This window comes from Pseudonocardia sp. (assembly GCF_050246655.1).
Lineage (GTDB): Bacteria > Actinomycetota > Actinomycetes > Mycobacteriales > Pseudonocardiaceae > Pseudonocardia.
The window spans coordinates 1-50,017 of record NZ_JBFWVQ010000038.1; the positions used below are offsets into that span (position 1 = coordinate 1).

The 50,017-nt window shown below is 73.6% G+C and carries 48 protein-coding genes; 13 read left to right on the top strand and 35 right to left on the bottom strand.

Annotated features, from left to right (window positions below; genetic code table 11):
* From AB7J25_RS14355 to AB7J25_RS14410, 12 genes are all read right to left on the bottom strand, one after another.
* Positions 1-849: serine hydrolase domain-containing protein (locus tag AB7J25_RS14355; RefSeq protein ID WP_428509101.1), on the bottom strand; the 849-nt coding region annotated here is incomplete at its 3' end.
* Positions 850-913: 64 nt separating this feature from the next.
* Complete coding sequence (locus AB7J25_RS14360; protein WP_428509103.1) at positions 914-1,486, bottom strand: QsdR family transcriptional regulator; 573 nt, start codon at positions 1,484-1,486, stop codon at positions 914-916.
* Between the two features lie 55 nt (positions 1,487-1,541).
* The gene (locus tag AB7J25_RS14365) at positions 1,542-2,129 is read right to left on the bottom strand and encodes a QsdR family transcriptional regulator (protein WP_428509105.1); all 588 of its coding nucleotides are present in this window, start codon (positions 2,127-2,129) and stop codon (positions 1,542-1,544) included.
* A 30-nt stretch (positions 2,130-2,159) separates the two neighbouring features.
* Entirely contained in the window at positions 2,160-3,368 is a 1,209-nt protein-coding gene (locus AB7J25_RS14370) for an MFS transporter (RefSeq protein ID WP_428509107.1), read from the bottom strand.
* A gap of 113 nt (positions 3,369-3,481) precedes the next feature.
* Positions 3,482-4,759 carry a YeeE/YedE family protein gene (locus AB7J25_RS14375; protein WP_428509109.1) on the bottom strand — a complete coding sequence of 426 codons (1,278 nt, stop codon included), beginning with the start codon at positions 4,757-4,759 and terminating at the stop codon, positions 3,482-3,484.
* Positions 4,760-4,792: 33 nt separating this feature from the next.
* Positions 4,793-6,931 (bottom strand): hypothetical protein, encoded by a 2,139-nt coding sequence (locus tag AB7J25_RS14380; RefSeq protein WP_428509111.1) that lies wholly within the window; start codon positions 6,929-6,931, stop codon positions 4,793-4,795.
* Positions 6,915-8,759 carry a hypothetical protein gene (locus AB7J25_RS14385; protein ID WP_428509112.1) on the bottom strand — a complete coding sequence of 615 codons (1,845 nt, stop codon included), beginning with the start codon at positions 8,757-8,759 and terminating at the stop codon, positions 6,915-6,917. The genes AB7J25_RS14380 and AB7J25_RS14385 overlap by 17 nt, the downstream gene beginning before the upstream one ends.
* Complete coding sequence (locus tag AB7J25_RS14390) at positions 8,759-9,022, bottom strand: hypothetical protein (protein WP_428509114.1); 264 nt, start codon at positions 9,020-9,022, stop codon at positions 8,759-8,761. Before AB7J25_RS14390 ends, AB7J25_RS14385 begins: the two co-directional genes overlap by 1 nt.
* An 810-nt stretch (positions 9,023-9,832) precedes the next feature.
* Entirely contained in the window at positions 9,833-11,221 is a 1,389-nt protein-coding gene (locus AB7J25_RS14395; RefSeq protein WP_428509116.1) for an aminotransferase class V-fold PLP-dependent enzyme, read from the bottom strand.
* Between the two features lie 152 nt (positions 11,222-11,373).
* Entirely contained in the window at positions 11,374-12,603 is a 1,230-nt protein-coding gene (locus AB7J25_RS14400) for an AI-2E family transporter (protein ID WP_428509118.1), read from the bottom strand.
* Between the two features lie 59 nt (positions 12,604-12,662).
* A complete protein-coding gene (locus AB7J25_RS14405) occupies positions 12,663-13,148 on the bottom strand; it encodes a DUF1269 domain-containing protein (protein ID WP_428509120.1) in 486 nt (161 codons plus the stop codon).
* 123 nt (positions 13,149-13,271) lie between these two features.
* Entirely contained in the window at positions 13,272-14,186 is a 915-nt protein-coding gene (locus tag AB7J25_RS14410; RefSeq protein ID WP_428509122.1) for a LysR family transcriptional regulator, read from the bottom strand.
* A 237-nt stretch (positions 14,187-14,423) separates the two neighbouring features.
* Between AB7J25_RS14410 and AB7J25_RS14415 the strand changes: the two genes are divergently transcribed.
* The 3 genes from AB7J25_RS14415 (at position 14,424) to AB7J25_RS14425 (ending at position 17,680) form a co-directional block, all read left to right on the top strand.
* Positions 14,424-15,809 carry an OFA family MFS transporter gene (locus tag AB7J25_RS14415; RefSeq protein WP_428509124.1) on the top strand — a complete coding sequence of 462 codons (1,386 nt, stop codon included), beginning with the start codon at positions 14,424-14,426 and terminating at the stop codon, positions 15,807-15,809.
* A complete protein-coding gene (locus tag AB7J25_RS14420; protein ID WP_428509126.1) occupies positions 15,806-15,925 on the top strand; it encodes an MFS transporter small subunit in 120 nt (39 codons plus the stop codon). The genes AB7J25_RS14415 and AB7J25_RS14420 overlap by 4 nt, the downstream gene beginning before the upstream one ends.
* 147 nt (positions 15,926-16,072) lie before the next feature.
* Entirely contained in the window at positions 16,073-17,680 is a 1,608-nt protein-coding gene (locus tag AB7J25_RS14425) for a Na+/H+ antiporter (protein WP_428509128.1), read from the top strand.
* Here the strand turns inward: AB7J25_RS14425 and AB7J25_RS14430 are convergent, their stop codons facing one another.
* The 3 genes from AB7J25_RS14430 to AB7J25_RS14440 form a co-directional block, all read right to left on the bottom strand.
* Positions 17,681-19,981, bottom strand: coding sequence for an FdhF/YdeP family oxidoreductase (locus AB7J25_RS14430; protein ID WP_428509130.1), 2,301 nt, complete (start codon positions 19,979-19,981; stop codon positions 17,681-17,683).
* A 28-nt stretch (positions 19,982-20,009) separates the two neighbouring features.
* On the bottom strand, positions 20,010-20,465 hold the full coding sequence (locus AB7J25_RS14435; RefSeq protein ID WP_428509132.1) for a GreA/GreB family elongation factor: 456 nt from the start codon (positions 20,463-20,465) through the stop codon (positions 20,010-20,012).
* Between the two features lie 501 nt (positions 20,466-20,966).
* The gene (locus tag AB7J25_RS14440; protein ID WP_428509134.1) at positions 20,967-21,668 is read right to left on the bottom strand and encodes an alpha/beta fold hydrolase; all 702 of its coding nucleotides are present in this window, start codon (positions 21,666-21,668) and stop codon (positions 20,967-20,969) included.
* A gap of 150 nt (positions 21,669-21,818) precedes the next feature.
* Between AB7J25_RS14440 and AB7J25_RS14445 the strand changes: the two genes are divergently transcribed.
* On the top strand, positions 21,819-22,814 hold the full coding sequence (locus tag AB7J25_RS14445; RefSeq protein WP_428509136.1) for an AAA family ATPase: 996 nt from the start codon (positions 21,819-21,821) through the stop codon (positions 22,812-22,814).
* Between the two features lie 26 nt (positions 22,815-22,840).
* Positions 22,841-24,604, top strand: coding sequence for a helix-turn-helix transcriptional regulator (locus tag AB7J25_RS14450; RefSeq protein ID WP_428509138.1), 1,764 nt, complete (start codon positions 22,841-22,843; stop codon positions 24,602-24,604).
* 2 nt (positions 24,605-24,606) lie between these two features.
* On the opposite strand, the gene AB7J25_RS14455 is transcribed toward AB7J25_RS14450, so the two are convergent.
* A complete protein-coding gene (locus AB7J25_RS14455; RefSeq protein ID WP_428509140.1) occupies positions 24,607-25,176 on the bottom strand; it encodes a hypothetical protein in 570 nt (189 codons plus the stop codon).
* Positions 25,177-26,055: 879 nt separating this feature from the next.
* Here AB7J25_RS14455 and AB7J25_RS14460 point away from each other — a divergent pair.
* Positions 26,056-27,570 (top strand): amidohydrolase, encoded by a 1,515-nt coding sequence (locus AB7J25_RS14460; RefSeq protein WP_428509141.1) that lies wholly within the window; start codon positions 26,056-26,058, stop codon positions 27,568-27,570.
* A 241-nt stretch (positions 27,571-27,811) separates the two neighbouring features.
* On the top strand, positions 27,812-29,614 hold the full coding sequence (locus AB7J25_RS14465) for an alkyl/aryl-sulfatase (RefSeq protein WP_428509143.1): 1,803 nt from the start codon (positions 27,812-27,814) through the stop codon (positions 29,612-29,614).
* 18 nt (positions 29,615-29,632) lie between these two features.
* Here the strand turns inward: AB7J25_RS14465 and AB7J25_RS14470 are convergent, their stop codons facing one another.
* From AB7J25_RS14470 to AB7J25_RS14540, 15 genes are all read right to left on the bottom strand, one after another.
* Positions 29,633-30,388 carry an SDR family oxidoreductase gene (locus AB7J25_RS14470; protein ID WP_428509145.1) on the bottom strand — a complete coding sequence of 252 codons (756 nt, stop codon included), beginning with the start codon at positions 30,386-30,388 and terminating at the stop codon, positions 29,633-29,635.
* Positions 30,389-30,485: 97 nt separating this feature from the next.
* Entirely contained in the window at positions 30,486-30,671 is a 186-nt protein-coding gene (locus AB7J25_RS14475; RefSeq protein ID WP_428509147.1) for a tautomerase family protein, read from the bottom strand.
* 11 nt (positions 30,672-30,682) lie between these two features.
* Positions 30,683-31,648, bottom strand: a complete 966-nt coding sequence (locus AB7J25_RS14480) for a biotin-dependent carboxyltransferase family protein (protein WP_428509149.1) — start codon at positions 31,646-31,648, stop codon at positions 30,683-30,685.
* On the bottom strand, positions 31,645-32,532 hold the full coding sequence (locus AB7J25_RS14485; RefSeq protein ID WP_428509151.1) for a 5-oxoprolinase subunit B family protein: 888 nt from the start codon (positions 32,530-32,532) through the stop codon (positions 31,645-31,647). The genes AB7J25_RS14480 and AB7J25_RS14485 overlap by 4 nt, the downstream gene beginning before the upstream one ends.
* Positions 32,529-33,878, bottom strand: a complete 1,350-nt coding sequence (locus tag AB7J25_RS14490; protein ID WP_428509153.1) for an acetyl-CoA carboxylase biotin carboxylase subunit — start codon at positions 33,876-33,878, stop codon at positions 32,529-32,531. The genes AB7J25_RS14485 and AB7J25_RS14490 overlap by 4 nt, the downstream gene beginning before the upstream one ends.
* A complete protein-coding gene (locus tag AB7J25_RS14495) occupies positions 33,875-34,123 on the bottom strand; it encodes an acetyl-CoA carboxylase (protein ID WP_428509155.1) in 249 nt (82 codons plus the stop codon). The genes AB7J25_RS14490 and AB7J25_RS14495 overlap by 4 nt, the downstream gene beginning before the upstream one ends.
* 4 nt (positions 34,124-34,127) lie before the next feature.
* Positions 34,128-34,859: a 5-oxoprolinase subunit PxpA gene (gene pxpA, locus AB7J25_RS14500; RefSeq protein WP_428509157.1), complete on the bottom strand. Its 732-nt coding sequence runs from the start codon at positions 34,857-34,859 to the stop codon at positions 34,128-34,130.
* A gap of 24 nt (positions 34,860-34,883) precedes the next feature.
* Complete coding sequence (locus tag AB7J25_RS14505; protein ID WP_428509159.1) at positions 34,884-35,219, bottom strand: Rieske 2Fe-2S domain-containing protein; 336 nt, start codon at positions 35,217-35,219, stop codon at positions 34,884-34,886.
* A gap of 34 nt (positions 35,220-35,253) precedes the next feature.
* Entirely contained in the window at positions 35,254-36,264 is a 1,011-nt protein-coding gene (locus AB7J25_RS14510; protein ID WP_428509160.1) for an FAD-binding oxidoreductase, read from the bottom strand.
* 13 nt (positions 36,265-36,277) lie between these two features.
* Complete coding sequence (locus AB7J25_RS14515) at positions 36,278-37,264, bottom strand: toluene monooxygenase (protein ID WP_428509162.1); 987 nt, start codon at positions 37,262-37,264, stop codon at positions 36,278-36,280.
* Positions 37,261-37,587 (bottom strand): MmoB/DmpM family protein, encoded by a 327-nt coding sequence (locus AB7J25_RS14520; RefSeq protein ID WP_428509164.1) that lies wholly within the window; start codon positions 37,585-37,587, stop codon positions 37,261-37,263. The genes AB7J25_RS14515 and AB7J25_RS14520 overlap by 4 nt, the downstream gene beginning before the upstream one ends.
* Before the next feature lie 13 nt (positions 37,588-37,600).
* A complete protein-coding gene (locus AB7J25_RS14525) occupies positions 37,601-37,855 on the bottom strand; it encodes a toluene-4-monooxygenase system B family protein (protein ID WP_428509166.1) in 255 nt (84 codons plus the stop codon).
* A 20-nt stretch (positions 37,856-37,875) separates the two neighbouring features.
* On the bottom strand, positions 37,876-39,372 hold the full coding sequence (locus tag AB7J25_RS14530; RefSeq protein WP_428509168.1) for a YHS domain-containing protein: 1,497 nt from the start codon (positions 39,370-39,372) through the stop codon (positions 37,876-37,878).
* Between the two features lie 28 nt (positions 39,373-39,400).
* On the bottom strand, positions 39,401-40,108 hold the full coding sequence (locus AB7J25_RS14535) for a hypothetical protein (protein WP_428509170.1): 708 nt from the start codon (positions 40,106-40,108) through the stop codon (positions 39,401-39,403).
* Positions 40,109-40,317: 209 nt separating this feature from the next.
* On the bottom strand, positions 40,318-41,820 hold the full coding sequence (locus AB7J25_RS14540) for a helix-turn-helix domain-containing protein (protein ID WP_428509172.1): 1,503 nt from the start codon (positions 41,818-41,820) through the stop codon (positions 40,318-40,320).
* 226 nt (positions 41,821-42,046) lie between these two features.
* Here AB7J25_RS14540 and AB7J25_RS14545 point away from each other — a divergent pair, with 226 nt between their 5' ends.
* Together AB7J25_RS14545 and AB7J25_RS14550 are read left to right on the top strand one after the other, a co-directional pair.
* Positions 42,047-43,009, top strand: a complete 963-nt coding sequence (locus AB7J25_RS14545; protein ID WP_428509174.1) for a carboxyltransferase domain-containing protein — start codon at positions 42,047-42,049, stop codon at positions 43,007-43,009.
* On the top strand, positions 43,006-44,019 hold the full coding sequence (locus AB7J25_RS14550) for a biotin-dependent carboxyltransferase family protein (protein ID WP_428509176.1): 1,014 nt from the start codon (positions 43,006-43,008) through the stop codon (positions 44,017-44,019). Before AB7J25_RS14545 ends, AB7J25_RS14550 begins: the two co-directional genes overlap by 4 nt.
* A 10-nt stretch (positions 44,020-44,029) precedes the next feature.
* Here AB7J25_RS14550 and AB7J25_RS14555 read toward each other — a convergent pair whose 3' ends face one another.
* From AB7J25_RS14555 to AB7J25_RS14565, 3 genes are all read right to left on the bottom strand, one after another.
* Positions 44,030-44,722: an excalibur calcium-binding domain-containing protein gene (locus AB7J25_RS14555; protein ID WP_428509178.1), complete on the bottom strand. Its 693-nt coding sequence runs from the start codon at positions 44,720-44,722 to the stop codon at positions 44,030-44,032.
* A gap of 297 nt (positions 44,723-45,019) precedes the next feature.
* Positions 45,020-45,673, bottom strand: coding sequence for a nucleoside/nucleotide kinase family protein (locus tag AB7J25_RS14560; protein ID WP_428509180.1), 654 nt, complete (start codon positions 45,671-45,673; stop codon positions 45,020-45,022).
* Positions 45,674-45,740: 67 nt separating this feature from the next.
* On the bottom strand, positions 45,741-46,430 hold the full coding sequence (locus AB7J25_RS14565) for a FadR/GntR family transcriptional regulator (protein WP_428509182.1): 690 nt from the start codon (positions 46,428-46,430) through the stop codon (positions 45,741-45,743).
* Between the two features lie 152 nt (positions 46,431-46,582).
* Here AB7J25_RS14565 and AB7J25_RS14570 point away from each other — a divergent pair, with 152 nt between their 5' ends.
* The 4 genes from AB7J25_RS14570 (at position 46,583) to AB7J25_RS14585 (ending at position 49,798) form a co-directional block, all read left to right on the top strand.
* Positions 46,583-47,113 (top strand): gluconokinase, encoded by a 531-nt coding sequence (locus tag AB7J25_RS14570; RefSeq protein WP_428509184.1) that lies wholly within the window; start codon positions 46,583-46,585, stop codon positions 47,111-47,113.
* On the top strand, positions 47,110-48,507 hold the full coding sequence (locus tag AB7J25_RS14575) for a GntP family permease (RefSeq protein ID WP_428509186.1): 1,398 nt from the start codon (positions 47,110-47,112) through the stop codon (positions 48,505-48,507). The genes AB7J25_RS14570 and AB7J25_RS14575 overlap by 4 nt, the downstream gene beginning before the upstream one ends.
* A gap of 88 nt (positions 48,508-48,595) precedes the next feature.
* Positions 48,596-49,174, top strand: a complete 579-nt coding sequence (locus AB7J25_RS14580) for a TetR/AcrR family transcriptional regulator (protein WP_428509188.1) — start codon at positions 48,596-48,598, stop codon at positions 49,172-49,174.
* A gap of 24 nt (positions 49,175-49,198) precedes the next feature.
* A complete protein-coding gene (locus AB7J25_RS14585; protein ID WP_428509190.1) occupies positions 49,199-49,798 on the top strand; it encodes an N-acetyltransferase family protein in 600 nt (199 codons plus the stop codon).
* A 10-nt stretch (positions 49,799-49,808) separates the two neighbouring features.
* On the opposite strand, the gene AB7J25_RS14590 is transcribed toward AB7J25_RS14585, so the two are convergent.
* The coding region (locus AB7J25_RS14590) for a helix-turn-helix domain-containing protein (RefSeq protein WP_428509191.1) at positions 49,809-50,017 on the bottom strand (209 nt) is incomplete at its 5' end.

Here is a 50,017-nt window from a genome sequence, read left to right on the forward strand (position 1 = left end):
CAGGAGCCGGACGCCGTTCGTCTCGCCGCCGAGCGCCAGCGCGGACAGGATGCGGGCGACCGACCGCGCGTTGCCGTGGCCGTTGGCCGCGCCGATGTCGGCCCGCAGCCACCCGGGCGTGTTGGCGACGCGCGGGTCGGTGTAGGAGCCGGAGAGCGTCTTGACGAAGACGCTGTCCGGGTCGGGTTCGGGCATCGCGGGCGGCGGGGCGACCGGCGGCAGGATCGTGGCGATCCGGTCCCGGTCCTGCTCCCGGGCTCCGATCTGGAAGTCCGCGCCCGTCGGAGCGGCGATCTCCGCGGCGACGAACTCGCGCAGGCTCCGGCCGGACACGCGGCGGACGAGCTCGCCGACGAGGTGCCCGTAGTTGCTCGCGTGGTAGCCGCTGGCCGTGCCCGGCTCCCACCACGGCGCCTGCGCGGCGAGCTTGGCCGTCGCCGCGGCGACGTCGAAGGGGTCCTCGGGTGCGAACGGCCGTTCCCACGCCGAGACACCCGAGGTGTGGCCCAGCAGGTGGCGGACCTCCACGCGGTCCTTGCCCGCGGCGGCGAACTCGGGCCAGTAGGAGGCGACGGGCGCGAACGGGTCGAGCAGCCCGCGGTCGACCAGCATGAGCGCGGCGAGGCTGGTGACCGTCTTCGTGATCGACCAGACCGTGACGATCGTGTCCTCGGTCCACGGCAGCGTCCGCTCGGCATCGCGGTGGCCGCCCCAGATGTCGACGACGTCCGTGCCGTCGACGTTGACCACGATGCCCGCCCCGACCTCCACCCCCGCGTCGAGGTTCGCGGCGAGGGCCGCACGGACCTCCTCGAACCGCGGTGTCACGTGCCCGTGGACCACTGCCATGATCGCCTCCTCGCGCTGCAACATTCTGCAATATGTTGCAGGCTGGCACGCCGCGGAGGGGGGGTCAAGGCCCGTCGTCGTGCAGGATGGCGGCGATCGCCGCCTCGACCTTCGCCGCGTCGGGCCGCTCTCCCGCGATGAGGTCGGCGTAGACGAACGACTCGATGACCCGCACGATGACGTAGGCGAGGTCGCGGGTGTCGAGATCGTGGACGAACCCCCCGCGCAGCCGCTCCTGCTCCACCAGGCCCGCGAAGACGTCGACGACGTGCTGTTGCAGCGGGCTGGCCCGGGTGGTGATCAGCCGCAGGGCGCGTTCGGTCTCCCTCTGCAGGAAGCTGCGGTAGTAGGGGGCGCCGATCAGCGCCTCGGCGTAGCGGCCCGCGATGCGGGCGACGCGGCGACCGCCGGACCCGCGCACTGTGGCCACGATGTCGCTCAGCGTCGGGTCGGCCAGCGAGGTGAGGACGGCGACGAGCAGCTGGTCGCGGTTGCCGACCCAGCGGAAGAGCGTGCTGCGGTCGACGCCGAGGCTCGCCGCCAGCTCCTGCATGTCCAGGCGCTCGCCCGCCAGGAACCGGCGCCGGGCCATGCGGAAGGCGACGGCAGCGTCCGGTCCACCCCTGACCCCGGTCATGCGGGTCAGCGTAGGTGCGCGCAACACTCGTGGGAACGGTGCGACGCCCTGGCGGTCACGCGTCCGCGTGCAGCAGCGCCGCCACCGCGGCGCGGACCTTCGTCGCGTCCGGGGGGTCGCCGGTGATGATGTCCGCGTAGACGAACGACTCGATGATCCGCACGACCAGGTACGCCAGGTCGTGGGACCCGAGGGCGTGGGTGAGGGCGCCCCGGTCGCGCTCCCGCTCGGCCATCCGCTCGAAGATGCCGACGACGTGGGACTGGACCGGGCTCGCCGTCGAGGTAAGCAGCCGTAGCGCGCGCTCGGACTCCCGCTTCAGGTAGGCCCGGAAGAAGGTGGAGTCGATGAGCGCCTGGGCGTAGTGGTAGGCGGTCAGGGCGATCCGCCGCCCACCGTCACCCCCGGCCTTCGCCTCGGCGTCCTGGACCGCAGGGTCGGTGAGGGAGATCAGGATCGCGGCGAGGAGCTGGTCGCGGTTGCCCAGCCACCGGAAGACGGTGGACCGGTCGACGCCGAGCTCCGCCGCCAGCAGCCCCATGTCGAGGCGCTCGCCCGCGACGAAGTGCCTGCGTGCCAGGCGAAACGCCCGTTGGGCTTCCGCGTGTCGGCCCGGCACCGCGACGGGCGGGGGGCGCGACATTCCGCGATCCTAGGCAGCCCGGCCCGCCGGTCAGCCGACCGTGCCGGGCCGGGCCGCGCGCCGCCCGGACAGCTGCTGCACCACGAGCGTGCCGAGGACCGCGGCCAACGGCACGGGCCAGCCGTCCGTGAGCTGGTGCAGCAGCCCGATCACCACGGGCCCCGACGCGGCGAGCAGGTAACCCCCGCCCTGGACGAACCCGGAGAGCGCGGCGATCACGTCGGCGCCCCGGCTGCGCAGCCCGATCAGGGTGATCGCCAGCGGGAACGCGCCGTTGCCCGCGCCGAGCAGCGCGGCGCCGGCCCAGCCCAGGCCGGCCGCTGCCGGCGGGACGGCGACGGCCGCCCACAGCGCGAGGTAGCCGAGGGCGTAGCTGCCGGTGGTGAGCGTGACCAGGCCCCGCTGGTCGGCCCGACGGGCGGCCAGGGCCGGCAGCAGGATCGACATCGGGACCGACATCGCGCCGACCAGTGCCAGCGGCAGGCCCGCTGCGGCGGGGTCCCAGCCCGCGTCGGCGAGCATCGACGGCAGCCAGCCGAGCACCACGTAGGCGTTGAGCGACTGGCAACCGAAGAACACCAGGAGAGCGCGGGCCGACGGCACCCGCCACACCGGAACGGGTTCGGCGATCCCGCCGGGCGGAACACCCGCTTCCGCGGCCCCGGTCGGCCCGGTCGTCGCCGGGTGCCGTCGGGGGGGCCGGGATGCGATCAGGAGCCAGGGCGGCACGGCGGCGAGGGCGAGGGCGGCCCACACGCCGAGACCGGCACGCCAGCCCCCGTCCAGCAGCGCCCCGGCCGGCCCGGTGAGGGCGGCGCCGCCGGCCATCCCGACGGCCAGCGCCGTCGTGCACAGGGCGGTGGCCGCACCGATCCGGGCGGGGAACCAGCGTGTCACCAGTGCGGGCATCAGCACGTTGCCCACGGCGGCACCGGCCAACGCGCAGCCGGTGGCGGCCACGAACAGGCCCACCGTCTCGGCGACCGCTCGCGCCGCCAGCCCGGCCGCGGCCGCCAGCATCGCCAGCGAGACCGCCCGTTCCGGGCCGAGCAGCCCGACCAGCGCGGGTGCGAGCGCCCCGACCGCTCCGAAGACCAGCACCGGCAGCGCCGTGAGCACGCCCGCGAGCAGGCCGGACATCCCCCAGTGCCGGGCGACCTCCGGCAGGAGGACGCCCAGGCTGGTGACCGCCGTACGCAGGTTCAGCGCCACCGCGACCAGCCCGACCAGCACCAGCACCGGCGCCGGGTCCGCGACGATCCGCCGCCGGAGCGGAGCCCGGTGACGTCCACGGCCGCGGCGCCGGGCCCGGGCGACCCGCCTGCGACCGGAGGTCGCGGGGAACGCGCCGGTCAGCAGATCGAGTCGGTGGGCTTGGGGTTGCTGAGCCCGAACAGCGGCCGCAGCCACAGACCCGCACCCGCCCCGGCGAGCGCCGTCACGCCCCAGATCCAGCCGTGGAGGCTGAAGGAGGCGACGCCGGAGAAGTAGGCGCCGATGTTGCAGCCACTGGCCAGCCGGGCCCCGTAGCCCATGGCCACCCCGCCGAGCACCGCGCCGAGGGCCAGCCGCCACGGGATGCGCCGGTGCAGCACGAACGCCCCGCCTGCCGCCGAGGCCACCAGCGCGCCGACGATGATCCCGAAGTCGAGCACCGAGACCCGGTCGGCCAGCACCGGCCCGGCCAGCTGCGCGGCGTTGGCGGGCACCTGCCAGAAGGCCCAGCCGGCGACGTCCACGCCGAGGCCGCCCAGGATCTTCGCGCCCCACAGGCCGAACGCGCTCGTCACGCCCCAGGGCTTGCCGGAGACGACGAGCACCGCGGCGTTGAGCACGCCCAGCACCACGGCGCCCACCCAGATCGGCCACGAGCCGCGCCACACTCGGGCGAGGCCCCTGGCGGTGGGCGGGTCCGCCACCGGCGGCGGGTTGCGCCGGCGCGCCACCAGGTACGTCGCGGCCACCACCAGACCCATCACCGTCAGCGACACCATCAGCGCGCCGGGATAGCCGAACAGCTCCGCCAGCGAGATCACGGGCCCCGCGGGCAGGGTGACGAACCAGAAGACGTGGTGCGCCGCTGCCAGGACCGACCCGACGATGAAGCCGAACAGGGTGAGCACGATCGCGGACTGCCCGCTGCCCACCGCGAAGAGCGTGCCGGAGGCGCAGGAACCGCCGACCTGCATGCCCATGCCGAACACGAAGGCACCGACGACGAGTGGGATGCCGACCGGGTTGACGAACCCGCTGGGCGTCGCACCCAGGCCGAACCCACCGGCGAGCACGACCGCGAACAGCACGCAGGCCACCGCGAGCATGAGCATGTGCGCCCGCAGCGCCACGCCCTGCCCGACCGCGACCAGCTGCCGCCAGGCGGAGGTGAAGCCGAAGCGGGAGTGGAACAGGGTGAAGCCGAGCAGCAGGCCGAGCACGCCGGTGGTGGCCATCAGGCCTCCTGCCGTGCGGTACACCGCGGCGATGAGCACCACGGCCAGCACCAGGCCGACCACGACGACCACCCGCTTGGCGGGGGCGGCGGGCTCGGCCGCCGGGCGCCGGGCCGCGCACTCCAGCTCCCGGGGTACGCGGGTGATCCCGCGCCCGACCAGTTCACCGATGACGGACATCGCGTCCTCCTGCGTGGCTTCTCGACGGGTGGGTCACGGGGTCGCCCCGGGTGAGCCGAGGGGCGGGCTGATCGGGACGACGGTGCCGCCCGGGTACCAGGCGCCGGGGTTGCCGGAGCCGGGCCCGTGGTCCATGCCCGCCATGCCCATGGGCACGTCGACGGGCGCGGCGCCGTAGAACGCGGCCCGGGGCGCGAGCGGTTCGCCGGAGCCGCCCGCCCGCAGCCAGGCCAGGTAACCGGCGGTGGACGGGCCGTCGCCGGGGAAGGCGGCGGCCACGAGGGCGCCGTAGCGGCGGGCGGCGGTCTCGCCCGGGTTGAACGGCAGCGCCAGCACCTCTGCGGAGGCTGCGGCCAGCACCGGCCCGCTGAGCAGCCACGGGGCCAGCACGATGCCGCCGGTGGCGGTCTCGCGGGCGAGGGCCTCGACGCGACCCAGCGCGGGCGGCGCCTCCGACCAGCCCGAGACCACCAGCAGCGTGTCGCCGGGAACGCCGTCGCGGACGGCCAGGTCGTGGGCGGCCGCCTCGGTGCGGACCAGCTCCGCTGCGGCGGCGCCACGAGCGGACGCGTCGGCCACGACGGCCAGGCCCGCGATCCCCCGGCCGGCCAGGAAGGCGACGGTGTCGCGCAGGGCGTCGGCGTCGCCGGAGGTGAGGGTCTGGGACGGGCACTGCGACGGCGCCGTCGTGTCCTGCCCAGTGTCCTGCCTGGTGTCCTGCCCGGTGTCCGTCCCGGCGAGCAGGCCGCCGAGCAGCGCGGAGGCGCACTCCGGGCCGTCCGGCCCGGTCAACGCGGCGGTCAGCGCCGGGTCGCCGGGCGCCGTGCCGACGGAGACCGGGACGTCCGCGGCGTACCGGCCCGGGGCACCGTCGGCGCCGCTCTCGGTGACCGTGATCCGGTCGGTGCCGGCGGGGATGTCCAGCACCGCCCACAGCCCCGTCGCGCCGGTGCGGACGACCAGCGGGACCTCGGCCCCACCCGCGCTCACCGCGAGCGAGCCCGCAGGTGCCGCCGGGCCCGGCGCCGGGCCCCCGTGGTCGTGACCGTGGGCGGGCTCGCCGATCACGCCGTGGTGCTGACCGTGGGCGGGCTCGCCGATCACGCGCTCGGCGGCCGCGACGTGCACGAGGTTGGGCCCCGGCCGCATCGGCGCGACCAGCACGGCGAGGTGCCTGCCGGGCAGCTCCACCGGCCGGGCCGAGGCACGGCCCGGCTCGGGAACGGCGGCCGGAGGGGGCAGCGTGGCCGGCACCGAGGCCACGACCACGGCCAAGACGACGGCCGCGGCGGCGCACGCCGGGGCGAGCGGCGCGGCCACCGCCCGAGCGGCGGGGAGCCGTTCGGCGGCCAGCCACGTCGCGGCGACCAGCAGCGGCAGCACCGACTGCGCCAGCCCGGCCAGGCCGTAGCCGGTGTGCGTCACGTCGAAGCCTGCCGGGGGCCCGGTGAGGGCCAGCTGAGCCAGGCCAGCACCGGTGGCCAGCAGGCCGGCCGGCACCGTGAGGCGGCTGAGCGCCCGCTCGCCCGGCTCACCGGCGCGGTCCGGGCCGCCGACCACGCCACCGAGCACGCCACCGACCGCACCGCTGACCACTCGGCCGCCGACCAGGACGGCCCCCGCCAGCACGCTCACCGCCACGGCGTAGAGCAGGTCGAGGGCCAGCGGCAGGCCGCTGCGCCCCGGACCGAGCGCCACACCGAGCAGCCCGGCCAGCGCCAGGCCGGCCACGCCTGCCGCCCGGGCCGTCCCCGCCCGCCGCGAGTCCAGCAGGACGGGGACCAGCAACGCGAGCAGTGCATGGACCGCCGCCATCGGACGGGACGCGGCGCCGGTGACCACCCCGAGCACGCACGCCGCGGCCGTGACGGATCCGGCCAGCCAGGCCGCCCGCACCGCGCCGGGGCGTGCCGGGCCCCGGCCGCCGAAGCCGGCCACCAGCCCCATCCCGGCCGAGACCGCGGTGGCGGCGAGCAGCACCGCCCGCAGCACCGCGGCCGGGCCGGACACCTCGGCGGCGACCAGCGCGGACACCGGGTCGACCGTTCGGTCGGGCCCGCCGTGGACGGCGAGCACGACGGCCGCCGCTGCCAGCAGCACCACCCCCACCGGGGCCGCGACGGCGATCGCCGCGGCCCCGGGGAGTGCAGTGCTCCTACTTGATGTCGTCATCGTTCACGACGAAGAGCATCGAGTGCGGTTTCGCGTGGCCTGCCGGGCCGTGTGGCCAGTCGGCGCGATCGAAGCTCACGCACGGCTGCCCCGTCACCTCGTCGGTGAAGCTCCGGTCCACGCTCAGCGAGCCGTCCCGGGCGATGTCCACCAGGCACACGCGGTGGTCGCCGTCCAGGCTGGTGCGGGCCACGAAGTAGTTCGACGTGGCGAGCCGCCGCGGATGGTCGGTCTCCCGGTAGAAGCCGTCCTCGCCGGCCACGAGGTTGTCCAGCGCGCCCCAGTGCGGGCCACCGGCCGGCGCGTCACCGATGGTGACGGTGCCCCGGACCTTCGGGCAGTCGGCGCCCGACCCACCGTTCACCGCCTGGTCGCGGGTGGTGATGTCGCAGTCGTAGTCGTCACCGGCGTCCACCAGCTTCGCGATGTCGAGGGAGTAGATCCCGCCGGTGGTGCCGGGGTCGTCCGGGCCGAGCGTGCCCTTCTTCCGGCCGATGACGGCGTGGTAGAGGGTCTTGTCGTCCGGGCTGGTCTGGATCCAGCCCCCGTTGTCACCGGGACTGGAGCCCCCGCCCTCGAACAGCTTGACGGCCGCCCAGTCGTCGAAGACCTCCTTCCACACCGGGTTCTCGGCGGTGATGTCCGAGGTGTAGAAGATCGCGCCGCCCTGCATGGTCTGCGCGAACGCGCCCTTGTGGCCGGGCAGGTTGGTCACGGTGGTCTCCATGACCGCCCGGTTCTCCCAGTACAGCGGGGTGTCCGGCTCCGCCCTCGGACCGATCGGCAGGTAGCTCACCGACTTGACCTTCGGGTGGTTGCGGTCGCTGATGTCCCAGGTGCGGACGGTGGGCCGGCGCAGGTAGGGCGAGGGCGCCTTGACCGGGTCCAGGATGATGTTGCGCGGCTCGGCGTAGTCACTGGTGACCATCGCGTCGAGGTCCTCGCGGACCTGGATGCCGTGCGGGTTGGCGCAGCTGGGCACCTGCAGGCTCGGCGTGTTCACGCAGAGCTTGCTGTCCTCGGGCGTGCTCACCGCGGCGGGCGACTCCGAGAGCACCTGGCCGTTCTGGCCCAGGCGCACCACCTCACCGGGGGTTCCGGCGAAGCCGTTGCCGGTGCGCACCTCGCCGTGGGTGTAGCGGCACGGACCGGGGGCGACCGGGCCGCCCATGTAGGTGCCGTAGGCGGTGCCGTCCTTCAGCACCCAGTAGGCGTCGGGCACCGAACCGCACGGTGTCTGGACGGGCAGGGTGACCCCGGACAGCTGCAGCGACGGCAGCCGGGACACGTCGAACACGTAGGTCGCCGCGCTGTAGAGGCCACCGGCGTAGATCTTCTCGCCCTTGTGCCAGACGTACTGCATGTGGTGCGGCTCGTTCTCGACCAGCGGGCCGACGGTGCCGGTGTTGAGCACCGTGCCGTAGGTCGGGGAGCCCGAGGTGACGTCGACGACGGCCAGGAAGTCGGATCCTGGCGCGCCGTCGCGGGCCGTCCCTGCCGGGTCGGACAGCGAGCCGGGCACGTTCTTCACGTCGGGGACCACGGTGTCGGCCGCGTTCTCGTCGCCGGCCCAGACGATCAGGTACTCCGGCCGCTTGCCGTCCTTCGCCAGCGCCTTCTGCTGGGTGTCGATGGCGTCGGTGACCAGGTGGTTCTGCACCCAGTAGTCCTTGCCATCAGCGGCGGTGATCGTCGAGCGGGTCGGCGTGACGTCGGCGTAGGCGGTGTCGCCGGGGTGCGGGAGCACGGCCACCCCGGCCGCGGCGGCCAGCACGGCCAGCCCGAGCGCGGTCCGCACCCGGATCGACCGGGCGAACGGGCCGCCCATCAGTAGCCCGGCCCGGCGGCGTCGGGCAGCACCTTCTTCGGCGCCGACTGCACCGAGTCGACCAGGCCGAACAGCGGCACGCCGCCCGGGGTCAGGTCGTTGGCCGGCGACGGCTCGTGGCCGGTGAAGTCCGACGAGCCACCGCCGGCCCCGTCCGGGCCGCGGGAGCTGTCGTTCGCCATCGCCGGGCCGGCCGCCAGCAGCAGTACGCCGCCGGAGACCGCGAGCCCGAGCGCCGCGCGCGTCAGGGTTCTTCTGGACACAGGAAATGCACCTCACGTGATTTCTCGGGGAGCGGAAGGAACGAAGTCGAACGGCGCGCGGCAGCCTGCAGCGACATTCCGGAAGCACGCTGCACACGCATGCGTCGCACCGGTCGAATTCGAACCGGGAATGAACACCTCGACCGGGCTTCAGGACACGGCCAGGGAGTCGGCAGTGTCCTGAGAGCATGGCTCACCAGGTCGGGAGTGAGGAGTGTGCGAGCCGGGGACTCGTCCGCGATGTCGGGGTCCAGCCCGGAAAGCCCTCGACGCACCCTGCCGAGCAGGTATCGAGAACGGGCTACGACCGGTTTTCCGGATCAGCGGATCAGCGCACCGGCGACATACACAGCGCACTGGCCTGCCGCCGGAGATCCACGTGGATCCGGTAGGCCAACAACGTCCACCTGCGCACGAACCGATCCTCGCATCGGGCTATTCGACTGGTCAAATCGCCGCCTCGGCGCTCGCCCGGTCGCCATCGTCGGCCGTGACGGGGGCCATACCCGGGCGAGTGATCCGAACCGGCCGGGAGGCCCGTCCGCCCGTCGAAACCAGACCGAATCACTAGATTTTGTCCCCGTTCCCGGAGGTTCCCGGTCCGGTCCCGGACCACCGCATCGTGTGGGCCGTTCCGCTCCCCGGCCCGGTCCGTGACGGATGGTCAGATGGGGACGCGGACAGGTCGCCTGCCGGGGAAGCCACGCCGGTGCGACCGGGGCACAGCCCCCGGATCCACCACGCTGCGCAGTTGCCGGCTACTCTCCGCTATCGGCGAGCAGGCCGATGCCGGGTCACGAGGAGCCCGGATCAGGCCGGTTCGTAGGTCTCGTGTGCAGGCACGGGCCGGTACCGCAGGCGCGGGCCGTGCACGGCCAGGTCGGTGAGCGCCTCGACGAGTCGCTCCACGTCCTCCGCACCGCAGTGGCAGGCCAGGCTGGCCCGGACGATGCCGTAGCCGGCCAGCCGGTCACCCACGGCGATGGCGGCCTCCACCCGGGCCTGCCCGGCATCGTCGATCCCGGCCCACCGGCGCACCAGGCGGTGGTTGCAGATGGTGCCTGCGCGAACCTCGATGCCGTGCTCGTGCTCCAGGGCGGCGGCCACGAGGGCGTGGTGCAGGCCGTCCACGGTGAACGGGAAGGTGCCGATCCGGTCGTCGACGAGGTACGCCGTCGCGGGCACCGTCAGCCGGACGCCGTCGACGGCGTCGAGCGCAGCGGCGGCGTGACGCACCAGGGCGCGCTCGTGAGCCTCGATCGCCTCCCAGCCGGTGTCCAGGATGGTGGCGCAGGAGGCGCCGAGCGCGACGATGCCGGTGGCGTTCCAGGTCCCGGTCTGGTGCCGCTCGGCCGGCGGCGACCACACCACGGCGCCGGTGTCGGAGACCATGTCGATCGAACCGCCGCCCGGGTCTGCCGGGGCACGGTCCAGGACGGCCCGGGGCAGCGACAGCACGCCCAGCCCGAACGGGGCGTAGATCTTGTGTGCCGAGCAGGCCAGGGCGTCCACGCCGGCGGCGGCCATGTCGATGCGCCGGTGCGGCGCCAGCTGGGCGGCGTCGACGAACAGCAGCGCGCCTGCGGCGTGGCAACGGGCGGCCAGCCCGGCGAGATCCGGGCAGTGGCCGGTGAGGTTGGACGCCCCGGTCACCGCGAGCAGCCGGACCCGGCCGGCATGCTCGGCGAGGAGCGCCTCGAGGTGGGCCTCGTCCAGCGCCCCGGCGTCGTCGGCACGCACGTCGAGCACGCGCGCCGGGGTGTTGTAGCGCCACGGCAGGTTGTTCGAGGTGTGCTCGATCTCCGAGGTCAGCACGACGTCGTCGGCGGTCAGCGGCAGCAGCCGGGCCAGCACGTTGATCGCCGCGCTGGTGTTGGCGGTGAACAGCAGGCCGTTGCCCCCGGGCTGGCCGAGGAACCGCTCGATCCGCCCGATCGCCCGTTCCACCGCCTCCACCGTGGACCGCGCCCGGGGTCCGGCGCCGCGGTGCAGCGCTCCGTAGCTCCCGAGGAAGTCCGCCACCTCGGCGACGGTCCGTTCGAAGGGCGGGGTGGTGGCGGCGTTGTTGAGCTGCACGACGCGGACGTCGCGCCCGTCGGCGAGGACGGTTCGGGAGCCCGTCCCGAGCACCCGGGGCAGCGTCGGGTCGCACAGGGTCGGGTCGCACGGGAGGGTGGGTGGCTTCAGCAGTGGGGTCACGGCGGCATCTTTACTAATCCGATCGGATCAGTGAAGATTGGGACGAGATGCGTCACCGTCGATCCCACGAATGGTGGATTCCACCTGCAGGTCGGCCGCGGCGACGGACAGCACCGCGAGCACGATGCCGGCGGCCACGATCCCCCCACCGCTCACGTCCGCGACTGCGCCCCGCGGGCCGGCCGGTCGGTGGCGTCGGTGTCGGCGTCGGTCGCCTCCGGCGGATCCGATGCTGTCCCGCTCGGCCGGTCCGTGGGCGGCGGCTCGTCCTCGTCATCCGTGGCCGGTTCGGTCTGGCCGCCGGACAGCAGCTCCGAGATCCACCTCGTCTGCGGATCGACGTCGAGCAGCAACGCCTTGGCCAGCAGGGTGAGCGGGATCGCGAGGATCGCGCCGAGCGGGCCGATCACGAACGACCAGAACACCAGCGACAGGAACGTGAGCGTGAGGGCGAGGTTCACCGCGTCGCCGACGAACTTCGGCTGGATCAACGACTGGATCACGAAGTTGATCGCGGAGTACACGACGATCACGATGATCATGAGCTCGGGCCCGCCCTCCAGGAGCGCGAGCACGGCGGGCGGCAGCAGGCCGATGATGAAGCCGATGTTCGGGATGTAGTTCGTGACGAACGCGAGCAGGCCCCACAGCACCGCGAGCGGCACCCCGACGGCCCACAGGAACACCGTGTCGATGACGGCCACGATCAGGCCGAAGACCGTCGAGACGATGAGGTAGGTACGCGTTCCCTGGACGAACCCGCGCAGGGCCGTCACGACCGCCGTCCGCTTCGCCCCGACCCTCTCCAGCCTGCGCGAGAACCCGACCGCGTCGACGCCCATGAAGACCACGACGAAGAGCAGGAAGAGCAGGTTGGTGAAGGCACTCGCCAGCCCCACCAGTAGCCCGCTCACCAGCCCGGCGAGCTGTCCGAAGTCGATCTGCCCGAGCAGGTCGTGCAGCTCCTGCGAGCTCACCCCGAGCCTCTCGAGGGTCGCTCGCAGGTCGTTCACCAGCGCGGTGAAGCTGTCCTCGTACTGCGGCAGGATGGCGCCGAGCCGGACCACCGACAACGCCAGCGCCGCCGCGAGGCCGAGGACGATCGCGAGCACCGTGACCAGGGTGATCGAGGCGGCGAGCCACTGGGGTACGCCTCGCCTGCGCAGGATCCCGGTCAGCGGGTGGACCCCGATCATCAGGATCAGCGCCAGCAGCACCGGCGCGACGATCGCGGAGAACTGCTGCAGTGCCAGTGTGCTGACCAGCAAACCCGTCAGTCCCAGTACGACGACGAGCCCCCGCGGCATGACGGGGGGCTCTGCGGGTTCGGAGGGCGTGGCGGGCACGTCCTCACCCGGATCGCCGGGCGGTGTGTCGGTCATCGCCGCCTCGTCCTCGCGGGCGGGATCTGCCGGTCGCGGCACGCTCGGGGTCCGCGGACTCAGTCCGCGAACGCGGCCCGCAGCGCGTCCTCCTGCTCCTGCGACAGGTTCGTGGAGATCAGCTCGGGGTGCTGGCCCTCGAACGCGCCGTGCACCTTGTCGAGGACGGCGTCGGAGGTGAGCACGAACAGCGCCGAGGTCCCCGGCGTGACCTGGTCGCGGATCTTCTTGATGAAGTCGTCGTCGATGCCGACGTCGGTGAGCGCGCCCCCGATCGCGCCGGCCGCCGCACCGATCGCCGCGCCGAGCAGCGGGATGAAGAAGATCAGGCCGAACAGCAGCCCCCAGAACATGCCGCCCAGTGCCCCCACCCCGACCAGGTTGTTCAGCTGGCGTGTCTTCGGCTTCTTCGCGCCGGAGGGCCACGACACCGTCGCCGCGTCGTGCACGGTGATGAGCTGCTGCTTCGCCAGATCCTGCAGGGTGTTGACGGCGTCGTCGGCGCCGTTGGCGCTGTCGAACTTCCACACGGTCAGGGTGGCCATGTCGTCTCCTTCGTCGGGTCGTGCGTCGCCGGACGGTGGTCGGATCACCGCCCGAGACACTCTCGGCGTTCGCCGCACCGGCGTACTCATCCGATGCGGGCGAGATGCGGTCCGCGCAGGTGCTCAGAGATCCCCGAGATCGTCCCCGAGATCCGCGATCGCGTCGAGCAGCGCCGCGGTGGCGAGTGACTCGGGCTTGCGGTCGGGCCAGATCAAGCCCACTGCGGGGCGGTGCGACTGCGGGAGCAGCGGGACGGCGCAGGTGCCGGCGGGGACGCCGAAGACCTCGGTCCAGGGATGGGCGACGATGCAGCTCCACCGGCGGGTGGCGGCGTAGGTGTAGAGCGCGGCGACGGTGTCGGTCTCGATCGTGGGCCGCAGCTCCGCGCCTGCCGCCGCCATCAGGTGGTCGAGGATCCTGCGGTTCTGCATCTGCCGGTTGAGCGCGCACTGCGGGAGGGTGGCCGCCTCGGCCCAGCCGACGCCGTCGCGCCCGGCCAGCGGCCCGTCGTCCGGGGTCAGCAGGACGTAGCGCTCGCGGTAGAGCGCGCGGGTGCGCAGCCCCACCGGCGGCGTGTCCAGGTCGAGATAGGTCAGCCCGACGTCGAGCTCGAAGTCGGCAAGGCGCCTGCGGATCTCGCGGGACGTGGTGACGTCGACCCGCGCCATCGCCTTCGGGTGGCGCGCGCAGAACCGGTCGATCAGCACCGAGGACGCCGGGATCGAGGTCGGGATGGCGCCGATGCGCAGCGTCGCGGCCAGCCCCCCGCGCATCCGCTCCAGGTCGTCGTGCAGCCCGTCGCGCTCGGCGAGGATGCGATGCGCCCAGCCGACGACGCGCTCGCCCTCGGGGGTGAAGCCCTGGAACCGGCGCCCGCGCAGGACGATCGTCACGCCGAGCTGGATCTCCAGCTTGCGGATGGCGGTCGACAACGCCGATTGGGACACATGACATTCCCGCGCGGCCCGGGCGAAATGACGCTCACGGTCCAGCGCGGCAACGTACTCGAGCTGACGCAACAACACTTCGCCGGGCACGAACGAAACCATAGACCACCTGCCGGAGAATGCACTTCCACACCCTCTGATTCACCTCGTGAATCACGAGATCGAAGAGAGGGCCACCTGCCGATCTTGCCCGGTCGGACGGGTCGCCCGCACCATTTGTGCGGCGTGCGACGCAGATCACTCGACCGCAAGGAGGCGGCCCGTGGCCGATCATGCACATTCCCCGTCGAATCTCCCGGTGCCGGCCCGCCGCGGCCGGGAGCCGCGATGACGGCCGGCTTCCTGCAGCGCGAGCGGATCGTCGCCCGCCCGGGGTGGAGCCGTTGGCTCGTGCCACCGGCGGCGCTCTCGATTCACCTGGCCATCGGCCAGGCCTACGCGTGGAGCGTGTTCAAGACGCCCCTCGAGGCCGGGCTGGGGATCTCCGGAGTGGCCAGCGCGCTGCCGTTCACGCTGGGCATCATCATGCTCGGCCTGTCCGCGGCCGTGTTCGGCACGAAGGTGGACACGAACGGCCCGCGCTGGGCGATGGTCGTAGCCTCCGCATGCTTCGTGTCCGGGTTCCTCATCTCGGCAGCGGGGCTCTACCTCGGCCAGTACTGGCTGGTCGTGCTCGGGTACGGCTTCGTCGGCGGCATCGGCCTCGGCATCGGCTACATCTCCCCCGTGTCCACGCTCATGAAGTGGTTCCCGGACCGGCCGGGGCTCGCCACCGGTATCGCGATCATGGGCTTCGGTGGGGGTGCGCTGATCGCGTCGCCGCTCACCCAGCAGCTGCTGACCGCGTTCGGAGCCACCGGCGCGACCCCGGACGTCCACGGCATCGCCCAGACCTTCCTGGTGATGGGCGTGCTCTACGCGGCGTTCATGTCCTTCGGCTGGCTCCTGATCCGGGTCCCCCCCGACGGCTGGCGACCCGCCGGTTGGCACCCTGACCAGGCCAAGGCGCACCGCATGATCACGACCGCGCAGGTCTCGAACAACAACGCGATCCGCACGCCGCAGTTCTGGTGCCTGTGGGTGGTGCTGTGCTTCAACGTCACCGCCGGCATCGGCATCCTGGAGCGGGCCGCACCGATCTACCGGGACTTCTTCCCCGACGCGTCCTCGCCCGCTGCGCTCGCCGCGGCGGCCGCCGGGTTCGTCGCGATGCTGTCGCTCGCCAACTCGCTGGGCCGGATCGGGTGGTCCAGCACGTCGGACTGGGCCGGACGCAAGAACATGTACCGCATGTACCTCGGGGTGGGCGCGCTGCTCTACCTGACGATCACGCTGACCACCAACTCGAACAAGGTCCTGTTCCTCGTCTGCTGCATGCTCATCCTGTCCTTCTACGGCGCCGGGTTCGCCACCGTGCCCGCCTACCTGCGCGACCTGTTCGGCACCTACCAGGTCGGCGCCATCCACGGCAGGCTGCTCACCGCCTGGTCCACCGCGGGGGTGCTCGGACCGCTGATCATCAACGCGGTGGCCGACGCGCGGATCGCCGCGGGCGTGGAGGGGCCCGCCCGCTACACCCCGGCCTTCCTGATCGTGATCGTCCTGCTGGTGATCGGGTTCGTCAGCAACGAGCTGATCCGGCCGGTGCATCCCCGGTTCCACGAACCGGAAGGGCCCACGGCGCGGACGGCCCCGGCGGAGGTGCGGGCATGAGCGAGCAGAACAGGGTTCAGTCGGTGCTGATCGTGCTGGCCTGGCTGTGGGTGCTGATCCCGTTCAGTTACGGCGGCTACCAGTTGCTCGTAAAGATCCCGGCGCTTTTCGGCTGAGCGAATCGGGAATTCTCGACGGCCCGCCCGCCGGTTTCCGCAGACGATTCGGGCGCAGCCGCCCGACAACGCCGATGGGGCGACGTCGGGCGGGCGGGCGGCAGGGCCCGCGACGGAAACGCCGCGGCTTCCCGGGAAACTGTCGTCGTGATCGGTCAACTGTGGTTCGTGCTCGGGATGCTGGCCGTCGTCGTCCTCGCGCGGGGCCTCGGCGAACGGCTCGGCGTGCCGTTCACCATCCTCCTGACCCTCGCCGGTCTCGTGTACGCGGTGCTGCCGGGACCGAAGCTCGAGCTCGAACCGGAGATCGTGCTCGTGCTGGTGCTGCCACCGCTGCTCTACAGCACCGCACGCCGGTCCTCGCTGCTGGGGATGCGGGCGAACCTGCGCCCGATCGTGAGCCTGTCGGTGCTGCTCGTGCTGGTCACGGCGTTCGCCGTCGGCGCGCTCGTCGCGCTCGTGGTCCCCGGTATGCCGCTGGCGGTCGCGATCCTGCTGGGCGCCGCGGTCGCGCCGCCGGATCCGGTGGCCGCGCTCTCGGTCGGGCGGCGGGCGGGCATGCCCCCGCGGCTGGGCGTGCTCATCGAGGGCGAGGGCCTGCTCAACGACGCCACGGCGCTGACAACCTACCAGGTCGCGGTGGCGGCCGCGGTGGGCAGCGGGTTCTCGTGGGCTGCGGCCTCGGGCCAGTTCGTGTGGGCGGTGGTCGGGGGCCTGGCCGTGGGCGCCGCCGTGGCGCTCACCATCCGCGCGGCCCGGCCGTGGCTCGCCGATCCGCTGATCGGCAACGCGGTGTCGCTCGCGGCCCCGTTCGTCGCCTACCTCCTCGCGGAGGAGATCGGGTCCTCCGGGATCCTCGCGGTCGTCATCGCAGGCCTGATGGTCGGGCACGACGCGGGCCGCGACGAGACCGGCGCCTCCCGGCTGCAGACCGGCGCGGTGTGGCAGTTCGTCGACTTCCTGCTGGAGGGCTTCGTCTTCCTGCTCATCGGCCAGCAGCTCCCGAGCATGCTCGCCGGCCTGCGCAGCGAGCACGACACGGGCACCGTTCTCGCCGCCGCGGCGGTGACGGTCGCGACGGTGCTGCTGGTGCGCCCGCTGTGGCTGGTGGTCACGCAGTCGGTGCCGGCCTGGCTGAACGCGCGCCTGGGCAAGGAGCCCGGCGAGCGGCTGGGCGGCCGGGAGATCGTCGCGCTGAGCTGGGCCGGGACCCGCGGCGTCATCAGCCTGGCCGCGGTGGTCGCCGTGCCGCTCACGACGGCCGACGGCAGCCCGTTCCCGCACCGGGACCTGCTGCTGTTCTGCACCTACGCCGTCGTGCTCGTGACCCTGGTGGGGCAGGGCCTGACGTTCGCCCCGCTCCTGCGCAGGCTGCGCCTGCCCACCGACGCGGCCGAGGCCGAGCAGGTGCGCAACGAAGCGCGGCTGGCCGCCGTCGACGCAGCGATGGTGACGGTCGACGACCTGCTCGCCCAGGGCCAGATCGGCCCGCAGCTGGCCGAGGCGCTGCGCGCGAACCTCAGCGCCCGCGCCCGCCGCCACCAGGCCCGGATCGCGATGATGGCCGAGGCGGAGGACGGCGGGATCAGCTGGTCGCCGGGCTACGAGCAGGCCCTGTTCGCCCGCCGCGCCGTGATCGACGCCCAGCGCCAGGAGCTGCTGCGCTGGCGCGACTCCGGCCGGCTCCCCGACGCCAGCCTGCGCATCCTGCGTCGCGAGCTGGACCACGAGGAGCGGACCCTGCCCGACCGGTAGCTACTCCTTCACGATCGTGACCGTCACGTTCTTCATCACCGGCTGGTCGCTCTGCGTGCTGTAGTCGCCGATCGGGCACAGCTCGTTCATCTCCGGCATGTAGCCCACCGCGCTGCCGCGCGGGATGTCGTAGGGCAGCGCCGTATAGCCGCGCAGCGACCGCGTGCTGCCGTCGCGGGCGTGGCTCGTGATGTGCACCCGGTCGAACTCGGCGAGGCCGCGCTCGCGCATGTCGTCGCGGTTCATGAAGACGAGCGTGCGCAGGCCCGTGACGCCGCGGTAGCGGTCGTTGTCGGAGTAGATCGTCGTGTTCCACTGGTCGTGCGAGCGCACCGTCGCGAGGGCGAGCGTCCCCGGTGGCGGGACGACGTCGGGCAGCGGGGCGAGCGAGAACTCGGCGCGCTCGGACGGGGTGCGGAAGATCCGTTCGCGCGCGGCCTGCCGGATGCGGAACCCGCGCGGCTCCCGGGCCCTGCGGTTGAAGTCCTCGAACCCCTCCAGCACCTCTGCCATGGTGTCGCGGATGCGGTCGTAGTCGGCCACGTAGTCCAGCCACGGCGTCGCGCTGGCGGGCAGCGTCGCGCGCGCCATGCCCGCGATGATCGCGGGCTCGCTCAGCAGGTGCGGCGACGCCGGCCGCCGCATGCCCACCGACGCGTGCACCATGCTCATCGAGTCCTCGACCGTGAGCGTTTGCAGACCGGTCCGCTGGACGTCCTTCTCCGTGCGCCCGATGCAGGGCAGGATCAGCGCCTCCCGGCCGTGCACGAGGTGGCTGCGGTTGAGCTTCGTGCTGACCTGCACCGTCAGCGCGCAGCGGCGCAGCGCCTCGTACGTGTACGCCGTGTCGGGCGTGGCCAGCGCGAAGTTGCCGCCCATGCCGACGAAGACGGTGACGTCGCCGCTCTGCATCGCCTCCAGCGTCCGCACGGTGTCCAGACCGTGCTCCCGCGGCGGGTCGATGCCGCAGACCTGCCCGAGCCGGTCCAGGAACGCGGGGTCGGGACGGTGGTCGATCCCGCACGTCCGGTTGCCCTGCACGTTGCTGTGCCCGCGCACCGGCGCCGGCCCGGCGCCGACCCGGCCGAGGTTGCCGCGCAGCAGCAACACGTTCACGATCTCGCGGATCGCGTCGACCCCGTGCTCGTGCTGGGTGAGGCCCAGGCACCAGCTGATGATGCAGCGGTCGGACTCGCGGTAGACCCGCGCGGCCCCCTCGACGTCGGCGCGGGTGAGGCCCGACTGGCGCTCGATCTCGGCCCAGGACGTCCCCTCGCACAGCGCGCGGTAGGCGTCGAAGCCGGTGGTGAAGTGGTCGAGGAACTCCTGGTCCACAGCGAGCGGATCGGTCTCGGCCCACTCCAGCAGCACCTTCGCCATGCCCCGCAGCAGCGCCATGTCGCCGCCGATGCGCGGCTGCAGGTTCAGCGTGGACGTCGGCGTGGCGCGGAACGTCGCCATCCGCGCGAAGTCGTGCGGGATGATCGCGCGGGTCGCCGCCACCTCCACGATCGGGTTGACGTGCACGATCTGCACCCCGCGCCGGTGCGCGTCGACGAGGGTGGTGAGCATCCGCGGGGCGTTGGACGCCGCGTTCACCCCGAAGATGAACAGCGCGTCCGCGCGCTGCCAGTCCTCGAGGTCCGTGGTGCCCTTGCCGGTGCCGATCGAGGCCTTCAGCGCCCGGCCGCTCGCCTCGTGGCACATGTTCGAGCAGTCCGGCAGGTTGTTCGTGCCGAACTCGCGGACGAACAGCTGGTAGAGGAAGGTCGCCTCGTTGCCGAGCCGACCGGAGGTGTAGAACGACGCCCGGTTCGGGTCGTCGAGCCCGCGCAGGTGCGTGCCCACGATCGCGAAGGCCTCCGCCCACGTCACCGGGACGTAGCGGTCGCTCGCGGCGTCGTAGCGCATCGGCTCGGTGAGCCTGCCCTCCCGCTCCAGCGCCGTGTCGCTCCACCCTTCGAGCTCGGTGACGGTGTGCGTGGCGAAGAACGCCCTGTCGACGCGGCGGGGGGTCATCTCCCAGGTGACGTGCTTGACCCCGTTCTCGCAGATGTCGAGGTGGATGCCGTGCAGGTCGTCGGGCCAGGCGCAGCCGGGGCAGTCGAAGCCGCCGTCCTCGTTCATCCGGAGGATGGCGCGCGTCCCGGCCACCGGCTCGCGCTCGCGCAGGACGAACTCGGCGACCGACCGCGCGGCACCCCAGCCCGCGGCGGGGTGATGGTAGGGACGGAAGCCCGGCTTCTCCTCGCCGTCTCCGGACGGGTGTCCCGGCCGGGTCCGCTCCAGCTCCTCGGTCATCGTGCGCCCCTTCCTCCCCGTGTCGGTCTCACGGCACCTGTACCGCGACGACCTCCGCGTGCAGCTCTCCGTCCGGGCCCTCGTAGGTGATCGTGTCCCCGACCCGCCGCCCGACGAGCGCCCGGCCCAGCGGGCTGCCCGCCGTCACCACGTCGTCGCCCGGGGCGGCCGCCTCGGGGATCGCGACGATCCGGAACGTCGCGACGTCACCGTCGGCGAACCGCACCGTCACCTCGGTGCCGTCGGGCAGGCCGGGCGGGGTGTCGAGCGCGTCGGGATCGGCGAGCAGCCGCTCGAGCTCGCCGATGCGCCGATCCAGCCGCGCCAGGTCGTCCAGCCCCTCCAGCGCGAAGGCCTCGTCCCCGCGGTCGCCGAGATCGGCGTCCTCGGGGTCCTCACCGCCGAGCTCGACGGCCCTGCGGTGGCGCTGCTCGCGCACGCGGGCCAGCTCCTCCTCGAGGCGTTCGCGAGCGTCCGTCCCCATCCGTGCTCCTTCCGCGGGACCTCGTCACCCGGTGACGATCTCCGGCGACGAGGGTGGTCGTCGTGGCCAGGATGCCGTGCCGAACACGGAGGACAGCAGACAATGCCGCGCGGCGCGACCGCCAGGATGGTCGCACTCGACACGCCCGCGTCCGAGACCTGGCAGGTCGTCCCGAGGTTGTAGCCGACGTACGACGGCTCCCGCGAGTCGACGTCGATCCACCCCCGCCCCGCCGACGACGACGACCGCCGCCGACCCCGCGATCGGGGGTCGGTCGGCAGGCCGACGACCGGCCCGACCACCGCGCTGGGGACGGCGGCACCCACCAGCCGCACGACTGCGGCCGGGGGCAGCAGGCGGCGCCTGCGGTGCAGGTCGGTCATCCCGGGAGACGATAGGTCGCGACGCCGCTTCCGCCACCACGCGTCGCGACGATTCCCGTCCAGTGGGTCCTGCCCGGCCGGTCGCGCTCCCGGGAACGCCGCGCCACGGTCGTCCGGGCTACCTCGCGCCGACCGCGGCCACCGCCTGCCGGACGAGATCGGCCACCGCGTCCGGCCGCGAGACGTAGATCGCGTGGCTGCCGGGCACCTCGACGGTGTGCGCGCCGGCCCGCTCCGCCATGGCCCGCTGCGCGGGCGGCGGGATCATCCGGTCGTCGGTGGCCACCAGGTACCAGCTCGGCTTCTCCCGCCACGCCGGGTTCGTCACGGCGCCGCCGAGCGCGTCGACGCCCCACGGGACCTGGGAGGCAGCCAGGAACTCCGCGTCCGCAGGCGGCAGGTCGGCGGCGAAGGAGTCGGCGAACCGCTCCCGGTCCAGGAACAGGAACCCGTCGCGGGGCGGCAGGATCGGCGGTACGGGGGCCCCCGGCGGCGGGTCGGCGATCAGGGCGCTCACCGACTCGCCCTTGTCGGGTGCGAACGCCGCGATGTACACGATGGCCTCCACCTGGGGGTGGGTGCCCGCCTCGGTGACGACGACGCCGCCGTAGGAGTGCCCGACCAGGACGACGGGGCCGTCCTGCTCGGTCACGGCCCGCACGGTGACGGCGACGTCGTCCTCCAGCGACAGCGTGGGGTTCTGCACGACGGACACGCGGTGCCCGTCAGCGGCCAGCATGTCGTGGACGGCGCGCCAACCCGAGCCGTCGACGAAGCCGCCGTGCACGAGAACGATGCGCGGGGAAGGTGTCGCGCTCATGGGGATCCTCCTCTCGGAGCGCCGCCGATCGGCGCTTCCGGCGGGATCGACGCTAGGGACGGCGGGTGGCCGGTCGCGTGAGTCAGATGACTCTCCCGACCCCGGATCGGCGGCCGCGCCGGGTGCCGGGGCCCGCGTAGGGTCCGGGCCATGGACGGCGCTGCCGACTCGCCGTCGCACGTCGCGGACGGGACCGCGTCGTCACTGGTCGGCCGCGACGAGGACGTCGGCGTCGTCCGCCGGTTCGTGGACGACGGCGCCCGCGGGGGTGGGGCGCTCCTGCTGTCGGGAGAGGCAGGCGTCGGCAAGACCGCACTCCTGGACGCCGCCGCCGGCCATGCGCGCGCGACCGGGGTGCGGGTGCTGCGTGCCACGGGGGCGCAGTTCGAGGCGGACGTCAGCTTCGCAGGCCTGCACCACCTGCTCCATCCCCTGCTCGACGGGCTCGACGGGCTCGACGGGCTCGCACGGCCCCACCGGATCGCGCTGGGTGCTGCGTTCGGGCTGGCCGAGGCGCCGCCCGCGGACCGGCTCGTCATCTCCGCGGCCGTCCTGGAGCTGCTCGGCCACGCGGCACGCACCGGCCCGCTGCTGCTCGTCGTCGACGACCTCCCCTGGCTCGACTCCGTGTCGGTGGCCGTGCTCGGCTTCGTCGCGCGCCGGGTGGCGGGGACCCGGATCGCCGTCCTCGCCTCGGCCCGCACCGGCGAGGAGGGGCCGCTCGGCCGGACCACGATCGCGGTCTGCGAGATCGGCCCGCTGTCCGAGGGGGCGTCGGCGCAGCTGCTCGCCCAGCGGTACCCGGCGCTGTCGCCGCGGGTGACCCGGCGCCTGCTCGACGAGGCCGAGGGCAACCCGCTGGCGTTGCTGGAGCTGCCCGTCGCGCTCGCCAGGGCACCCGGTCGAGAGACCGCGCCGCTGCCGGTCACGCTGCCGCTCACCCGGCGCCTGCAGGACGTGTTCGCGAGGCGCATCCGGGGCCTCTCGGCGGACTGCCGCGCAAGCCTGCTCCTGGCGGTCCTGGACGCCACCGGGGACCTGAGCGTGCTCGACGAGGTGCAGGCCAGGCCCTCGACGGCGCCGAACGCGCCGGTCTCGTCACGGCCGACCGCGCCGCAGGCCGGCTGGCGTTCCGCCATCCGCTGATCCGGTCGGCGGTCGTCGGGTTGTCGGTGAGCGGCGAGCGCAGGAGCGCGCACCGCCTGCTCGCGCAGCGCCGGGCGGGCGATCCCGCGCGCCACGCCTGGCACCTCGCCGAGGCCGCCACCGGGCCGGACGAGCACGTCGCCGCCCTGCTGCAGGAGGTGGCGCACGCCAACCTCTTCCGGGGTGACTCGGTGGGCGCGGTCCGGGAGCTCCTGCGTTCGGCCGACCTCAGCCCGTCCGGCACGGGCCGCAGCGGCCGCCTCGCCGAGGCGGCCTACCTCGGCGCCACGGTGACCGGGGATCTCGGCGCCGTCCCCGCCCTCATGGACGCGGCGCGGGACGCCGATCCGCGCTACGGAGGCTCGCTGGCGGGCGCCGTCGCGGGCGCCTACCACCTCCTCACCGGCGACGGTGACGTGGACGGCGCCCATCGCCTGCTGGTCGACGCGATCGAGGCGCATCCGGGCCGCGCGGACGCGCACGACAAGACCCTGATCGAGGCCCTCTACACGGTGCTGCTCGTCTCGTTCTACGGCGGCCGCGAGGAGCTCTGGTCGCCCTTCCACGCGGCCGTGGACCGCCTGCGGCCACGCCCGCCCCGCCTGCTGGGCATCCTCGGCGCGACGTTCACGGACCCCGCCCGGCTCGCGCTCCCCGCCCTCGACGACCTCGACTCGGCCGTCCTCGGGCTGCGCCACGAGACCAGCCCGGCGCGGATCGTCCGGACGGCCATCGCGGCGAGCTACCTCGACCGCATCGGCGGCTGCGCCGAGCCGCTGTGGCGCGCGGTGCGGCACGGCCGTGAGGGCGGCGCCGTGACCTCCGCCATCGAGGCGCTCTTCCTGCTGGGCAACGACGCCTACTTCACCGGGCGGTGGGACGAGCTCACACCGCTGGTCGACGAGGGTCTCGCCCTGTGCGACAGGCACGGCTACCGGGTCATGAGCTGGCCCGGCCACTTCCTGCAGGCGCTGGTCGCCGCGGCGCGCGGCGACCACGAGACCGGCGCAGCGCTCGCCGACGACATGGCGCGATGGGCGGCGCCACGGCGCGCCGGGGTCGTCACCGCGTACGTGACGCAGGTCCGGACGCAGGACGCCCTCGCCCGCGGCGACGCCGACGCCGCCTACGGCCACGCGACGTCGATCAGCCCGGCCGGGGTGCTCCCCCGGCATGCCCCCCAGGCCCTGTGGGTGATTATGGACGTCGTCGAGTCCGCGGTGCGGTCGGGCCGCCGGACCCAGGCCACCGCCCACGTCGCGGCCGTGGAGGCGGCGGGGATCGGCGCGCTCTCCCCGCGGCTGGGCTTCGCCGTCGCGGGTGCCATGGCGATGGCCGCACCCGAGGACGGCTACCGCGAGGCGTTCGAACGCGCCCTCGCGGTGCCCGGCGCCGAGCGCTGGCCGTTCGCCGCCGGGCGCGTCCATCTCGCCTACGGCGAGCGCCTGCGCCGGGCCCGGTCCGTCGCGGCGGCCCGGGAGCACCTGGGCGCCGCCCTCGACGCGTTCGTGCGGCTGCGTGCCCGGCCGTGGATCGCGCGGACCGGCCACGAGCTGCGCGCCTCAGGTGTCCACCGGGATCCGGGTGGGCCGGGTGGGCCGGGTGGGCTGACCGCACAGCAACGCGAGATCGCCGAGCTCGCCGCCGCGGGGCTGTCCAACAAGGAGATCGGCGCGCGGCTGTACCTCTCCGCCCGGACGGTCGGCAACCACCTCTACCAGATCTTCCCGAAGCTGGGCGTGACCTCGCGCGCCGCGCTGCGGGACGCGCTGTCGGGGAGCGAGGGCTGAGGTCACGTCCCGGCGACCCGACGTCGGAGGTTGGCGAACTGCCGCGTCTGCATGACCCAGTGGGCGGGCTCGAGGACCAGGACGCTCAGCGGGGGCCGCAGCCACCGCGGGCGCAACGACCAGTAGCCGCTCACGACGAGCCGGGTGCGCTCGGCGGGCAGCGGCCGCAGGTGGAAGCCCCAGGTCGAGTCCGTGTGGTGGCTGGGCCGTTCGTCGTCCGGGTCGAACGGACGCCCGCGCAGGTCCAGCGTCATGCGCAGGCCGAGGAAGCGCGGCGGGTCGTACGCCGCGACCTCCCAGTACTCGTCCACGTCCGGATTGGCCGCGAGCCGGCTGCCCAGCCGGACGTCCTGCCACTCGGGGTGGACCCGGGTGGCGCTGCTGCGGCCGAAGTTGTCCAAGCGGTCCCAGCTGTACCACCCTGCGCGGTCGGTGCCCATCTGCACCAGCCACGGCCAGACGCGTTCCGGTGGCGCGTCGAGCGTCGTCGCCATGGTGGCGCTGCGGATGCCGCCCGGCACGATCGAGGCGCCCGGGAACGGGGCGCGCACCTCGTCCTTCGTCGCCCCCAACGCAGGATCCGGGGCCGGATCACGAGGAGGTAGGCCGCGCCTGCCAGGACGGCGGCGCCGAACCCACGTGCTGTGCGGCGCACGGCCTGCGTGCGGAGCGGCGTGTCCGTGGCAGACCGGGTCGATGCACCCATGCGGGCAGGCTAGGAGCGGCGCGGCGGCCCGTGCCCGGGGCGGACGGCCTGATCACCGGCCCGAACGTCCCGAGCCCGAGAGGCGCTGCCCGATCACACCGCCCTCGCCGCCCGTCCGAACGCCCGGCCCGAACCCCGCGGGCGAACCCCGCGGGCCTCGAACCTCCCGGGGGCCCGATCACAACGCCCCTGCCCCCGGCCCGAACCCCGGCCTGACCGCCCACCCGGGCATCACGGCCGAACCCCGCGGGCCGAACCCCTCGGGCCCGGGCGTCAAGCCGCGGGTAGACCGGACCGGCGCGGCGCCTCGCAGGGCTGAGACACGCCTCGCAGAGGCCGCATGGCCTGCGAGGCGCGCCAGAAGCCTGCGAAGCAACGGGGGCCGCCTGCGAAGCGCACGACAGGCCTGCGAAGCAGCACACCCTGGCCGGCGACCGCGAAGCACGCGACAGGCCGGCGGGACATGACTCCGGCGGGTCGACCGACCGGCACGGGCACCGCCCGGCACCACCCTCGCAGGGCCGACACACGCCTCGCAGAGGCCGCAGCACCTGCGAGGCGCGCCAGCGGTCTGCGAAGCACGCGAGGGCGACCTGCGAGGCGCTCGGGGCAGCCTGCGGGGCGCGCCCCCGGCAGCCTGCGCGGCGCGCCACGAGCCTGCGCGGCGCGCGAGAGCCCTGCGCGGCGCGCAGCGGAACCGCGGGTCACCCCCCGCCGGGCCGGGGACCGCTCCTAGGCTGGCCGCGTGCCCAGCGACCCCGCCGCCCGCGAGGACCCGGCGGCACCGCCACGCCCGACCGTGCTGCGCTCGGCGCGGATCGGCGACGCCGTGGTCGACGTGCTGATCGTCGACGGCATCCTCCGGGCGATCGGCACCGGCATCGACGCTCCGCCGGAGGCCGAGCAGGTGACGCTCGACGGCCGCCCGCTGCTGCCCGGCCTGTGGGACAACCACGTGCACGCCGAGCAGCACGCGCTGGCGCGCTTCCGCCTCGACCTGGCGGGCGCACGCTCCGCCGCCGACGCCGCCGAGCTGGTGCGCGACCACCTGGCCGCCCACGGCGGTGACGCGGCCACGCCGCTGGTCGGGTTCGGGTTCCGCGACGCGCTGTGGCCCGACGCCCCGAGCCGGGAGCTGCTGGACCGCGCCACGGGGCGGGTGCCGGCCGTCCTCATGTCCGGCGACCTGCACTGCGGCTGGCTCAACACCGCGGCGACCCGACGCTTCGGCGGGCCGCACGACCCCGACGGTCTCGTCCGCGAGGAGGCGTGGCACGCCATCCAGCTCGCGATCGGCGAGGTCGCGCCGGAGGACCTGGACCGGCACGTGATGGCCGTGGCCGCGGCGGCGGCGGCCCGCGGCGTCGTCGGGATCGTCGACTTCGAGGCGCCCTGGCAGCTCGACGCGTGGGCCCGCCGGCTCGGCACCGGCACCGGTCCGCTGCGCGTGGTGGCCTCGGTGTGGCCGTCGCACCTCGACGAGCCGATCACCCGGGGGCTGCGCAGCGGGGACGTCGTGCCCGGCACCGGCGGGCTCCTGACGATGGGCCCGCTCAAGATCATCACGGACGGCTCGCTCAACACCCGCACGGCGTACTGCCACGATCCCTACCCGGGCCTGGAGGGCGCCGCCCACCCCTGCGGGATGCTCCTCGTGCCGCCCGGCGAGCTGTGTCCCCTGCTGGCGCGGGCCACCGCGGCGGGCCTGGACGTGGCCGTCCACGCCATCGGGGACAGGGCCAACGAACTGGTCCTGGACGCCTTCGCCGCCACCGGTGCCCGGGGCCGCGTCGAGCACGCCCAGCTGCTGTCCCCGCCCGACGTCGGGCGGTTCGCCGCCTTGGGTGTGGGCGCGAGCGTCCAGCCGGAGCACGCCGTCGACGACCGCGACGTCGCGGACCGGTACTGGGCGGGCCGCACGCACCGCGCGTTCGCCTACCGCAGCCTGCTCGACGCGGGCGCGGAGCTGGCACTCGGCTCGGACGCCCCGGTCGCGCCGCTCGACCCGTGGATCACGCTGGCCGCCGCCGTGCACCGGTCCGGGGACGGACGGCCGCCCTGGCATCCCGAGCAGCACATCCCGCTGGACACCGCGCTCGCCGCGTCGTCCGGGCCGGACGGGCCCCTGCGCACCGGGCGCCGGGCCGATCTCGTGGTCACGGAGATCGCCCCTGCCGCTGCCACCCCGCAGCAGCTGCGGGCGATGCCGGTCGCCGCCACGATGCTCGGCGGGCGGTGGACCCACCGCGACGGGATCTGAGTCCCGTCCGCCAGGCGCGCAGCGCCGGTCGCGCTCACTCTGAGACCGGCCGGGGCCCGCCACTCACCCGGTTCGGGCGAGTGGCGCGGGCCGGACCGCTCCTAGCGTCACGTGCACGGCGCGCGTCCGGCCGAGAGCGGTTTCGCCGCGTTGCCGGGCGGTGCCGGACCTCCTCCGACGCACCCCGGGCCGGGTGAGCAGGGTCGACCGTCGTCGCCCACGCCGACCGAAAGGATGATCCGTGCCGGAACCGTCGTTCGAGGACCGCACCGACTTCGACAACGCCACCCGAGGCCTGATCGCCCGGCTGGAGCCCGGCCGGATCACCAACGCCGAGGGTCGAGTCGTCTTCGACGCCGACGTCTACGCGCAGGTCACCGCGGGAGACTGCCCGGACACGGTGAACCCGAGCCTGTGGCGGCAGAGCCGGCTCACCGCGATCCAAGGCCTCTTCGAGGTGACGGCAGGCATCTACCAGCTCCGCGGCATCGAGCTGTCGAACATGACGATCGTCGAGGGCGAGCGCGGGATCGTCGTGATCGATCCGGCCGTGTCGGCCGAGGTCGCGGCGGCCGGGCTGGCCCTGTACCGGACGCACCGGGGCGACCGGCCGGTCACCGCGGTGATCTTCACCCACTCGCACATCGATCACTTCGGCGGCGTGCTGGGGGTGGTCGACGCCGACACGGACGTGCCGATCGTGGCCCCGGCCGGCTTCCTGGACCACGCCGTCTCCGAGAACGTGTACGCGGGCGTGGCGATGCTGCGTCGCGGGCTCTACCACACCGGCATGGGGTTGCCGGTCAGCCCGACCGGGACCCTGGGTGTCGGGCTGGGGTCGGGCACGTCGACGGGCACCGCGGGGCTCCTGGCGCCGACGCTGGACATCACCCGCACGGGGCAGGAGGAGACCCTCGACGGTGTCCGGATCGTCTTCCAGCTCACCCCGGGCACCGAGGCGCCCGCCGAGATGAACTTCCACTTCCCCGACTTCCGGGCGCTGTGCCTTGCCGAGAACGCCACCCACAACCTGCACAACCTGCTGACCCTGCGGGGTGCCGAGGTCCGCGACGCCCGGGGCTGGTCGCGCTACCTGGCCGAGGCGATCGAGCTGTTCGCCGACGACACCGACGTCGCGTTCGCCTCGCACCACTGGCCCACCTGGGAACGCGAGAACATCGTGCGGTTCCTCACCGAGCAGCGCGACCTCTACGCCTTCCTGCACGACCAGACGCTGCGCCGGATGAACCAGGGCCACGTCGGCAGCGAGATCGCCGAGACGATGACGATGCCGCCCGCCCTGCACGCCGCCTGGCACACGCACGGCTACTACGGGTCGGTCAGCCACAACGTGAAGGCCGTCTACCAGCGCTACCTGGGCTGGTACGACGGCAACCCGGCGCACCTGTGGCAGCATCCCCCGGAGGCCGCGGCCGCCCGCTACGTCCAGGCCATCGGCGGGATCGACGCCACCGTCGCCACCGCGCGGCGGTTCGCCGACGACGGCGACCTGCGCTTCGCGGCCGAGCTCGCAGGCCACGCCGTGTTCGCCGATCCGACCCACCAGGCGGCACGGGAGCTTCTGGGCGAGGTGCTGACCCGGCTCGGATACGGCTCGGAGTGCGCCACCTGGCGCAACAACTTCCTCACCGGCGTCCAGGAACTACGGGGGATGGCCACCCCCATACCGCTGGACTCGACCCGCCTGACCGCGGCCCTCACGGTCACCCAGCTGTTCGACAGCCTCGCGATCCGCATCGATGCCGAACGGGCGTGGGACACGAGCGCGTCGATCCGCTGGCTGTTCACCGACTCCGGGGAGGTCTACCGGATGGAGCTCTCCAACGGGGTGCTGATCCACCACCCCACCACCAGGAAGCTCCCGGCGGATCTGGTCGTCACGCTCACCCGCCCGCAGCTGCTGGCCCTGCTCGCCGGCCAGGGCAGCGACGGTGTGGTGTTCGAGGGGGACGCCGGCGTGCTCCACACCGTCCTGTCCCTGACCGACCAGCCCGATCCGTCGTTCGCCATCGTCACTCCCTGACGCGGGCAGGCGCGCCCGTCAGCCCCGGCCGACGTAGGGCATCGTGGTCGCCATCAGCGTCACGAACTGCACGTTGGCCTGCGGGGGAAGCCCGGCCATGTGCAGGACGGCCTCTCCCACCAGCGCCGCGTCGAAGGTGGGCTCGGGACGCACGCTGCCGTCCGCCTGGCGGGCGCCGGTGGCGATGCCCGCCGTCATCTCGGTGGCCGCGTTGCCGATGTCGATCTGCCCGCACGCGATGCCGTAGGGCCGCCCGTCGAGGGAGAGCGACTTCGTGAGGCCGGTGATCGCGTGCTTCGTCGCCGTGTAGGCGGCGCTGCCCGGGCGCGGGGTGTGGGCGGAGATCGACCCGTTGTTGATGATCCGCCCGCCCTGCGGGCGCTGGGCGCGCATCAGGGCGAACGCCTCGCGCGCGCAGAGGAACGAGCCGGTCAGGTTCACCTCGACGCAGGCGCGCCACCCGTCGACCGGCACCTCGTCCGGGCTCCCGGACGGCCCGAACGTGCCGGCGTTGTTGACCAGCAGGTCCACCCGGCCCCAGGTGTCGCGCACCGCGGCGAAGAGCCGCCGGACGGCCTCCTCGTCGGCCACGTCGGTGGGCACCACGAGCGCGGCCGGATCACCGTCGGGGCGGTCGGCGAGAGTCTCGTGCAGCGCGTCCTCCCGCCGGCCCGCGAGGGCCACCCGGTAGCCGGCGCCCAGCAGCGCTCGGGCGACGACCCGCCCGATGCCCGAACCTGCCCCGGTCACGACGGCGACGGATCCGTCCCCCATCCCCGCTCCCCTCCCATGCACGGTCGGCCCGTCACCCTACGTGCCGCGCGCGGCGCACCGGTCGTTGCCGGGATGCGCGGCGGGCCGGCCACCCGCCTCACCCGTCGGCGAAGAGCCGTCCGGCGCGGGCCCAGTCCTCCTGGGCCACGTCGGTGAAGACGATCCCGACCGAGTCGGGCTCGCACCTGCCGATGCGGCAGATCTCGCGGGTCAGCACGTCGGCAAGCTCCCGCTTCTGCTCGACCGTGCGGCCCGGGAACCAGTCGATCCGGACGAAGGGCATGGCAGTTCCTCCTAGCTCAGCAGCTCGGCGACGCGCCGCCCGCGGCTGCGGTACTCCGTGCGGACGGCGAGGGCCTCGTCGAGGTCGACGGCGACGAAGCGCGTGCGGGTGTTGGGCGCGGACTGCGCGACGACGTCGAGGTCGCCGGACAGCACGGTCGCGATCATCATGTAGCCGCCGCCGGAGACGGCGTCGCGGTGCAGGACGATCGGCTCCACACCGCCCGGCACCTGGATCGACCCGATGGGGTACGGCGCGTCCACGATGTTCGACGGGTCCTGGCCCGCCCCGAACGGCGGCTCGCGGTCCACGGTGGCGAGCGTGGCGCCCTGGTAACGGAAGCCGACCCGGTCGGCGACCGGAGTGAGCGTCCACGTCGTGGCGAGGAAGGCCTCCCGGCCCTCGGCGGTGAGCCGGTGGTCGTAGAGCCCGGGCAGCACGCGGACCTCGACGTCCCTCGCCAACGCCGGTCGCAGCCCGACCGGCAGGACACGTCCAGCGGCCGGCGCGGCCGCCACGCCCACCGGGAGCACGTCACCCTCGCGCAGCGGCCGCCCGGCCAGCCCGCCCAGCGTCCCCAGCCCGTAGGTGGAGCGGCTGCCGAGCACCTCGGGCACGTCGATCCCTCCGGAGACGGCCAGGTAGGCGCGGGCGCCCGCGGTGAGGAACCCGAAGTCGAGCACCTCCCCCGCGGACACCGGGAACGACTCCCACAGCGGCCGCTCCTCCCCGTCGACCCGTGGGATCATCGACGCGCCCGCCACCGCCACGACCGCATCGCCGCGGAACGCGAGCTCGGGCCCCAGGTAGACGCATTCGAGCGCGGCGGCGCCCGGATCGTTGCCGACCAGGTGGTTGGCGGTCCGGAGGGAGAACTGGTCGAGCGCCCCGGACGGCGGGATGCCCACGTCGTAGTAGCCGGGACGGCCGGCGTCCTGCACCGTGGTGGACAGGCCCGGCTTGCGCACCTCGATCACGGGTTCAGCTCCTTCAGCAGGCGCGTGTTGTAGCCGTCCGGGTCGTCGAGGAACTCCTGCAGGGAGAACGCCACCGGCCTGGCGTTGATCCGGAACCGGCCCGCCTCCACCTCGGCCACGTACGCGTCGTAGCGCTCCCGGTCGATCGGGGTGAACCTCACGATGTCGCCCGGCCGGAAGAACACCAGGAAGTCCTGGAAGTCCGGCAGCGTCCGCGTCGGGTCGTAGATCGGCGCCGGGGTGATGCCGAACATCTGGTAGCCCCCCGCCCCGCGCACCGAGTAGATGCAGGCGAAGCACCCGCCGTAGCCGATCGTCTGCTTGGGCGTGTCGGTACGCGGCCGCAGGTACTTCGGCACGACGATCGCCCGCTCCCGCGGCACCATCTGGAACATGAACGGCAACCCGGCCACGAAGCCGACCATCGACACGAACCACGGCGATCCGGCGTGGGCCTCGATGAAGGCCTCCACGGTCGGGTAGCCGTTGATCCTGGCCGCGTACTCGATGTCGGTGGCGTCCGGGTCCTGGTGGCGGTCGCGGAAGCGCAGCAGCGTCTCCGTGGTCCACGGATCCCGGTACAGCACCGGGATCTCCACCAGCCGGCTGGGCAGTGCGAAGTCCCGGGCATCGCCGACCCGGCGCTCGACGTCGCGCAGCAGGGTCAGGAGCTCCCTCGGCCCGATCACGTCCGGGTCGTAGCGGACCTGGTAGGACGCGTTCGCCGGGCAGATGTCCCACACCCCGTCGGGACGCTCGTCGCGCAGCGTCGTCGTGATCGCCATCGCGCGGATGTTGGCCTGCAGGCTCATCTCCTCGGCCAGCTCGACGAAGATGTGCTCGTCGCCGCCCCAGCTGTAGCGGGCGGGTGGTGGGGCGGTCATCGGTTCCTCCTCGCCAGCCATTCCTCGACGGTCCCGGTGTGGAACTCCCCCGCGGCGAACCAGGGCTCGTCGAGCAGCTCGGTCATCAGGCCAGCGGTCGTGGCCACGCCCTCGACGGCGAACTCGCGCAGGGCGCGGCGGGCCCGGCGCAGCGCACCCGCCCGGTCCTCGCCCCAGACGACGACCTTCGCCAGCAGCGAGTCGTAGTACGGCGAGACCCGGGTGTCCGGCTCCAGCCAGGTGTCGCAGCGCACCCACGGCCCGGCGGGCAGCGCGACCCGGCCGACGGCGCCGGGGGTGGGCAGGAAGCCGCGGTCGGGGTCCTCCGCGCAGATCCGGAACTCCACGGCGTGCCCCCGCGCGGCGATGTCGGACTGGGCGAACCGCAGCGGCTCGCCCGCCGCGATGCGCAGCTGCTCGGCGACGACGTCGATGCCGGTCACGAGCTCCGTGGTCGGGTGCTCGACCTGGACGCGGGTGTTCATCTCGATGAAGAAGAACTCGCCGGTCTCGTCATCGACGAGGAACTCGCACGTGCCCGCGTTGCGGTAGCCGACGTGGTGACACAGCCGGACGGCGGCCGCCGTCATGGCGGCGCGGACGGTGGCGTCGAGCCCGGGCGCGGTGGCCTCCTCGACGACCTTCTGCCGGCGCCGCTGCAGCGAGCACTCCCGCTCGTGGAGGTGGACGGCGTCGGTGCCGTCACCGAGCACCTGGACCTCGACGTGTCGCGCCCGGCGCACGAAGCGCTCCAGGTACATCCGGCCGTCCCCGAACGCGCTCGCGGCCTCGCCCGAGGCGGTCGGGAGCACCGCCAGCAGCTCGGTCTCGTCGGCCACGACGCGGATGCCGCGCCCGCCACCGCCCGCGGCGGCCTTGAGCATCACCGGGTAGCCGATCTCCGCGGCCGCCGCGACGGCGGCGGACACGTCCGCGACCCCGTCCTGCGTGCCGGGCACGGTCGGGACGCCCGCGGCCGCCGCGGTCCGGCGGGCCCGGACCTTGTCCCCCATCCGATCGATCACCTCGGCGTCCGGGCCGACGAACGTGAGGCCCGCGTCGGTGACCGCCGCGGCGAACGACGCGCGTTCGGAGAGGAACCCGTAGCCCGGATGCACGGCGTCGGCGCCCGCGTCCCGGGCGGCGTCGACGATCACGTCCGGGAGGAGGTAGCTCCTCGCCGCGGGCGCGGGCCCGATCCCCACCGCAGCGTCCGCGAGCCGGACGTGCGCCGCGTCCGCGTCGGCCGCGCTGTGCACGGCGACGGTCTCGATGCCGAGATCGCGCGCCGCCCGGATGATCCGGACCGCGATCTCGCCGCGGTTGGCGACCAGCAGCCGCTTCATCCGTCCACCTCGAGGACCGCGAGCACCTGCCCGGCGTCGACGACCTGCTCGCTGCCGACGGCGAACTCGACGACCGTGCCCGCCGCGCCTGCCGGCACCGGGAAGTAGGCCTTCATCACCTCGACCAGGCCGATCGTGTCCTGCGGGCCGACCGGCTCACCGGGGCGGGTGTACTCCGCGCTGCCCGGATCGGGCCGGCGGTAGAACACCCCCGGGATGGGCGAGAGGACCTCGTGGCGGGCCATCCGGTCACACCGTCGCGGTCAGGTAGGGCCGCAGCGCGTCGTGCACCGACTTGGCGAGGTCGACCGCGCCGGGGGTGTCCGAGTGCACGCAGACACAGTCCGCACGCATCGGGATGTCGCTGCCGTCGACGGCTGTCGCGAGCCCGTCGGTCACGGCGCGCACCGCCCGCTCGGCCGCGATCGCCGGGTCGTAGGCGACGTGCTCGCGCGTGATGATCAGCGAGCCGTCCGGGCGGTAGTCGAGGTCGGTGTAGTACTCGGCGAGGAAACCCGCATCGCGGCCGCCCCACACCCGCTCGTGCACCGTGTTCGCCATGCCCATGAGCGGCACCCCGAAGACGTCGGCGGCGTCGGCGACCGCCGCGGCCACCTCCTCGTTGCGCGACGCCATGCCGTAGAGGGCGCCGTGCGGCTTCACGTGGTGCAGCTGCATGCCTTCCGCCCGCAGGAACCCGGCCAGGGCACCGACCTGGTAGACGACGCAGGCGGTCAGCTCCGCGGGCTCCATCGTCATCTCGCGGCGCCCGAACCCCTCCCGGTCGGGCAGCGACGGGTGCGCGCCCACCCGGACGCCGTGCCGCTTGGCCAGCGCGACGGTCTTCTGCATCACCACCGGATCGGCGGCGTGGAATCCGCACGCGACGTTGGCGACCGTGATGTAGGGCATGATCCCTTCGTCGTCGCCGCACCGGTAGATGCTGTACGCCTCACCCATGTCGCAGTTGATCGCAACCATGGTCTGTCCACCTCGTCTTTCTTCTCAGGAGTGGGCGATCTTCGGGCTGTCGCCGTCCGGGTCGACGTAGACGTCGTCGCCGTCGACCTTCACCGGGTAGCGCGCGAGTGCGGAGTGCGCCGGGTTGAGCCCGGTGCAGGTGGCGAGATCGAAGGTCCACAGGTGCGCCCGGCAGGTGAGCGTGGCCTTCTCGAGGGTTCCCTCGACGAGCTCGATCTGCTGGTGCGGGCAGATGGCCTGGGTCGCCACGACCTCCCCGCTGTCCAGGTGCGCGACGAGGACGTCCTTCCCGTCCAGCTCGTAGGACTCCATCTCACCCGCCCAGAGATCGTCCAGGCTGCAGGCCCGCACGAATGCCATCGGTCGCTCTCCTCGGGATCTCGGGCTCGGGGGACTACAGGAACCGGTCGTAGTGCAGCCGGTCGGCCGGCACGCCCGAGTCCAGGACGAGCAGGCGGGCGAGCGCCTCGGTCATGACCGGCGGCCCGGCCGCGTAGAAGGTGCGGCCGCCGAGGTCGTTGCCGAGCTCGGCCGCCACGGCGTCGTGCACGTACCCGGTGCGTAGCCCGGGGGGCACCGGAGCGTCCGGCTCCGAGACGACCGGGGTGAACCGCAGCTCGCCGAGCCGGTCCGCGACCCGGTCGAGCACCGGCAGCCGGCACAGGTCGCGGCCGGTGCGGCCGCCGTAGAAGACGTGCGCGGAGCGCGACAGCGGCCGGGGCAGCGCGGCGAGGCCGCTGACGACGCCGAGCATCGCGCCCAGCCCCGAACCGCCCGCCACGCAGACGATCCGGTGATCGTCCTCGCGCAGGAAGGCGTGCCCGAACGGGCCGTCGAGGGCGATCCGGTCGCCGGGGTTCAGCTTGTCGAACAGCACCTCGGTGGCCGCGCCACCGGGCACCCGCTTGATCACGAAGCGCCACTCGCCGCACGGGTTGGCGAGGTTGCACATCGAGTACGCGCGCTCGCCGGTGACCCCCGGCAGCTCCAGCATCGCGTACTGACCGGGGCGGAACCGGGCGGGATGATCGGTGAGGAACACGAACTCCGCCATGTCGTGCGTCAGCTGGTGCACGACCTGCAGCTCCGCGCGGTGGCGGCCCGGACGGTGCCCGACCGGGCCGCCGGTGGTCGCCGCCCGGACGGTGCACGCGGAGACGGGCTCGTCCTGGCAGGCCAGCCGCCGCCCGCGGCGCCGGTCGCGCGCGGTGAGCCCGGGGGCGCCGGGCCGGCGGTTGCGCACCTCGCCCGACACCAGCTGGTAGCGGCAGCTCCCACAGGAGCCGCTGTTGCACTCGTAGGCGAGGCCGAGCCCCGCGCGGAGGGCGGCACCCAGCACCGTGGCGCCCGCCGCGCAGGGGTAGCCCTCGTCGGCACCGTCCCGGGAGACGAGATGCTCGACCATCACGAGACCCCGCTCAGCCGCCGAGCCCGAGCTGGCGGTGGAAGCCCTCGACCGCTCCGACGGCGTTCTCGAACGCCTCCGGGTTCTCCGGGACCTCCGCGCAGTAGGCGCGAAGTGCCTGCACCGCGCAGGGCTGCCAGGAGGAGACCCAGGAGGCGAGCTGCCCGACGTTGGCGTCCACCTCCGACATGGTCGCGACCAGCGCCGCGGACCACCGGCGCGAGCGCTCGCTGTCGCGCAGCGCCGCCTCGGCCAGCAGGGCGTAGAGCTGGTCGCCGTGCCGGCGGGCGGCGAGTCCGAGCTGGCGGAACACGGCCTCGTCGGCCGCGGGCTTGGCGACCAGGTTGAGCACGACGAACGCCTCGGCCCAGTCGAACGTGGTCAGCGCACGCTCCAGGAGCTCGCGCAGGCCCTGCCAGGCGGGCAGCTCCTCCCACAGCTCGCGCTCGCGCTCGCCGAACCCCGCGGACGGGTGCGACAGGGCGAGCTCGGCGGTCCGGTACGCGACGTGCGAGACCCAGCGCAGCTCGTCGGCCGCCTGGAACGCCGCGCAGTTGGCGATCGTGCTGGTCGGCGCGATGTGCATGAGGTAGGCGCTGCCCATCTGCAGCGCGTGCAGCAGGTAGCGGCTCGGCGCGTAGAGCTGGGCGAGCGTGGCGACCCACTCCGCCGAGAGGCCCTTGTCGTGCTGCTCGGCGTTGTGCTGGTCGAGCAGGCCCTCGACGTAGGTCTCCTGGCCGTCCTGGAGGATGTTGTAGGTGCGGTAGACGAGCTCGTCGGGATCGCGGAAGGAGTCCCAGTCCGGGTGGGTGACCGGGCTGCCGTTGCGGTACCGGCGGTACCAGTCGGCCATGGGCCCGGTCTGCGCGACGTCCCACGGCTGCTCGGCGTCACGGGTGTGCCAGAGCAGGTTCGTCGAGACGATCTCGTACTCGCTGGGCCTGCGCCGCCGCTTGGTGAGATGGCTCCAGGTCTTCAGCGGCTTCAGCGGGGTGCTCACGCGGTGGCCTCCTCGGTCGCGGAGCCGGTGTCGCCCGGCTCGCCGTGGTAGAAGCGGACGAGCTCGGTGCCGGTGTCGATGCGCCCGACGAACGACGACATGTTGAGCTCGAGCTCCGACATGCGGAACGGCCTGCCGATCTCGGCCTCGATCGTGGTCCGGCGCAGGACGCACTGCCCGCCCTCGACCTCGATGCGCACGTAGGAGCCGCGGTCGCGCACCTCGACGCGACAGCCGGCGTTGTCGATCTCCGCCGCCTGCGCCACGGCGCGGGCGACCTCACCGGACTGGAGGATCGGACCGACGGGGTCGGTGATGGTCATCTCTCGCGTCCTGTCACTCGAAGTAGAGCTCGATGCACTCGGTCGGCTCCAGGCCGGAGTCGGCGACCGTCATCTCGCGGGGGTAGGGCTGCGATGCGCCCTGCTTGCGCACGCGGATCGTGCGTCCGGGCTGCTCAGCGACGTGGATGCCGACGGCGTTCGCGGCCGCGGCGGCGGCGACCTCGTCCATGGTGTGGGCGGTGTCGACGGGCAGCAGCTTGATCACGAAGTCCCCGTCGAAGTGCGAGGCGAGCGGAAGCAGTGCCATGGGGATCTCCTCGGGTCGGGTCAGCCGGTCGTGGCGAGGGCGGGGCGGTAGCGGTCGACCCACGCGTAGCCGTGCGCGTCGTCACCGCCGTCGCTGACCACGCCGAGGCCCATGTACTGCAGGACGCCGCCGAGGTCCGCGGGCTGGATCTCCCCGCCGAGGAAGCGGTCGACGAGGTTGCGGTGGTGGCGGTAGCGCTCGGGGTCGTCCTCGAAGATCCACCGGTCCACCTCGGAGGCGAAGTGGTAGCGGCGGCCCTCGTGCACGATCGAGATGTCGCGCAGCGTCTGCGACGGCGTCCCGACGATCGGGAGCTGGGAGACGTTGCAGATCACCGGCAGGGTGCCGGGCACGGTGCGGTCCGTCCGCCCGTGGGCGAAGTTGTCGATCAGGACGTCCCAGACCTTGCCGAAGGTGTCGTTCCAGCCCGGGTACTTCTCCTCCAGCCAGTCCCGCTCCTCGGGGGTGACGCCCGCCGCCGGGTTCCACCACAGCGTGGGCCGCCAGGAGTACGTGCCCAGCTGCTGGCCGTGGTGGTGCTCGGAGACGTCGCGCAGGAAGAGGTCCCAGTACCAGGGCTTGGCCAGCCCGAGGTCCTCCAGGGACCGCACGAACTGCGTGACGATCCACTCCTCCATGAACTCCTTGAACGAGGCCTCGCGCACGTCCAGCGGGACGTAGTAGTCCATCGGGATCCCGGACAGCACCGTGAACAGCCGGTAGCTGCGCCAGAAGGAGATGTCGATGAGCTTCTGCGCCCGCTCCTTCTGCCCGCTCTCGATGAGCAGCTGCAGGAGCGGCGTGCCGAGCTGGGCGTGCCGGGCCTCGTCGGACTGGATGCTCTGGATCAGCTTGGAGAAGGTGAAGTCGCCCGCCTTCGCCGCGTCCCCGGACAGCCCGATGAACTGCAGGTTGGTGAACCCGGTCTCGAAGGAGAAGTTCGCGCAGATGGCCGTCGAGATCGCGTCGCGGGTCATCAGCATGTCGTCGAAGAAGTGCCGCGCGCCCAGCGTCACCCAGTTGTCGGTGAACATCGCCTCGTGGGACCAGTCGAACTGCCGGTCCTTGTTCACGTACTCGTGCGGGAAGAACAGCTGCATCTGGGCGTGACGGATCTCGTCGAGCATCCCGAACACGGCCATGTTGCGCATGCCCGGCGCCTTCGACCAGCGGGCGAAGCGGGCCTCCTGGAACGAGGCGCCGTACTCGACCACGGCGACCGCCGCGTAGTGCTCCTTGAGGATGGAGATCCAGCCGGGATCGGCCTTGTGGTAGAGGTCGGCGCGCTCGAGGGTCGCCTTCACCGAGTACGCGCCGGCGTCCTTCTGGCGCTGCACGTCGACGTACTCGCGGTAGGAGATCTTGTAGGGCTCGTCGTAGGTGGACCAGGCCTCGTCCGGGATGCCCTCGCCGCCGCTCATCTCGGGCGGGAAGAGCTCGTCGGGCTCGACGTAGCGGGGCGTCCACTCGGTGGTGCGCGCGAGGTCGTACCACCGGGCACGATCGAGGAGTGCCATGCTCGCTCCTAGGGTTCGACTGGCTGGATCAGCTGCCGTGCTCGGAACCGAGCGGACCCTCGCCGCCCGGGTAGCAGAAGGTCATGGACGGCGCGTAGAACCCGAAGGTCAGGGTGAGCGGGTCGGCGGGCCGCAGCGCGTAGGTGGGATGGGTCTTGTCGAGGAACTCGAACGACTCCACCTCGAAGTGCTCGGCGACGTCGGCGACGTACGGGTAGCGACCGCTCACGAACGTGTCGTCGCGGCGCGTGATGTAGCGCAGCTGGCCGGCCACCCGGACCGGGTTGCCGATCCGCACGCGCGCGACGGTCCGGATGACCGGCCGCTCCTCGACGCGGGTGGTGACGACCAGGCGGTCGCCGTCGAGGTCGAGGGTCGTCCGTCCGGGCTCACCCACCGGCACGCCGTGCTCGGCCGCGTAGCGGCGCATCACGTCGGAGCTGTTGTGGTAGTGGGTCCACCAGCGGGCCGGGACCCCGGCCTCGGTGTCCAGACCGGACAGGTTCGCGCCGAGATAGGTCAGCGAGTAGGCGCCGAACGTCTCGCCCGCCCCGGTCGTGGACGTCTGGTCGGGGCCGTCGACGACGTACTGGTTGATGTAGCAGGCCCGGTCCCCGGCCGGGGTGAGCCCCTCGGGGACGAGCTTCTCGACCGCCGCCGGGTCGGCGGGGATCCAGACCAGGTAGAGCGTGCGCGAGTTCGTGATCAGTTGCGGTGGATGCAGTGACGTCCCCACGTCGAACCTCCTCGATCTCGGGCGGGCCGGCCGCGATGGCCGGGTGGTGGGCCGCCGGTGGCGATGGAGGTCAGCGTGTCGAGCGGCAGGCGCGGGGCACATGCGCAATCTGGACAACTCGCCGGGCTCGATGGGCCATCCGGCGAGACGCGGGGGACGATCGGGCCGGTCAGGGCTGGTCAGGGCTGGTCAGGGCTGGTCAGGGCTGGTCAGGGCTGGTCGATGAGCTGCAGGGCGACCCAGAGCTCCGCGCGCGTCATGGGGTCGTCGATGTCGCGGCCGAGGGCCTCGGCGACCTTGCCCATGCGGTAGCGCAGCGTGTGCCGGTGGATGCCCAGCGCGGACGCCGACGCGTCGGCTTGCCCGTTGTGGGCGAGGAAGGTGCGCAGCGTGTGCCGCAGGTCGATCTTCGAACGATGGGCCGTGGCCGCGAGCGGCGCGAGCGCGGCCTCCGCCCAGCCGCGCGCGTCGTCCCCGGACAGGTGTCGCAGCAGCCCGGCGGTCGCGACATCGCTGGCGAGGGCGAGCTTGCCCGCGGTTCCCGGAGCGCTGCTGAAGACCGATCGCACGTGCCGCCAGGCGTCCGGGAGCTCTCGTGGCGGGACCGGGTCGCTGACCGCACCCCGGGCGTGCGGGACCTGGCGCAGCACCGACTCCAGGGTGCGGATGTCACCCTCGGCGGGCGGCATCAGCACCACGACGCGCCCCGGTTCCCACTCGGCGACCAGCGTGCGCACGGTGCGCAGGGCGAAGTTGCTCTCCGCGCACTCGAGCAGCTCGATCTCGTGGCCGCGGGGCACGCCCAGCAGTGCGACCCGCAGCTCGCCCTCGGGGCAGCCGGTTCCGAGCACCTCACCCACCCCGGCCGCCAGCGCGACGTCGCCCTCGATCGCGATCTTGAAGATGGCGAGCCGGTGGCGCCGGTGGTGGCTCGTCACCCCTCGCGACTCGATCAGGTTCGCCCGCAGCAGCGCCACCGCGCACGTGACGACCGACTGCTCGGCCCCGGCGAGGGGTGTCGAGCGGCCGACGGCGAGGAACCCGCGCACGCGGCCGCGAACCGTCAACGGCAGCATCACCACCGCGTCACCCGCCACCGTCATGCTGAGGCTCGCCGAGCGCGACCCGTCGCGCAGCCGCGACAGGTCGATGCGGATCCGTGCCAGGTGGACGCGCCCGGCCGGGGTGCCCGCCCGCAGCCCCCCGGTCTCGTCCAGCAGCAGCACCCAGCTGCTGAGCGCCTTCGCCAGGCGGTCGACGATCTCCCGCGCCGCGTGCGGGGCGAGCGCGGCGCGCGCGAGGTCGCGCTGCGCGGCCAGCGCCTCCGACAGGCCCCGGAGCTGCTCCTCGGACGTCTGCACGGCGACGTCGCGGGCGACCGCCGCGAACGCCGCGGCGGTCGGTGCGGTCAGCAGCGCGAGCCCGGCCCGCTCGGCGGCGGCGATCGCCTCGGTGGGCACCGGGGCGCCGTCCTGCGCGAGCACGCACAGCCCCGCGGCGCCTGCCGCGGCGAGCCGCTCCACGTGACCGCACCGCCGTGCGGCGAGCTCCGCGGCCGTCGTCAGCACCAGCTCACCGCCCTGCAGCTGGGCCGCGGGGTCCGCGACGTCCTCGGCGGTCCAGGTGACGCCGCGGTCGAGATGGTCGGCGCCCGCGTGCACGGACAGCCGCGACCCGCTCCTGCCGAGGAGCGTCCGCAGCGTCATGACCATGCGCACTCCTGCGTCGCACGCGGTGCCGGCTGTGCGGTTCCGGGTGGGCCCGCCGTCCGGGAAGCTCAACGCCGCCGGCGTGCGCACGACGATCCGCAGTATGGACAACTCCCACGGTCCGCGTTGTCCCGTCCGCGCAGTCCGGGGCCGACCGGGGTGGGATCATCATGGACCGCCGTGCAAGGGCACGTACAGCGCGCACGGACCGGGAGGCGGTGATCCGCTGATGGCGGCGATCGTACGGACCACGAAGCTCACCGGCGACCGGCCCACCGTCACCTACCGGACGGCGGGTGACCGCTGCCTCCTCGTGGAGTACGGCCCGCCGAGCGTCGATCTCTGCGTCAACTTCTTCGTGCACGCCGTCGCGCGACAGCTGGCCGAGCAGGAGGTCGCCGGTGTCGCGCAGGCCGCTCCCGGCCTGCGCTCGCTGCTCGTCCACTTCGACCCGGCCGTGGTGGCCCAGCACGCGCTGGTCGACTCGCTCGAAGACGTCCACGAGCGGGTGCCCCCGCCGTCCGCCCTGGTCATGCCCAGCCGGCGCATCACACTCGCGCTGGCCTTCGACGACTCGACGTCGCGGGAGGCGGTCAACCGCTACCGCGTCGCGACCCGGCCGGACGCACCCAACGTCGTCGAGGGCAACAACATCGACTACATCGTGCGCTGCAACGGCCTGCCCGACCGCGACGCCTTCTACGAGCGGGTGCTGCAGACCGAGTGGTGGAACGCCTTCACCGGGTTCTATCCCGGGCTGCCGTCGCTGCTCCCGCTGGACCCGCGGTCGGAGCTCGTGGCACCGAAGTACAACCCGGCACGCACGTGGACGCCCGAGGGGGCCGTCGCCATCGGCGGCCCCTGCCTGGTCGTGTACCCGCTCGAGTCACCCGGCAGCTACCAGCTCTTCGGGCGGACGCTGCCGATCTCCGGGCTCTTCGGGCGCAGCCGCAACCGGCACCTCGACCCCTTCCTCGTCGCGCCGGGCGACCGGATCCGGTTCGAGCGGGTCGAGGAGGCCGAGCTGATCGAGCTGCGACGTCAGGTCTTCGAGGGCCGCTACGACTACCGCATCGAGCCGGGCAGCTACTCCGTCGGCGACCACCTCGCCGAGTCCGCGCGCCGCGACGCCGAGGCCGAGGCCCGGCGCGCCGCGCGCCGGGCCGCCGCGGCGCGGGTGAAGGTCCCGTGACGGCGCGTCGGCCGCACGAGACGGTGCCGGCGCTCGAGGTCCTCGAGCCGGGCCTGCAGACCACGGTGCAGGACCACCCGGGCCGCGTCGGGCTGCAGGCGCTCGGGTTCTTCCCCGCGGGCCCGGCCGACGACCTCGCCTTCCGGGCGGCCAACGTGCTCGTGGGGAACCCGCCGGGATCGGCCGCCCTGGAGATCCCACTCGGCCAGTTCCAGGCGGTGCTCCTCTACTCCGGGCTGATCGCGATCTGCGGGGCGGCCGGCTCGGAGATCACCCTGAACGGCGAGCCGGTCGAGGCCTGGGAGGCGCTGCGCGTCACCGCGGGGGACGTGCTGACCTGCGGCGTCGCCCGCGGTCCCGGCTTTCGGCTCTACCTGGCGCTCTCCGGCGGCATCGCGGTGCCCGAGGTGTTCGGCTCCCGCGCGACGTTCCTCGTCGGCGAGCTCGGCGGCTTCGACGGGCGCGCGCTCGCCAAGGCCGACGTCCTCGACGTCGAGGCGGGCGGGCGGGGCCGCAGTGCCCGTCGGCGGGTGCCGCGATCCCTGCGGCCGAGCTACACCGACGCCTGGGAGATCGAGGTGCTGCGGGGACCGCACGCCGACCCGGACCACCTCACCACCGAGGACTACGCCGAGCTGCTCTCCACCCCCTGGCGCGTCGACCTCAACTCGGACCGCGTCGCCACCCGGTTCCACCCGCACCGCTTCCGCTGGGCCCGCGCCGGCGGCGGTGAGGCGGGAGGCCACCCGTCGAACCTGCTCGACGGCAGCTACCCGCTCGGCGGGATCCTCGCCTACGGCGACGTGCTGTCCATCCTCGGCCCGGAGAGCCACACCTCGGGCGGCTTCGCCGTGGTCGCGACGGTCGCCACGGCGAGCCTGTGGAAGGTGGGCCAGCTGCGGCCCGGCCGCGACACCGTGCGGCTGCGGGAGATCGACCTGGCCACCGCTGCGGACCTGCAGCGGCACGCCGAGTTCCTCCTCGATCCGCGGCACATGGAACGCCTCTGACCTGGCCGGATCACCGGCCGCCGACGTCGACGCCCCCGGCGGGCCACCGGGCGACCTGGGCACCGGGCGGGGTCAGGGGTACCGCGACGGAGTCATCGGAGCCGTCGGTGTCGTGGGAGCCGTGGGAATCGTGGGAACCGTGGGAGCTACCGCCGTGGGCGTAGCGGACCTTCTCCCGGTCGCCGTCCCACCCGTCGCGGTCGTGCCGATCTGTCCAGTCGCGGCGGTCGCGGTCGTCGCGGTCATCACCGTGGCGAGGGCGCGGCTCTCCCTCGCCGGGCCGGGGGGCCGGTCCGTGTCCGGGCGGCGCCGTCGTCGGTCGCGGCTTCGGCGCTGAGGTCGATGTCGAGGTCGTGGTGGGCGCCGTCGTGGGTTTCGGTGCCGACGTCGTCGGCGGTGGCGTGGTCGTGGTCGGCGCGCCGCCGCCCCGGCGTGGCAGCGTCTCGCACGCGACGCCGTCATTGTTCCCATCGAGTCGGTGGGGATCGGACCGGTCCCGGTCCAGGACCGCCTGCGCGTCCTCCTGATAGGCGAAGTCGGAGCAGTCCTTGTCGACGAACGCCTGCGCGGTACCCGCGCCGAGGAGGAGGGTGGCGCACGCGGCGGCGCAGACGGTGACGGCGGGCGCGGCGACGCGAGCGGGGCCGCGGGCTGCGCGACGGACCGGGATGCGAGCGGGGACAACGGCGAAGCGACGGGCCACGGGGGTCGCCCTTTCGGCACGGGAACGGAGTCGGGACGGGGCGCCGCCGGGTCCGTGGGGAGCGGGTCAGGGCGGCGGCCTGCCGCCGGATGACTCGCGTCCGACCGCGGTGGCGTTACCCGCGGTTTACCTTCGCCCAGCCGACCGCAGTGGAAGCGGGACCGCGGCCCGCCCGCAGCACCCGCAGCACACGCCGCCCGCAACCCCCATCCGTCGCCGCCGAACGTGCACCCGGTCCGCCCCGCACCTGCCGGAGCGCACACTAGGCGGCGGCGCACCGGCCGGCGACCGCGCCGATCAGCCCGGCAGCTCCGGGAGCGCGAACCCCCGCACCACCAGGTCCGCCCGCTCCCGCGTGGCCTCGACGAGCCGCGCGTTGGGCTCGTCGGTGCCCGCCACCCACGCGGTCGCGGTGTCGGACGCCTTGCCGAACTCGACGTGGCGGGCCACCAGCCGCTCACGCCGCAGCGCCTCGTCCGCCTCGACGAACCAGACGGCGTCCAGCTCCGCGCGGGCGGCCCGCCACGCCGGCTCGTCCAGGAGCAGGTAGTTGCCCTCGGTGACGACGAGGCGGCACCGCGGGTGCACCGGGATGGAGCCGGCGATCGGCTGCTCGATGTCGCGGTCGAACGCCGGGGCGTAGACGGTCTCCTCCGGCGAAGACCGCAGCCGCCGCAGCAGCGCCGCGTACCCGCCGGGGTCGAACGTGTCCGGCGCGCCCTTGCGGCCGCGGCGGCCCAGCCGCTCCAGCTCGACGTCCGCGAGGTGGTAGCCGTCCATCGGGACGTGGGCCACGATCCCGTCCCCCAGCTCCGCGCCCAGCGCCCGCACGAGCGCGACCGCGAGGGTCGTCTTGCCCGCGCCGGGGCTGCCCGTGATGCCGAGCAGGGCCCGGCGCTCGCCGGTGGCGAGCGCACGGGCCCTCTCCCGCAGATCGGCGAACCCGGTCATGGGTGACATGATCCTCGGTTGTGGTCCGGAGCGGCCACGGGTGGCCGCCGCGCACCACAGATACGGATCATGAACCCTGCTCGGCGAGCATCGCCGCGCTCGCCTCGTCGAGGATCGCCCGCATCGCCGCCTCCGCCGCGACCGCGTCCCCGGCCTGGACCGCCTCGGCGACGTCGCCGTGCAGCCGGATCGCGAGCGGTTCCGGGCGGGCGGGCATGAGGTCGTGGCGGGTGCGCCCGGAGAGGACCTCGGCGACGACGCCGGAGAGCGCCGCGAGCATCTCGTTGCCGGACGCCGCGAGCAGCGTGGCGTGGAACCGGACGTCCGCCTGCAGGTAGGCCTCCAGGTCCCCGGCGCGCCCGTGCACGGCCATGTCCATCACGGCGCGCATCAGCTCCCCGCACTGCCCGGGGGTGGCGCGGCGGGCGGCGAGCCCCGCGGCGACCGGCTCGATCCCGCTGCGCAGCTCCGAGAGCGAGCGCAGTTGCTCGTCGCGGCCCGGGCCGTCGAGCCGCCAGCGGATCAGGCGCGGATCGTGGACGTTCCAGCGCTCGCGGGGCGCGACGATCGTGCCGACGCGGCGCCTGCTCGTCACGAGGCCCATCGCCTCCAGCACCCGGACGGCCTCGCGCACGACGGTGCGCGAGACCCCGTAGCGGGTACCCAGCTCGTCGGCGCGCACGACCTGGCCCGGGACCAGCTCGCCGCCCGCGATCAGGGCACCGAGTCGGTCCAGAAGGGCATCGTGCGTACTCATGGGCCAGATTCTTCACACGAGTCCCGCTCCGAGGCCACCCTCTGGAGCAATTCATATGATCTGATTCGATACAGTGTTGTTTAAGTACTATTTTTCACGCACGCTGTCCTCCAACGGCCACCGCCGCAACGACGCACAGGAGGATCGCCACGATGCCCGTCCAGGCCGCACCACCCCTCGTCACCGTCATGGGGGTGTCCGGATCCGGGAAGACGACCGTCGGTGCCGCGCTCGCCCAGCGCCTGCACGTCCCGTTCGCCGACGGCGACGACTTCCACCCCGCCGGGAACGTCGCCAAGATGTCCGCCGGCATCCCGCTCACCGACACCGACCGCCTCCCCTGGCTGCACGCGCTCGCCGCCTGGCTCGGCGAGCACAGCGCCACCGGCGGGGTGCTCAGCTGCTCGGCGCTGCGCCGCAGCTACCGCGACGTCCTCCGCGGCGGCGCGTCGACCGTCCGGTTCGTGCACCTCGACGGCAGCCCCGAGGTCGTGGCCCGCCGCGTCGCGGGCCGCCCCGGCCACTTCATGCCGGCCTCCCTCGTCGAGTCGCAGTTCGCGACGCTCGAACCGCTCGCCGCCGACGAGGCCGGCTTCGCCGTCGACCTCGACCGTTCCGTGGACGAACTCGTCACGGCCACCGTCACCGCCCTCGCCGGCGCCACGAACGGAGCGCTCGCATGACCACGCTCCTGCTCGCCGCCGCGCCCGCCGCGACGGTCCCCGGTGGCCGCCTCGTCGCCGCCGCCCTCATCGGCATCGCGCTCATCGTCCTGCTCATCACCCGCTACTCCCTGCACCCGTTCCTCAGCCTGACGATCGGGTCGCTGGTCGTCGCCGCCATCGCCGGCATGCCGGTCACCGAGGCCGTCGAGAGCTTCACCAAGGGGTTCGGCACCACCGCAGCGGGGGTCGGCATCCTGATCGCGCTCGGTGCGATGTTCGGCAAGCTGCTCGCCGACTCCGGGGGCGCCGACCGCATCGTCGACACCCTCGTGAGCCGCTCCAGCACCCGCACCCTGCCCTGGACGATGGCCGCCGTCGGCGCGCTCATCGGGCTGCCGATGTTCTTCGAGATCGGCCTCGTCCTGCTCATGCCGGTGATCTTCCTGGTGGCCCGCCGGTCCGGCCTGTCGCTGATCCGCGTCGGCATCCCCGCCCTCGCCGGCCTCTCCGCGATGCACGGCCTCGTGCCGCCGCACCCCGGCCCGCTCGTCGCCATCGACGCCCTGGGCGCCAACCTCGGCCTCACGCTGGGCCTCGGCGTGCTCGTCGCGGTGCCCACCGTCGCGATCGCCGGGCCGCTGTTCGCCCGCTACGCCGCCCGCTGGGTGGACGTGCCGCCGCCTGCGCTGTTCTCCGCGGACGAGGAGGAGCCGGACGGCCCCGTCGGCGGAGGCGGCGTCGCCACGCGCACCCGCCGTCCCACGTTCGCGATCACCGTGGCCACCGTGCTGCTGCCGGTCGTGCTGATGATGGGCAAGGCGCTCGCCGAGATCCTCCTGCCCGAGGGCGGCCCGCGCACGGTCCTGGACTTCCTCGGCACGCCGATGATCGCGCTGCTGCTCGCCGTGCTCGTCGGCATGGGGACGCTGGGGCGCGGCATGGGCCGCGAGGGCGTCATGGCCTCGCTGGAGTCCTCGCTGCCGCCGATCGCGGGCATCCTGCTCATCGTCGCCGCCGGTGGCGGGTTCAAGCAGGTGCTGGTCGACACCCAGATCGGCGCCCTGATCGCGAACTGGGTCGCGGGCAGCGGTGTCTCGGTGCTGCTCCTGGCCTGGGGCGTGGCGGTGCTGATCCGGCTGGCGACGGGCTCGGCCACCGTCGCGACTGTTACGGCGTCGGGCATCCTCGCCCCGCTCGTGACGACGCTCGACCCCGCCACCACCTCGCTGCTCGTGCTCGCGATCGGCGCCGGGTCGCTGTTCTTCTCCCACGTCAACGACGCCGGGTTCTGGCTGGTCAAGGAGTACTTCGGGCTGACCGTCGGGCAGAACATCAAGACCTGGTCGGTGATGGAGACGCTGATCTCGGTCGCCGGGCTGGTGTTCGTCCTGCTGCTGAGCCTCGTGCTCTAGCCCCGCGAGCGCCAGTGCGCCCCGTCAGGTTGCGACCTGACGGGGCGCACTGGTCGCCAAGCACGAACGATCGTGCTATTTTCGAGTCATGCGCAAAGGGGACGTGACCCGCGGCGCCGTCCTCGACGAGGCGACGGCACTCGCCCGCCGCGTCGGGCTGGGCGGGCTGACGATCGGGGTGCTGGCCGCGCAGACCGAGATGTCCAAGAGCGGGCTGTTCGCGCACTTCGGCTCGAAGGAGACCCTCCAGATCGAGGTGCTCGACCACGCCGCCGAGGCGTTCGTCGACGACGTGATCCGGCCGGCGCTGGCCGCGCCACGGGGCGAGCCGCGCCTGCGCGTGCTGTTCGAGCGGTGGATCGACTGGGAGGGCGTCCCCGGTGGCTGCCCGTTCGTCGCCGCCGCCATGGAGTTCGACGACCGGCCGGGACCGGTGCGCGACCGGCTGGCCCACCACCAGCGGGAATGGCTGGACACCCTGTCCCGCGTCGCCGAGGGGGCCGTGCGCGAGGGCCACTTCAGGGCCGGCGTCGACACCCGCCAGTTCGCCCAGGATCTCTACGGCGTGGCGATCGCGTTCCAGCTCACCCACCGGTTGCTGGAGGACCCGGACGCCGAGCGGCGCGCCAGACGCGCGCTCGACTCGCTCATCGCCACGGCGCGCTGACCGACACCGCCAGGGAGGACGCTCATGCTCGCCCACGATAAAACGATCGTTCGTACCATTATCGGCCCGGTCCACATCCGGCCGCTCACCGCCGGGGACGCGCCCGCTGCGGTCGACGCCGTGTTCGCGGGGCTCTCACCGCACAGCCGCTACCTGCGCTTCCACTCCCCCGTCCCGCGGCTGTCCGGGTCGCTGCGCCGGGCGCTGGCCGATCTCGACGGGCACCGCCGGGTGGCCGTCGCGGGGTACCTGGTCGATCCGGCGGGCGATCCGACAGGCGATCCGGTCGGGATCGCGCGGTTCGCCGCCGGTGGCGGGCAGGCCTGCGGGGAGGCGGAGGTGGCGGTCGCGGTCGTCGACCGGTGGCAGCGCCGAGGGATCGGGCACAGCCTGCTCACCGCCTTGGCCGGTATCGCGGCCGACCTGGGCTACCGGCGCCTGACCGGCACGGTCCTGCCCGAGAACACCGCGATGCTCGCGCTGGCCGCGCGACTGGCCCCCTGGTCGCGCCCGGTGTGGGACGGCGAGAGCGTGCGCGTGGGCATCCCGGTCGGCCCGCTCGCCGGCACGGCCGACTGGACGGTCACCGACGAGGACGTGCTGGCCGACCTGCTCGCCCGCTGACGCCCGCCGCTCAGGCCGGGCGGACGTCGGGCAGCAACCGGAGCGCGTGCACCGCGGTGGCGAGCTCCGCGAGCGCGGTGGGGTGGTCGAGGTCGCGGCCGGTGTGCTCGGCGATGCGCCGCAGCCGGTGCCGCACGGTGTTGGGGTGCACGTGCAGGCGCTGCGCCGTGGCCGTCGCGGAGCCGGACGCCGCGAGCCACGTCTCCAGGGTGTCCAGCA

What these genes read in the sequence shown, in the direction of transcription:
- AB7J25_RS14360 (WP_428509103.1), bottom strand. Translation starts at nt 1,486, where the DNA reads ATGACCGGGGTCAGGGGTGGACCGGACGCTGCCGTCGCCTTCCGCATG.
- AB7J25_RS14365 (WP_428509105.1), bottom strand. Translation starts at nt 2,129, where the DNA reads ATGTCGCGCCCCCCGCCCGTCGCGGTGCCGGGCCGACACGCGGAAGCC.
- AB7J25_RS14375 (WP_428509109.1), bottom strand. Translation starts at nt 4,759, where the DNA reads ATGTCCGTCATCGGTGAACTGGTCGGGCGCGGGATCACCCGCGTACCC.
- AB7J25_RS14380 (WP_428509111.1), bottom strand. Translation starts at nt 6,931, where the DNA reads ATGACGACATCAAGTAGGAGCACTGCACTCCCCGGGGCCGCGGCGATC.
- AB7J25_RS14385 (WP_428509112.1), bottom strand. Translation starts at nt 8,759, where the DNA reads ATGGGCGGCCCGTTCGCCCGGTCGATCCGGGTGCGGACCGCGCTCGGG.
- AB7J25_RS14400 (WP_428509118.1), bottom strand. Translation starts at nt 12,603, where the DNA reads ATGACCGACACACCGCCCGGCGATCCGGGTGAGGACGTGCCCGCCACG.
- AB7J25_RS14405 (WP_428509120.1), bottom strand. Translation starts at nt 13,148, where the DNA reads ATGGCCACCCTGACCGTGTGGAAGTTCGACAGCGCCAACGGCGCCGAC.
- AB7J25_RS14415 (WP_428509124.1), top strand. Translation starts at nt 14,424, where the DNA reads ATGACGGCCGGCTTCCTGCAGCGCGAGCGGATCGTCGCCCGCCCGGGG.
- AB7J25_RS14420 (WP_428509126.1), top strand. Translation starts at nt 15,806, where the DNA reads ATGAGCGAGCAGAACAGGGTTCAGTCGGTGCTGATCGTGCTGGCCTGG.
- AB7J25_RS14430 (WP_428509130.1), bottom strand. Translation starts at nt 19,981, where the DNA reads ATGACCGAGGAGCTGGAGCGGACCCGGCCGGGACACCCGTCCGGAGAC.
- AB7J25_RS14435 (WP_428509132.1), bottom strand. Translation starts at nt 20,465, where the DNA reads ATGGGGACGGACGCTCGCGAACGCCTCGAGGAGGAGCTGGCCCGCGTG.
- AB7J25_RS14440 (WP_428509134.1), bottom strand. Translation starts at nt 21,668, where the DNA reads ATGAGCGCGACACCTTCCCCGCGCATCGTTCTCGTGCACGGCGGCTTC.
- AB7J25_RS14445 (WP_428509136.1), top strand. Translation starts at nt 21,819, where the DNA reads ATGGACGGCGCTGCCGACTCGCCGTCGCACGTCGCGGACGGGACCGCG.
- AB7J25_RS14470 (WP_428509145.1), bottom strand. Translation starts at nt 30,388, where the DNA reads ATGGGGGACGGATCCGTCGCCGTCGTGACCGGGGCAGGTTCGGGCATC.
- AB7J25_RS14475 (WP_428509147.1), bottom strand. Translation starts at nt 30,671, where the DNA reads ATGCCCTTCGTCCGGATCGACTGGTTCCCGGGCCGCACGGTCGAGCAG.
- AB7J25_RS14485 (WP_428509151.1), bottom strand. Translation starts at nt 32,532, where the DNA reads ATGACCGCCCCACCACCCGCCCGCTACAGCTGGGGCGGCGACGAGCAC.
- AB7J25_RS14490 (WP_428509153.1), bottom strand. Translation starts at nt 33,878, where the DNA reads ATGAAGCGGCTGCTGGTCGCCAACCGCGGCGAGATCGCGGTCCGGATC.
- AB7J25_RS14495 (WP_428509155.1), bottom strand. Translation starts at nt 34,123, where the DNA reads ATGGCCCGCCACGAGGTCCTCTCGCCCATCCCGGGGGTGTTCTACCGC.
- pxpA (WP_428509157.1), bottom strand. Translation starts at nt 34,859, where the DNA reads ATGGTTGCGATCAACTGCGACATGGGTGAGGCGTACAGCATCTACCGG.
- AB7J25_RS14505 (WP_428509159.1), bottom strand. Translation starts at nt 35,219, where the DNA reads ATGGCATTCGTGCGGGCCTGCAGCCTGGACGATCTCTGGGCGGGTGAG.
- AB7J25_RS14510 (WP_428509160.1), bottom strand. Translation starts at nt 36,264, where the DNA reads ATGGTCGAGCATCTCGTCTCCCGGGACGGTGCCGACGAGGGCTACCCC.
- AB7J25_RS14520 (WP_428509164.1), bottom strand. Translation starts at nt 37,587, where the DNA reads ATGACCATCACCGACCCCGTCGGTCCGATCCTCCAGTCCGGTGAGGTC.
- AB7J25_RS14525 (WP_428509166.1), bottom strand. Translation starts at nt 37,855, where the DNA reads ATGGCACTGCTTCCGCTCGCCTCGCACTTCGACGGGGACTTCGTGATC.
- AB7J25_RS14530 (WP_428509168.1), bottom strand. Translation starts at nt 39,372, where the DNA reads ATGGCACTCCTCGATCGTGCCCGGTGGTACGACCTCGCGCGCACCACC.
- AB7J25_RS14540 (WP_428509172.1), bottom strand. Translation starts at nt 41,820, where the DNA reads ATGGTCATGACGCTGCGGACGCTCCTCGGCAGGAGCGGGTCGCGGCTG.
- AB7J25_RS14545 (WP_428509174.1), top strand. Translation starts at nt 42,047, where the DNA reads ATGGCGGCGATCGTACGGACCACGAAGCTCACCGGCGACCGGCCCACC.
- AB7J25_RS14560 (WP_428509180.1), bottom strand. Translation starts at nt 45,673, where the DNA reads ATGACCGGGTTCGCCGATCTGCGGGAGAGGGCCCGTGCGCTCGCCACC.
- AB7J25_RS14565 (WP_428509182.1), bottom strand. Translation starts at nt 46,430, where the DNA reads ATGAGTACGCACGATGCCCTTCTGGACCGACTCGGTGCCCTGATCGCG.
- AB7J25_RS14570 (WP_428509184.1), top strand. Translation starts at nt 46,583, where the DNA reads ATGCCCGTCCAGGCCGCACCACCCCTCGTCACCGTCATGGGGGTGTCC.
- AB7J25_RS14575 (WP_428509186.1), top strand. Translation starts at nt 47,110, where the DNA reads ATGACCACGCTCCTGCTCGCCGCCGCGCCCGCCGCGACGGTCCCCGGT.
- AB7J25_RS14580 (WP_428509188.1), top strand. Translation starts at nt 48,596, where the DNA reads ATGCGCAAAGGGGACGTGACCCGCGGCGCCGTCCTCGACGAGGCGACG.
- AB7J25_RS14585 (WP_428509190.1), top strand. Translation starts at nt 49,199, where the DNA reads ATGCTCGCCCACGATAAAACGATCGTTCGTACCATTATCGGCCCGGTC.